Origin of the sequence: Lysobacter sp. 2RAF19 (genome assembly GCF_052115395.1) — a bacterium.
In the GTDB taxonomy this organism is placed as follows: domain Bacteria; phylum Pseudomonadota; class Gammaproteobacteria; order Xanthomonadales; family Xanthomonadaceae; genus Noviluteimonas.
Genome location: NZ_JBFRGO010000004.1, coordinates 54,654 through 110,024, shown reverse-complemented (window position 1 = coordinate 110,024; position 55,371 = coordinate 54,654). Strand labels below are relative to the sequence as shown.

The following is a 55,371-nucleotide window of genomic DNA, read 5'->3' as shown; positions in this document are numbered from 1 at the left end:
CGAGCAGGATGATGCTGGCGATGGCCACGGGGAGGTTGCGCACCAGGCAGTCCACGATGCGCCGCAGCACGGCTTCCAGGTCCTCGCCCTGCAGGGCTTCGCGCGAGACCTCCGCCAGCAGGCCCGTCAGGCGCGCATGCCAAACGGGCGCGACGGTTTCCCGTGCGCCCGCAGGCTGGTCGGCCAATTCGACGATGTCTCCCGGCCCGTGCATGTTGCCCCCGAGGCGCCCCCGGGGCCGAGTCTAGCGCGGCGCCGGGGGCGACGTCGGACTTAGTCCTTTTCCTTGCCGATCACGGCGCCGGTCTTGGCGTCGATCTTGAGCTCGACGTCCTTGCCGGCCTGGTCGTCGGCCTCGGCATTCCAGACGCCATCCTCGAAGTCGACGTCGTGGACATCGGTGTAACCGGCGGCCGCCAGCTTCGCCTTCACCGAGGCCTCGTTGAGGTTGGCGACCTGCTCGTCGGGATACACCGCACCGGTCTTGGCATCCAGGCGCACGTCCACGTGGTTGCCGTCGGCGCTCTTGGCATCGGCCTTCCACACGCCATCGACGAACTTCACGTCATTGACCTTGGTGTAGCCCTCCGCTTCGAGCTTGGCGCGGACCTGGGGTTCGGTCAGAGTCGCCTGCTGCGCGAAGGCGAAGCCGCTGGCAGAGGCGAGGATCAACAGGGTCAGGGTCTTGCGCTTCATCGATTGCTCCATGGGGGATATGTTCAAACGGCCGCCAGTCTCGGCACGGCGGTGCGAATCGCGGATGAAATGCGCCCGATGGGATCACGCGGCGTTGCGGTTGTTGCACGTGGCGTGAAGAATGGCGCGATGTGGTCTTTCATCCTTCCCGCGCACGACGAAGCGCCCCTGATCGGCGCGACGGTCGATGCGATCCGCGCCGCCGCGCACGATTGCGGCCTTGCGCATGAGCTCGTGGTGGTCGACGACGATTCGACCGATGGCACGGCGCAGGTCTCGCGCGCGCATGGTGCGCAGGTCGTTTCCGTCGCATTCCGCCATATCGCGGCGACGCGCAATGCAGGCGCCGCCGCTGCGGCAGGCACGCGCTTGTGTTTCGTCGACGCGGACACGCTGATCGATGCGCGCGTGCTGCGCGCGGCGATCGCTGCACTCGACGAAGGCGCGGTGGGCGGTGGTTGCGCTGTCGTGCTCGACGGTCGCGTGCGATGGCCGGTCCGCATGTTCACGGCGACGGTGATGCACGTGTTCCGCTGGATGCGCGTCACGCCAGGGTGCTTCGTGTTCTGCACGCGCGAGGCCTTCGAAGCCACCGGCGGGTTCGACACGAACTACTTCGCGGGCGAAGACGTGGCCTTCAGCCGCGCACTGGCCACCGTGGGCCGCGTGCGCATCCTGCGCGAAACGGTGCGCACCTCCGATCGGAAGCTGCGTACCTTCGGCGTGATCGACCACCTGCGCCTGATGCTGCGCTTCGCGCTGCGCGGGCGACGCATCCTGCGCTCACGCGATCACCTGGCGCTCTGGTACGCCAGGCGACGCCACTGACGATCAACCGCCGCCCGAGCGGAGTTCGCCGATGTCGAGCGTGCCGTCCTTGCTCGTATCGAGGATTTCGAACACCTGCTGCGCGCCGCGCTTGAGCTCTTCTTCGGTGAGCTCGCCGTCGGTGTTGAGATCGATGCGGCGGATGCGATCGGCGGGCGACAACATGCCGTCCTGCTGCTGGGCACTCGCGCTGCCCAACTCGTCGGCGCTGACGCGATTGTTGTGGTCGGCGTCCAGGTCGCGGAACACGCGCGTCATGGCGTCTTCGTATTCGTCTTCGCTGATGACGCCATCGCCGTTGGAATCCATCGCGGCCATGCGCTGGTCGGCGTTCTGCGGCAGGCGCGTGGACGAGGGCACCGGATTGCTGGTGCGCGGCGTGGCATCGGGCGCGGTATTTGGAATCGGCGCGTAGGTTTGCGCGAAACCAGGGGCGGCGCACAGGGCACCGACGAACAGGCATCCGACCAGGAAAGTGCGGCGCATGGGGTGCTCCGGCGTTTGGGGAGATCGCGGCCGGAGGCTGCGGCGCCGCGCATTAAGCGGCCGTCAAGATCGCATTGAACCCGTGCCCCCGCGGTCGCACACTCACAGTCGAACCCCCGGAATATCGAGCGCCGCCATGAAGTTCCGCCCTGCCCTGCTCGGCCTGTCCCTGGCGATGTCGGCCCTCGCGCTGACCGCCTGCGCCACGTCGGGCCCCCGCACCGTCACCGACCAGGCGCGTCCGCACGCGGTCGGCGAAGGCAGCCCCGTGTCCGTGCGGTGGGGCGATCCTGCCCAGTTCGCCGAGCTGCGCTACAGCCAGAACCGGCGCCTGTCCGCCGAGGGCGACTGGGTGGTCGAACTCGCCGATTACATGCAGGAAAAACTCGTGAAGGCCGTGCCCCCGGGCGAACGCGTGGATGTCGAGATCCTCGACATCCAGCGCGCGGGCCAATACGAATGGCTGCACAGCCAGACCGACGACGTGCGCGTGTTGCGGGATGTGTATCCGCCGCGGATGACGCTGCAGTTCTCACACAAGGATGCCAACGGGAAGGTGATCGCCGAAGGGCAACGCAAGATTTCCGACCTCGCTTACCTGCAAACGCAGCCGCCCTTCCCGACCAGCGATACGCTGCGGTACGACAAGCGCCTGATCGACACGTGGATCCGCCGCGAGTTCAAGTAAGACGGGCAATCACCCGCGCGCTGCCCGCGCATCCTCGAGTCGGCCGAGCGCGGCGGACAGGCCCTCGACGGTCAGCGGCTTGGTGAGGTGGTCGCGGAAACCCGCGGCGAGCGTGGAATCGCGATCCTGTTCCTGGCCGTAGCCGGTCAGTGCGATCAGGCCGATCCTGTCGCCGAATTCGTCGCGGATCGCTTTGGCCAGCGCGCGCCCGTCCATGTCCGGCAAGCCGATGTCGAGGAACGCATAGTCCGGCCGTGCGGCGCGAACTTCCGCCAGCGCGCTCGCGCCGTCGTAGGCCGTGCGTGCGCGGTAACCGAGGCGATCGAGCAACGCGGCCATGGTGTCGGCCGCATCGCGATTGTCGTCGACGACGAGCACGTTGCGGGTGTGTGAGGTCGGAATGTCCTGTTCGGCTTCACGCGTCGCCGCCGGCGCTTCGACGATCGGAATGCGCACGACGAACTCCGACCCCCTGCCGATGCCCGCGCTGTACGCCGCGACATCGCCGCCATGCAACGCGACGATCTGCTGCACCAGGCTCAGCCCGAGGCCGAGCCCGCCCTGCGAATGCGACGGGTCCTGTTCGCCCTGCACGAACAGGTTGAAGATGTCCTGCAGTCGCCACGGCGCGATGCCCGAGCCGTTGTCGATCACCGCGATTTCCGCGAACGCGCGATTGCGGCGCAGCACGACCTTGATCTGCCCGCCACGGTCGGTGAACTTGATCGCGTTGTTGAGCAGGTTGCCGACGACTTGTTGCAGGCGTGCCGGATCGCCCGAAACCCACGTCGGTCCTTCCGGCGTTTCCAGGGTGACGGTGTGCGCGCGGCTGCGTGCTTCGGATTCGCAGGATTCGATCGCGCCGGCGAGCGCCGCGCCGATCTCGACGGGCTTCATCTCCAGGTGGATCTTGCCGGAGGTGATGCGGCCGACGTCGAGCAGGTCGTCCACCAGGCGCGTGATCTGGACCAACTGGCGCGAGATCACGTCGCGGCACATGCGCAGGCGATCGGTTTCCATCGGTTCGAGCTGCATGATGGAAATCGCATTGGTGATCGGCGCGAGCGGATTGCGCAACTCGTGGCCGAGCATCGCCAGGAACGTGGTGACGCGCTTGCCTTCGTCCTCCAGCGCGCGGACGCGGCGCCGGTCGGTGAGGTCGCGCGTGACCTTGGCGAAACCGATGTGCGTGCCCGCTTCGTCGTGCAGCGATGTGATGACCACGCTCGCCCAGAAGCGCGAGCCGTCCTTGCGCACGCGCCAGCCTTCGTCTTCGCAGCGGCCGTCCTCGAGCGCGATTTCGAGTTCGCGCGCGGGCCAGCCGGCGGCGGCCACTTCCGGCGGATAGAACACGGAGAAGTGCCTGCCGATGATGTCCGCCGCCTGGTAGCCCTTGGTCATTTCCGCGCCGGCATTCCAGCTGGCGACATGGCCCTCGGGATCGAGCATGAAGATCGCATAGTCCACGACGCCTTCGACCAACAGGCGGAAGCGCTCTTCGCTGAGGCGGAGCATTTCTTCGTGGCGGCGGCGGGCGCTGAGGTCGCGCGTGATCTTCGAATAGCCGATCAGGCGGCCGTCGTCGTCGAGCAGCCGCGTAATGATCACGTTCGCCCAGAACTGCGAGCCGTCCTTGCGCACGCGCCAGCCTTCGTCTTCGAAGCGGCCGGTTTCGCTCGCGACCAGCAGCTCGTGATCGGGCCACTTCGCGTCGATGCGCTCCTGCGGGTAGAACGTCGAGAAATGACGGCCGATGATCTCCTCGGCGGTGTATCCCTTGATGCGTTGCGCGCCCGCGTTCCACGTCCGGACGATGCCGTCGGGATCGAGCATGAAAATCGCGTAGTCCGGTACTTCGCCGACGAGGCGGCGATAGATGCTGTCATCGTCTTCCCAATGCTTCGACGAAGCCGGAAGCGATCCAGGCAACTTGTTGCGCGTATCCAATGACGGTGTCCCCTGTCCGGCCGGGCCGGCTGCTGCATCGCGGCTCCCGCGGGGCTGCGCGCGATGATTCATTGGACCATCTTGCCTGTTAATTCGTCTTCACACAGCCGCCGCACCGCCCCGGGAGACCGGGGGCGATGCGGCGACGCGCCAGGCTTCAGCCACCGTTGTCCTCAGGTGCCCTTGTCCTTCTTGCTCCAGTCGTCCTTGGCCTTGTCCTTGCTCATCATCTTGTCGTGGCCCGAATCCATTTCGGTCCGCGAGAGCATGCCGTTGCCGTCGGCGTCCATCTTGCCGAACATTTCCTTGGCACCGGCGCTGTGTTCGGCCGCCGACAACTTGCCGTCGCCATCGGTATCCATCTTGGCGATCTTGTCGGAGGACTTCATTTCCATGCCGTGCTTCTCGCCGTGCTCGTGCGATTCCATCGCAGCGTGTTTGGCGTCCATCTCGGCGGCGGTCACGAAGCCGTCCTTGTTCGTGTCCATGTCGCCGAACATCTTGGTGACGGCGGCATCGTGCTCGGCAGCGCTGACCTGGCCGTCGTTGTTGGTGTCCATCATCTTGAACATGTCCCCGCCTTCGTGATTCGCGAAGGCGCCGAAGGCGACACTCGCGAGTCCGGCGGCGAGGCACAGTTGAAGTGTCTTGCGTGTCATGGTGTAGCTCCTGCTGGGGAATCCCGAGGGTGCGCGGCGCTTGGTGAGCGGCGGATCAATGGAGGCCCACAAGCTCGACGGTGGGCGATGGGACGATTCAGGGATGTGCAAGCGGGTGTTCGACGCGGCGCTCACGCCTGCCTGCTAGCGTCGCGCCATCCCAGGAAGGAGCCACGTCCATGCGCCTGCTCGTGCTGTTGTTCGCGATCGCGATGCCGGTCGTTGCATGGTTGACCGAGCGCGGGGTCTTCGGGCCGCCTTCGGGCGCGGTCTCGGCGCAATTCCCGAACCTGTTGCTGCCAGCCGGATGGGCATTCGCGATCTGGGGCCTGATCTTCGTGTTCGACGTGTTGTACGGCGTCTGGCAGGCCGCGCGATCGCGCCGCGACGATCCGACGCTGACGCACATCGCACCGTGGACCGCGGGCGGGTTCGCATTGACGACCGCATGGATGCCCTTGTTCTCCATGGGCTTTTACTGGTTGAACCTCATCGTGATCTTCGGCGCACTTGTGTGCCTGTTGCGCGCCGCCTTCATGCTCACCGACGACAAACAACGCCTGCCGCAGCAATGGCTGTGGGCGTGGACGCCGATTTCGTTGCACGCCGGATGGCTGTCGCTGGCTGCGTTCGTCAACATCGCGCAGGTGGTCGTTGCCTACCGCGTGATGTCGACCACCGACATGCTGGCATGGAGCATGGCCTTGTTCCTCCTGCTCGCCGTCCTGCTGCTGTGGGCGAACCATCGCATGCGCGGCAACCCCGATTACGCGGGCGCTGCGACCTGGGGCCTGATCGCGGTGTATGTCATGCAATCCAGCTGGGGCGTGCGCGGCGCGACGGCGGCGTCGTGGTGTGCGCTGGTGCTCGCGGTCGCGCTGGTCGGGCAGACGGTGTGGTTGCGGTTCAAGTATCGCGGCGGTTGGGTGACGAACGCGCCCGATCAGAGCGCTCCGGACACCAGCGCTCACGCGTAATCGGCAAAGGCGCTGCAAGACTGCCGGCATGCCGGCATCGCGCGATCTGATCGTCCTGCGCCCCGAGGGGCTGTTCTGCCCCGCGGGCGGGTTCCACATCGATCCATGGCGGCCCGTTCCGCGCGCGGTGATCACGCACGGCCACGGCGACCACGCGCATGGCGGCATGGGCGAATACCACGCCACGCGCGCCGGGCTGCCGATCCTCCATTGGCGGCTCGGTCGAGAGGAGCGCATCTTCGACTACGAATACGGCGAGACTTTCGTGCTCGGCGATGCACGCGTGTCCTTCCATCCCGCCGGTCACGTGCTGGGATCGGCGCAGGTGCGGATCGAAGTCGACGGGCAAACCTGGGTCGCTTCGGGCGATTACAAGCGCCAGCCCGATCCGACGTGCGCGCCCTTCGAAGTCGTCCCCTGCGATGTGTTCATCACCGAGGCGACGTTCGGCCTGCCGGTGTATCGCTGGCCTGACACCTCGGCGGTCGCGCGCGAAATCGTCGAATGGCGCGAAGAGTGCGCGGCGCGCGGCGAGGCGGCGGTGCTGTTGTGCTATGCGCTGGGCAAGGCGCAACGCGTGCTCGCCGAATTGATGCCGCATACCGATCGGCCCGCATGGCTGCATGGTGCGATCGCCGCCGGCGTGCAGGTCTATCGCGAATGCGGCGTGCCGCTGCTCGAAACGCGCTTGGTGAGCGACGAACAACGCGGCGCGGATTTCGCGGGCGAACTCGTTCTCGCACCGCCTTCGGCGGCGGGCAGCCCGTGGATGCGGCGATTCCGGCATGCGCAGACGGGCTTCGCGTCGGGGTGGATGCGCATCCGCGGCAACCGGCGGCGCCGCAACCAAGATCGCGGCTTCGTCGTGTCCGACCACGCCGACTGGCCCGACCTGCTGCGCACGATCCGCGAAACCGGCGCACGCCGCGTGATCGCGACGCACGGCAACACCGACGCGCTCGTGCGCGCCCTGAACGAACAAGGCATCGCGACCGGCACCTTCTCGACGCAGTTCGGCGGCGACGATTGATGCGCCGTTTCGCTGCCCTCTATCGGCGCCTGGATCGCAGCACGGCGACGACCGACAAGCGCGCCGCGCTCATCGCCTACTTCCGCGAAGCGCCGCCCGAGGACGCGGCGTGGGCCTTGTGGCTGTTATCGGGCGGGAAGATCGGCGGCGCGCGCGCGAAGATCGCGGGCACGAACGAATTGCGCGACTGGATCGCCGAAGCGAGCGGCAATCCGTTGTGGTTGGTCGAGGAGAGTTATCACCATGTGGGCGATCTCGCCGAGACCTTGACGTTGTTGCTCGACGATCCGCCGCCCGCGGTGCGCGACGACACGCCATTGCACGTGTGGATCGAACAGCGCTTGCTCGCCGTGGCCGGGCAGGACGCCGGCACGCGACGCGACCTGATCGTCGGCGCCTGGCGCGCACTCGCCTACGACGAGCGCCTGGCGTTCAACAAGCTGCTCACCGGTGCCTTGCGCGTCGGCGTTTCGCAACGCCTCGTGCAGCAGGCGCTCGCCGAGATGAGTGGCGTGGACATCGCGCGCATCGCGCAACGCATGCTCGGCGCGTGGTCGCCCTCGCCCGCCTTCCTGCGGGATCTGCTGACCGAAGGCGAGCTGCCCGGCGATCGTGCGCAACCGTATCCGTTTTTTCTCGCCTCGCCGTTGGAAGTGGCGCCGGAAACCCTGGGGCCGATCGACGATTGGCTACTGGAATGGAAATGGGACGGCATCCGCGTGCAGTTGATCCGACGCGGCAGCGATATCGCCTTGTGGTCGCGAGGCGAAGAACGGCTCGATGGCCGATTCCCCGAAATCGAACACGCCCTCGCCGCGCTGCCGGGCGATGCGGTCATCGACGGCGAGCTGCTCGGTTGGCGCGAAGGCGACGCGCCCTTGCCCTTCACGGCCTTGCAGACGCGCATCCAGCGGCGCAAACCCGGCGCGAAGATCCTCGCCGATACCCCGGCGCGGGTCTTGGCCTACGACCTGCTCGAACGCGGTGGCGTGGACCTGCGCGCGCTGCCACTGCAGGCGCGGCGCGACGCGCTCGCCGAAGTGCTCACCGCGCATGCCGACCCGCGCTTGGTGATTTCACCGGAAGTGATCGCATCGGATTGGGAGGCGGCCGCCGAGGCGCGCATCGGCGCACGCGAACGTGGCGTCGAAGGCCTGATGGTCAAGCGCCGTGCATCGCCTTACCAGGTGGGCAGGCGGCGCGGCGATTGGTGGAAGTGGAAGATCGATCCGCTGACGATCGACGCGGTGCTCCTGTACGCGCAATCGGGCCATGGTCGCCGCAGCGCGCTCTACACCGACTACACCTTCGGCCTGTGGGACGGCGATGCGCTCGTCCCTGTCGCCAAGGCGTACTCGGGCCTGGACGACAAGGAAATCCTCAAGCTCGATCGCTGGATCCGCGCGAACACGATCGAACGCTTCGGCCCCGTGCGATCGGTGACGCCGCTGCATGTGTTCGAGTTGGGGTTCGAAGCGGTGAATCGTTCGACGCGGCACAAGTCCGGCATCGCCGTGCGCTTCCCGCGCATCCTGCGTTGGCGCAACGACAAGCCGGCCGCGGAGGCCGATCGCCTCGAAACCCTGCGGGCGCTGGCGCGATGAACCCGCTGGCCGCGTGGTTCGAATCGCAGGGGTGGAAGCCCCTGCCCTTCCAGCGCGAAATGTGGAAGCGCTGGAAGGCCGGGGAATCGGGCCTGTTGCACACGCCGACCGGCAGCGGGAAGACGCTCGCGGCCTTCGGTGGCCCGCTGCTCGATGCGATCGCCGAAGCCCCCAGGGTGCCGCGCAAGAAAAACGCAGCGCGCCCCCTGCGCCTGCTGTGGATCACCCCGTTGCGCGCACTGGCGACCGATACGCTGCGTGCCTTGCGCGAACCGGTGGACGCGCTCGGCCTGGACTGGCGCATCGGATTGCGCACCGGCGATGCGAGCGCGCGCGACAAGCGTCTTTCGCGTGCGGGCCAACTCGATGCGCTCGTGACCACGCCCGAATCCTTGTCGCTGCTGCTTTCGTACCCCGAGTCGGCGGCGCAGTTTTCCGAATTGCGCACCATCGTCGTCGACGAATGGCACGAGCTGCTCGGCAACAAACGTGGCGTGCTGTTGCAACTCGCCCTGGCCCGCGTGCGCGCGCTCGCACCCGCGCTGCGCCTCTGGGGCTTGTCCGCGACCCTGGGCAACCTGCAGGAAGCCCGCGATGTGTTGCTGCCGCATGCGCCGGACGCTGCGCTCGTCTCGGGCCTGCCGCCGCGCACGCTCACGCTGGAGACCTTGCTTCCCGAAGCGGGCGAACGATTTCCCTGGGCCGGTCATCTCGGACTCGTGCAACTGGCGCGCGTGGTCGATCGCCTGCTCACGGCCGGCACGAGCCTGTTGTTCACCAACACGCGCTCGCAGGCCGAACTCTGGCATCGCGCCTTGTCCGCCGTATGGCCGGAGGACCAGGGCACGTTGCTGCTCCATCACGGCTCCATCGACGCGAAGCTGCGCCAGGCCGCGGAGATCGGCTTGCGCGACGGCACCGTGCGGTGCGTGGTCGCGACGTCGAGCCTCGATCTTGGCGTCGATTTTCCCGCGGTCGACCAAGTGTTCCAACTCGGCAGCCCGAAGGGCATGGCGCGTTTGCTGCAACGCGCGGGCCGTGCGCGGCATCGTCCCGGCGAGCCGGCGCACGTCGTCTGCGTGCCCACGCATGCGCTCGAGATGCTCGAGTACGCCGCCGCGCGACAAGCGCTCGCACACGGCCGCATCGAACCGCGCCTGCCGCCGCGCCTGTCGCTCGACGTCCTCGCGCAGCATTGCGTGACGCTCGCGCTCGGCGGCGGTTTCGATGCCGAGGCTTTATTCGAGGAAGTGCGCGGCACGCATGCCTTCGCCGAGCTCGATCACGCGACGTGGCTCGCCGTGCTCGACTTCATCGTGCAAGGCGGATCGGCGTTGTCGCACTATCCCGACTATCGACGCGTTGTCGTCGATGCGGGCGGGCGTTACGTGGTCGACGATCGCAAGGTCGCGTATCGCCATCGCCTGTCGATCGGCACGATCACCAGCGACGGGAGCGTGGCGGTGAAATTCCTGCGCGGCGGCGCGCTGGGCTCGGTGGAGGAAAGCTTCGTCTCGCGCCTGCGGCCCGGCGACCGCTTCCAGTTCGCCGGCCGCACGCTCGAACTGATTCGCTTGCACGACATGACCGCGCAAGTGCGCCTGGCCAAACGCAACGACGGGATGGTGCCGAAGTGGCAGGGCGGTCGCCTGCCCTTGTCGGGCGAACTGGGGCGCGAGGTGGAACGCGTGCTCGCGGGCGTGATTTCAGGCGAAACCGATTCGCCCGAGATCCGCGCCTTGCAGCCGTTGTTGAAGCTGCAGCACGCCTTGTCGGCGATGCCCGGACCGGATCATCTGCTGTGCGAATGGGTCAAGACGCGCGACGGCCGCCATCTGTTCGTCTATCCCTTCGCCGGTCGGGCCGTGCACGAAGGCCTGGCCGCGCTGCTCGCGTTGCGCTGGGGACGGCGCGTTCCCAACTCGTTTTCGTTCGCGGCGAACGACTACGGGCTGGTGTTGTCCGCGCAGGCGGAGGTCGATGTGGAGCCGGCCTTGCTCGGGGAGCTGCTGCGCCCCGAGGCCTTGCTCGACGATTTGACCGACAGCTTCAACCTCACCGAGCTGGCGCGTCGCCAGTTCCGCGAGATCGCGCGCGTCGCCGGGTTGCTGCCGCCTTCGCTGCCGGGCCGTGCGCCGCGCTCGATGCGGCAACTGCAGGCCTCCAGCGGCCTGCTCTACGACGTGCTCGCGCGCCACGACCCCGGGCATCTGCTGTTGACGCAGGCGCAACGCGAAGTCTTCGCGCAGCAGCTCGACGTCGTGCGTCTCGCGCACACGCTGGACGATTGCGCGCGCCGCCCGATCGCGCTGCATCGACCGAAGTCGCTGACGCCGCTCTCCTTCCCCCTGTGGGCGGAAAGCCAACGCGGGCATTTGAGTACGGAAGATTGGCGGGCTCGCGTCGAACGTGTCGCCGCGCAACTGGAACGCCGCCATGGCTGACGCGATGGAGGTGGTCATCGCGGGCGAGCCGATGCGGCTGCTCGCCGATCGCGCGCTTTATTGGCCGGCGCGCAATCGCCTGTTGCTCGCCGACCTGCACCTGGGCAAGGCCGACATCTTCCGTCGCTTCGGCATCGCGCTGCCGAGCGGTGGGACGCGACTGGATCTTTCACGCATCGCCACGCTCGCGCAGATGACGGGCGCGGAGACGGCGTGGGTCCTGGGGGACTTCCTGCACGGCGGTATCGAATCGCCGCAATGGCGCGAAGGGTGGAACGCGTTCCGAGCGGAGCATCCGGCGCTGCGCATCGGCGTGCTTGCCGGCAACCATGATCGCGCGCTGGTGCGTGCGAATCTCGACATCGACCTGCTCGGCGATGCGGTCGACGACGGTCCGTTCTCGCTGCGCCATGCACCCGATGCGAGCGCGCCGTCGCACGTGTTGTGCGGGCATTTGCATCCGACCGTGCGGGTCGAAGGGTTTCCGGGGCGATGGCCTGCGTTCTGGTTGCAGGAGCGCACGAGCATCCTGCCGGCTTTCTCGGCGTTCACCGGCGGACGCACGCCGGCGTTGAGCCCGCGCGATGGCCTCGTCGCGTGCATGCACGACGCATTGTTACGCCTGGCTTGATTACTGCCGCGGGCCGAGCGAGGCGAACAGATCGCGGATATCGCTTTCCTGCTGCGGCTCGAATTCCACGCCGAGATCGTCGAGGCCCACGCGCGTGACGTGACCGCGCAAGGTGATCGACTCCTCCGCGTCGCCGTTCTCGAAATACAGGCGCAGCGTCGCACCGTTCTGCGGCGACCAATGCTGCGGCAGCGTGACGCGCGCGCCGCCCAGCGACAGATCGAGCAGATGCGAGTCGAGCTTGTGCCCGTTCGGCCGCACGAGGATGGCCCGCACCATTTGTTGGCGCGGATAGCGGCGGCGGTCGTCGTGTTGTTCGTCGCTCATGTCGGCGGAATTTAACGCCGCCCGCGTGAAGCCGACGATCAGGCCGGATACACCAGCTTGCGGCCTTCGACCGTCAGCACGCCCGCGGCCTGCAGCGCCTGCAGCATCGTCTCGATCTGCGCCGCTTCGAAGGGCGGATTGAAGCTGGCGAGCCAGGAATGCAGCGTCTTCACCGTGCGCGGCGTGGCGTGCTTCATGCCCTTGAGGCGTTCGACGACTTCCTGGAAACGCGGGGGCGCCGCGGTCTTCCTTGCAGCGGCTTTCTTCGCGGGTTGTTTGGCCGGTTGCTTGGCAGCCGGTTGCCTGGCCGGTGTCTTCGCAACGGCCTTCGCCGCCTTCGCGACGGGCGCCGGTTTCGCCGTCGGCAGCTTGACCAACGCACCGGGGATCGTCGCCACGCGCTTGCACTGGATGCCCAGCTTGTCCAGGTGCTTCACCAGCGGATCGAAGCCTGTGTCCTTCGACACGATCACGAAGCGCGCGCCGGCTTGTTCGCCGGACAACTTGCCGATGTAGAACGCGATGTGGAAATCCAGCGCGTCCTTGCCGTTGCCGACGATCGGGATGTATTGCGCGTTGGGCCCGAAGGCTTGCACCGCCTGCACGAGCCCGAGTTCCAGCCGTGTCTGGTGCTGCCCGAGGAAGACGAGGATGCGCCACTCGCCCGGCTGCAGCGCGCCGAGGTTGTCCGGCTGCACGTTCTCGAAATCGACGAGGAGATATTGGTTGGCCATGGCGACTTCCGCGGGTGCGACCGCGGAAGTCTAGGCCATGCGCGCTCAGATCTTCAGCGACCCGCCCTCGATGATCGGCTTGCCATCCAGCGTGACCGTGCTGCCCGCCAGCGAAACGGTCTGCCCATAAGGCACGGTGTTGTCGCCGCCGGCCCAGGTGTTGTTGCCCGTGCCGACGCTGATCGTGCCCGCGGGCACCCAGTTGCCGACGGTCGCACTGGCGGGGAACTTGATGTTCGGGTTGATGCCGAGATCCACGAAGCTGAAGTCGTCCTTGTGCGCATCGTCGACGGCGTCGTACTCGGCCTTCATGCCGGCGAAGCCCGGGCCCGAGCCGGTCATGCCCGTCATCTTTCCGTCCTTGAAGGTCAGCGTCAGGTTGTCGATCTGCTGCCCGCGATAGTACGCACGCGTGTTGACGAGCTTGCCGTTGGCGCTGCCCGCGACGGGTGTGGTGTACACCTCGCCCGCAGGCAGGTACACCGCATTCGCCGCGCCGCCGGCCTGGATGTCTTCGGCGGAAATCACGCCATCGCTGACACCGACGGGGCGTCCTTTCACGTTCACCGTCAGGTCCGTGCCGTTGGGATGAGTGATGTGGATTTCGCTGCCGCTGGCGAGCGCGCCTTTCACTTCGGCGCCGCGCTTGACGAGATCGGCGTAGTCCAGGTTCACGCCGTTCCAGAACATTTTCGACAGCTCGTCCTGGGTGACGCCGTAGCGTTCGGCGCGCCACTTCGTCGGATACAGGCTGTTGCCGACCTCCAGCGTGCGCACGCCCTTGCGCTGGTAGAGGCTGGGCAAGCCTTCGTTCGCCTTGCCGCGGGCAGCCATGCGCTTGGGGTCGGCGCCTTCGAACAGGTTTTCGCTGGCGTTGTTGCCCAAGGTGATGATCACGTCCACCACGTCGGCGAGGTCGGCCGACAACTTGTCTTCCTGCGTGTCCCACTTTTCGGGGACGTCGAAGAACATGCGCTTGGACAGGCGATCGCTGCTGTAGTCGATCATCGGGAACGCGCCGACCTTGCGCGCGGCCACCGCGATGTCTTCCAGCAATTCGGCATCGGTCGCGCGACCGGTGATGAACACCACCTCGCCTTCCTTCACCGCGGCGTTTGCGACGAGGCGGTCGGCGAGCTGGTCGAAATCGGTGGGTGCGGGTTTGCTCGCGACGGCCGTCGTGGTCGCCGGCGCGGGCGCCGTGGCGGTCGAGGGCGAAGGCGTGGTGGTGGTCGGTGTCTCGTGTTTCTGGCAACCGGCGAGCAGCGTGGTCGCGAGGGCGGCCGCCAGGGCGGTCGCGGTCAGATGGCGTGTCATGGCGGGACCCTCAACACCCGGGGCGGGCGATTGGGCCAACGCACGTGCGGCGGCCGTGCGGTCACCGCCGGTCGTCGCGGTGAACGCGCGCCGACGCACGGTTCCCTAGACTGGCTGCATGGCCCGCCGCAAACGATTGCCCCGCGCGTTCTACCGCCGAGATACGCTCCACGTGGCGCGCGATTTGCTCAACAAACTCCTCGCGATGCCCGACGGCCGCGCGGGCCGCATCGTCGAGGTCGAAGCCTACCTGGCGGGCATCGACCCCGCCGCGCACACCTATCGCGGCCGCACGCCACGCAACGCGACGATGTTCGGCGAACCCGGCCATATGTATGTCTACTTCACCTACGGCATGCACTGGTGCGCGAACGCGGTCGCGTGGGACAAGACGCCCGGCGCGGGCGTGCTCATCCGTGCGCTCGAACCGATCGCGGGCCTCGACCTCATGCACCACGCGCGCGGCGGCGTTTCCGAACGCCTGTTGTGCAGCGGACCGGCGCGCTTGACGCAAGCGCTCGGCATCACCGGCGCTCAGGACGGAGCGGACCTGGTGAAGGGCGAGGGCCCGCGCATCCTCGACGACGGCATGGCGCCGCCCTTGCATCCCATCGCGACACCGCGCATCGGGATCAGCGCGGGGCAGGAACATTTGTGGCGATTCGTCGTGCCGAACAATCGGCACGTGAGTCCGGCGCGGGTGAAGCGCGTGCAGGCGTGAGTCAGCCGTCGAAAGAGCGGAACGCCGCAATCGCGCGCGCAATGCCGTCGTCGTCGATATCCAGATGCGTCACCATTCGAACGCGCGGTAGATAGCCGATCGACATGCGGATGCCGGCCTGGTCCATGTGCTTGCGGAACGCATCGAGCTTGTCCTTCGGCACATCGATGAACACCATGTTGGTGTGTTGTCCGGCAACGGCGACGTGCTTCGCGCCCTGCAATCCATCGGCGAGTGTCTTCGCGCGACGATGATCGTCGGCGAGGCGGTCGACGTGGTGGTCGAGCGCGTGCAGGCACGCGGCGGCGAGCATTCCTGCCTGGCGCCAACCGCCGCCGGCGACTTTGCGCCAGCGCTTCGCATCGTCGATCAACGCGCGCGAGCCGACGAGCACCGAGCCCACGGGCGCGCCGAGGCCTTTGGACAGACACACCGACACGCTGTCGAAGTGCTTCGCAATCTCGCGCGGCGCGACACCGTCGGCGACCGCGGCGTTATACAGGCGCGCGCCATCCAGATGCAGCTTCAGCCCGCGGCGATCGCACAGCGCACGGGCCTGCGCGAGATACGCGCGCGGCAGCACGCGGCCATGCCAGGTGTTTTCGAGGCACAGGATCTTCGTGCGTGCGAAATGCGGATCGACCGGCTTGATCGCGTTCTCGACAGTATCGAGCGGCAGCGTGCCGTCTTCGCCCTGCACGATCGGCTGCGGCTGGATCGAACCGAACACCGCCGCGCCGCCGCCTTCGAACTTGTAAGTGTGCGCGTCCATGCCGACGATGTATTCGTCGCCGCGCTGGCAGTGCGCGAGCAAGGCCAGCAGGTTGGCCTGCGTGCCGCTGGGCGCGAACATCCCGGCTTCGAACCCCAGGTCGACCGCGAGCCGCTCCTGCAGCGCGTTGACGGTGGGATCTTCGCCATAGACGTCGTCGCCGACGGGCGCGCGCAGCATGGCCTCGCGCATGGCGGGGGTGGGGGTGGTAACGGTGTCGGAGCGCAGGTCGATGGAGTTCATCGGCGCAGCTTACTTCAGACCGTTTCGTGCCCGATGCCCATCAGCCGTTTGTGCACCGGCTTGCCGTGGTCGGTGATCACCATGACCCCGGTGAAGCGCAGGTCTTCGGCCAGCGCCGCCAGGTGCTGGTCGACTTCCTTCGCCAGTTCGAAGACCTCGGCGTCATCCGCGCGCCGGCCCTGCGTGGTCATCTGCGCCTGCAGGTCGCTGCGGAAATCCACGAAGGCCGACAGGCGCCGCACGTCGTCGAAGAACTGGCTGAGGATCACCCGCTGGTCGACGTTGCGGCACAGCGAAGTGAAGTGGCCGTGGCTGGCATACCACACCGCGGTTTCCAGGTCGGCATGCAACAGGCGCGGGCAATGCGTGCTGCCGACCAGGCGCAGGATGCGCTTGGCCTCGGCGGTGTTCTTCACCACCGAGCCGAGGATGGAATCGATGACGCGCTCGTATTCGGCGGCCTGCAGGGAGTCGCGTTCGACCGTGTCTTCCGCCTTGCGCCTGCGCTCGAAGATCAGCGCCAGCCAGATACCGACGAACACGGCGAGAACGCCGCTCAGCGTCTGCACGATGAACGACCACGCCATCTCGTTGAACATGGCTCGCTACTCGCGGTGTTCCGCCGTGGTCGGATCGATGATCGTCGCGACCTGGGTGACGCGGGTGACCGGGAAACTCCCGAGGCGGCCGTGCTCGCGCACCATCTCCTCGTCGGGCGCGACGTACACGCAATACAGGGCGTCGCCGGTGACGTAACTCTGCACCCACTGGATTTCGGGCCCGAGCTGGCGCAGCACGCCGACCGAGCGACGCGCCAGGCTCTGCAATTCCTGTTCGGTCAACTTCGATGCGCCGGGGACTTCTCGTTCGATCACGAACTTGGGCATTGGGGATTACCTCCGTGACTGACAAACGCGCACGGGGTATCGGACAGGCCGCCGTTCGACCACGGCCGTTGGCTTGCGGTTCGGACTCCCTCATGAATCGGCGGCGACGCCCTGCGAACTTCTCCGCGCGACGATCACCGCACGCCTGGCCGAAACGATCAGATAGAGAAGCGTGGCCACTTCGGCAATCACAAATCCCGCGACCGCGCCCTGCCAACCGAAGGGCGTAACGAGCAGGATGGCCGCGCCGACACGCAGCGCCGCGCCCAACCACAACCCATGCGTGAATGCATCCCCGCGCCCGGCGAGGATCGCGGCATTGCCGAGCATGCCGCGGGCGAAATCGAGCAGCGGCAACCAGCACAACCAGAGCAGCACGTCCGCCGCCAGTTCGAACTGCGGCAGGAACTCTTGCACCAGCGCGGACAGCGCGAACAGTGCAGCACCCGCCAGCACCGCATAGGCCGCAGGCCACCACAGCGCGCGCCGCCAATAGGCGCGGCGCTCGGCCGGCGCGGCATGCAGCAAGCCCGGCAACGCGCTCGCGATCGACGCCTGCAGCGGGAAGCTCACCAATTCGACGACGCGCTGCGCGAGGAAGAGTGCGCCCGAGGTGGCCGGATCGATGAGCCGCATCACGATCGGCTTGTCGCCGTGCGCGAACATGCGGTCGGCCATGCCGCCTTCGCCGAAGCGGAACCCGACGCGCACCAGGCGCCGCACCGCATCCCAGGAGCGCGGCGCATCCTTGCGCGGCACGACCCACGCGCCGCATGCGACCAGCGTGGACATCGCCAGCGCGATCGCCACCCACGTATCCAGTGTGAGCACGACGCTCCAACCGAGGATCGCGAGCACCGCCAACAGCCGCAGCGCGTGCGGCGCCGCCTGCCAGAGCAGCCTGCGCGATTCGCGGCCTTGGGCGTGTTCGAAGCTCGCGCGCATTTCGGCGAAGCCCATCATCACGATCTCGGCCATGCCCACCGCGAACCACAGCGCCCATCGGTTGCCATCGTTCGCGATCAGCACCATCGCACCCATTACCAGGAGCGCGCACGGCAAACCGATGACGATGAGTGTCCGCGTCCACAGCGTAGCGATCTGTTCGCGGGTGCAGCCGAAGGCGCGGTGGCTGTATTGATAGACGACCGCGGGCCCGCTGACCAACAAGGGCGCCAAGCACGCAGCGATCGCCACGGCGGTCACATAGCGGCCGTAGTCATCCGCATCCAGCGCCAACGCGAGCAGCAACAGCGTCGCGGCATGCACGCAGGTGCGCGACCATTGCCAAGCACGCAACTGGAACAAAGGTGCATTCATCAAGCCAGATCCTTTGGCCCGCCCGGCCGGCGTCCCGCCGACCCTCCCGCATGCCGCGTGCAACGCACGCGAATCCTGAGGGCGCCGTTTACTTCACGATCAGGTTGAAGCCCACCTGGCGCACAACACCGTTGGATTCTCCGCGCACGACGAGGGGATACGTGCCCACCGAAGCCTGTGAACTGGACACGCGCAGTGCCAGCCTCGACGTGCCGTCGCCATCCGCCGGGGACGTGAGCGGGTCGATCGACCACGTCGCCGTCACGCCGGTGGGCAAGCCCGTGACCGACAGATCCACCGGCGCGTGGAAGTCCCCGTAGCTGCCGAGGGTGATGATCTTCCCGCCCGTACTGCCGCGCGTGACGGCGATCGACGGCGAGGACTGCAACAGGAAATCGCCGATCGTGCCGCTGGCGCGATGACAGGTGCCGCCGATGCTGTCGGTGAACGTCTTTCCTGCGATGGGGACGAACTCGGCGAGCCAATCCGATGCGGTCAAGGTCAGCTTGAGGATGCCGTACGTGCCGCTCTGCTTGCGCTCGAGCATCGGCGAAGTTCCATTGACCGCATACATCGAGCCCCCGCCCGTGCCGACGACGAGTTCGCGCACGCCGTCGGCCCGCGGCACCTGGCTGCCGTCCATGGGCGTCCAGCGCTGGTAATTGTGATCGTGTCCGACCAGCGCCAAGTCCGCGCGCGATGCATACAACCGATCGAAGAACGGCTTCATCGTCGCGTAGCCGCTGTAGTTGCCGCGGCTGATGAACACGTGGTGCCAGTACGCGGCCGTGCAGGGTTTTGTGTTCGCGCGCAGGTCCGCGTCCAGCCACGTCAGCTGCGCCGCCGACACCGTGTTGCCGGTCTTGCTGTTCAAGGCGATGAAATGCCAATCGCCGACGTCGAAGCTGTAGTAGCCCTTGCTGCGGTCGCCCGCCGGGCCCGTTTGATTGCCGACGCCATTGAAGTAGTCGTAGTAACCCGAGGCCGTCGAGGTGGTGTACTCGTGGTTGCCGGGCACCGGTTGCGTGATCGCCTTGAAGCGGCCCCAATTGGGGTCGTAGCGCGTGTTGTAGTCGTCGAGCGAGCCGTTGTTGTACGCGTTGTCGCCGAGCGTCAGCGCCACGACCGGATTGATGCCGACGACCAGATCCGCCGTTCGGCCGCAATTGGCGGGCGCGGTCGCGCTGCAGATGTCGCCGGCGGCTGTGACCACGGACGTCGTCGACGCGAGCGACACCATGCCTGCCTGGTAACCGCTCAGCACATAGCGACTGCCGGGATCGGAGAAGTCCGTCGTGATCGAAACGCAACTCCCGCGCAGCGCGCGCGTGTAGAAGCTGCGGCCCGTCCACTTCTCTCCCGCGGTGAATTCGATGGCCCCACCCTGCGTGCCGCTGAGCTTGAGCGAATCGTCGCCCTTCAACACCAGCGACTGAAAGCCGATTCGGATCCAGCGCGCGTTCGAACGGCAGACCTGCGAAGGCGACGTCCCCGCAAGCACGCGCGAAACGGCCGTGTCTTCCGCGAATTGCAGCGTGTTTTCCGCACCCTTCGCCTCCGTCGCCGCGACGAACAACACGGCGACCAGCGCCCCCCATGCCCCGGATTTCATGCGCACGTTCCTCCGTGTGCACTTGGTGTACACAGGTCAACGCATGCCACCGCTCGGCACAGGACAGGCGAATGCGATGAATGCGCACGCGCGCGATCACGGCGCAGGCACGTTCGCGACGGCGGCCGTTCCCTCATACGTGCCGTACGCAAAACGGGTGACGCCCGGCGAGAACGCAGCGGCCGAGGTCACGCCGATGGCCAGCGACTGCGCGAACAGCCCGAAGGCGAGTTGGCGTGGTGTGTTCATGATCCGGCCTCCGCGATGCTCGGCATCGGGTGGATGCCTGCGGTCGCGCCGCCGGTTCGACGCCACGCGCCAACTCAGCCGTTCGGCAACGCACATGGAACACGGTGAATGCGACGATGGAACACCGCGCGCCCACCGCACGCGCCAACATGCGCAACGCGATTCCAAGGACGACGAGATGGCCAAGCCGAAACTGTTCGAACCCCTGCACGTGCGCAACATCGCGCTCGACAACCGCATCGTGATCGCACCGATGTGCCAGTACTCGTGCGACGACGATGGACGCGCGAACGACTGGCACGCGACCCACCTGGGGCACCTGGCGCTTTCGGGCGCGGGCCTGCTGACGATCGAAGCGACCGCCGTGCTGCCCGAAGGCCGCATCACCTGGGCCGACCTCGGCCTGTGGGACGACGCGACCGAGAGCGCGCTGCGCGACGTGTTGCAACGCGTGCGCGCGTGGTCCGACATGCCGATCGCGATCCAGCTTGCTCATGCGGGCCGCAAGGCGAGCTGCGAAACCCCGTGGGCCGGCGGACACCAACTTCCGCCCGACGACGCGCATGGCTGGCAGACCGTCGCGCCGAGCGCGCAGCCGCATTACGCAAAGGACCATGCGCCGACCGCACTCGACGCCGAAGGCATGCGCAAAGTGCGCGAAGCCTTCGCCATCGCCGCACAACGCGCCGCACGCTTGGGCATCGACGCCGCGCAGATCCACGCCGCGCACGGCTACCTGCTGCATCAATTCCTCTCGCCGCTGAGCAACACGCGCACCGACGAATACGGCGGCAGCCTCGAAAACCGCATGCGCTTCCCGCTCGAAGTGTTCGACGCCGTGCGTGCCGCATTCCCCAGCGATCGCGCCGTCACCGTGCGCGTGTCCGGCAGCGACTGGGTGGACGGCGGATGGGATGTCGCGCAGACGATCGCGTTCGCGAAAGCGCTGGAAGCCCGCGGTTGCGACGCGATCCATGTGAGCAGCGGCGGCGTGTCGGCGCAGGCGCACATCCACCCCGTGCCCGGCTACCAGGTACCGCTGGCGCGCGCAGTGAAGCAAGCGGTGAACATCCCCGTCGTCGCCGTCGGCCTGATCACCGAACCCGAACACGCCGAAGCGATCGTCGCCAACGGCGACGCCGACATCGTGGCGCTGGCCCGCGCGATCCTCTACGACCCGCGCTGGCCGTGGCATGCGGCGGCGAGACTCGGCGCAACCGTGCGCCCGCCGAAGCAATACCTGCGCAGCGAACCGCACCACCACCGCGGCATCTTCCCGCAGGGGCCCTTCGACCCACCGGCGCGATGGAAGGACGACCGATAGACTGAGGCATCGTTCTCGGGGGAAGACCGATGCAATCGGCGTCGTTGCGCTTCTGGATCTTCGTGCTGGTTTCGCTGGTGGCGTTCATCGCCATCCTGCGGTTCGTCACTCGCCATCGCACGCAACACCCGCGACGCGCCACCGTACTGGCCGTCGCGGCCATCGTCGTCGTCGGCGGCATGGCGTTCGCGAAATACGGCAACAACATCGGCCTGCCGTGGTGGATTTATTACACGGTGCCCGCGTTGGCGACGCTGCTGCTGCCGCCGATCGTCTTCAAACTGCGCGGCGGTGAACTCGCGCGGTACCTGGGGTTGGCGTTCCTTTCCTCGCCGGCGATCCATGTGGCGTTCTCCTTCCTGCTGGGGTGGAAGGAGTACATGCCGTTCATTCCGGTGCCGGCGTGGTGGGAGTTGTTGGGCCGCTGAGCGAACGCCCCGGAGAGGGGTTGAAGGAGAGCACCCGTCGAAGCGACGGACAGCACCACCCCTCAGTGCAAAAACCCGGACTCCCGACAGGAAGCCTGCACCTCTCCCTCAACCACCTCCCACGACGGCGACCCCTCATCTCGCAACGCTTCCCAGGTTCTTCGCAGGATCGGCGACAACTCATCCCAGGTCCCGTGCTCGCATTCCTCGCGCGCGACCTTGAGGACGGCTTCGAACAGCTGTGCGTCCATGTTGCGGACCATGGGCATGGGGGTGATCTCCCGATCCTTGTTGCTCAGGGAGACGATGGCCAAATGGGTGTCAAGGCTGAGGCTGGGAAGGGTGAGGGAGGCTGACTGGTTCAGAGTTAGCGCATTTCACGCGAACGGCACGGGTCTAAAGAGTTGACGGAAAAGAGATCTCGAGCCATTTCCGTACCTCTGATGCTGTGCCCAGTCCTTTGGATCGAAGCAGCGAAGCGATATCTGCACCCGAGATAACAACGATCGGGTGCTCGTCCTCTTTGATTTCCTTGTACGCCTGTTCGTCAACATAACTCGTCGTGACGAGCACTCCGAATTGGCGGTGGCGCAATCTTGATATCAGCCTAGCCATCTCGCGAACGCCGACCGGGTTCTTCAGACCGTAGCATTTTGCCTCAAGCGCAAAATCGACCACCACGCTACTCGGACCGACGCCGATGCGGTATTGGCCAATGCCGTCTCGGCCACCGTCGCGGGAGCGTCGCGTCAAATCCAAACTTGCAATGCTTGGTAGCATGAACCGAGCAATCTGGGCGGCGCATCTTTCGAACCCGAACGGGTCCTCCGAAAAGAACTCGTGAATTGCTCCAACGATCTCGCGATCCAAGTCGGTCGCCGGCTGCTGCTCAGCCTTTTTACGGTGCTGGATTGTGCGTGGCGCGAGGAGCGGCGTGATTTGGCCTGTCTTCTTCCAGTTCTCCCAAACTGGGGGCGCGAATGTGTTGTCGGCGTTTCCTTCAATAATGGAGGCTATCCAGTTTCTAGAGATGCTGGCGGCCTTCAACACTGTGAAGTGTGCTCGATAGTTCTGAAAACGGCTCCCAGCGCGACTCCGCCAGACAGCAACTAGACCTTCGGAGGGATCTTCCCCGACGACTCCCGGGACGGCCAATCCAAGAAAAACTACATCACGTCGTTCCCCACCCGACGTAAATACTAGAACCGGAGGAACGTTGGCGCGCGCCGCGGCTCCGCCATTAGCGTCTTCGAATATGCGTTGAAGTATTGCGTTGCCAAATCGAGGCGTATCGTGAAGATCACGACCTGGAATCTTGTTGTCACCATAGTAGGTGTACACACCCGTCTCGCGATCTAGATGATCCGGCCAATCGGGGTCTTTTTTGTTGGACGTCAATACGACAAGTTCTAGTCGGTCGAGCTTTCCGCGATATCGGAACCCGCCGCCCGTGCTTACCCCGACTAGCTTAGGCAGCGGATCATCGCCCGCACCACCTGCGCGTCCACCTTCGTAGAGCGCATCAACAATCAGATCTGACTTAACAAGATCCGATAACGCAAACTTGTGCATCGGTCGCCCAATCTCCCCTGCCAGGATGGGACAACGAAAGTGGACGCGCCACCAGGCCAAAACGTCTAAACGAAAGTTTGACTTGCCATCCTTTGTCTCGCTACCACTGTAGAAGTCAATGACCTGATCACCCCAGTCATGACTGGCGGGCAGACTCCATTTCCAAGCAGCTTCACTTTGTCTCGCCTCGTGCCCCTCGTCAAAACTGCATCCTCGGGGTATCCCATCGCGCGACGCAACTCAGGTACTTGCAACATTCGAAATGTTGCTTTTCCATCGATCCACCGCACAAGCCCGAATCTATCCAAGGTTGTCAGCGTCCGCATCGGCCGTTCCAAAGGTTGCCATCCCCCGGCACGATCCGAGCCGTAGTAGACGACAAGAAAGTCCTTCTGGGCGCCAAGCGACTCTATTCCGCGCTCGATTCTTGCGATAGTTCCTGCAGCAAGCCGACCGCCTTCTATGTGGCGAGACCGCCAGACGGAGTGGTCATCCAAAATGGCGCTCGCTAAAGCCAGCTCACTCGTCCCCTCAACTTTTGGGGGCCGCTGCAAGCGATCTCCCATTATAAAAAGCCGTTTGCGATTCTGGGGAACGCCGAAATTGGCAGCATCAAGCAATTGCATACGAAGAAAGTAGTGCTCTTGAAGCTCTTCAATGAGTTCAGCAAATCCATCCCAGCGCTTCATACCCGACACGTTCTCAATGACAACCCACCTTGGCCGGTATGCGCGAACGAAGGGCATCACATACCAACCCGACCTGCGACTGCTCTCGTCGCGGGGCTTGGCGCCGCGCGCAATGGAATGGTGGGTGCATTCGGGGGATGCGATCAGGAGGTCTACGGAGCTCACTTTAGAGAATAGGGCAGCGCCCGTGCGCGCGTGAAGGCGCGCAGTGACCACTTCCGCAGACGGGAAGTTGTCCTTGTAAGTCGCCGTCGCGACGTCCCAAGCGTCAACAGCTCCGACCATTTGGACGCCGGCAGCCCGGGCGCCGAGGCTGCTACCGCCTCCGCCGCAGAACAGGTCAAGCCCTTTGATTCTTGTCGCCACGCGTCACTCCCCTTGGTCGCATACGGTGCCAGGCTTGCACCCTTGATTCAAGCTATAGGGCAAGCACTTCCGCAATTCTGGCCGCGCAGCCCTCGGGGTCGTCTCGCAACTGGTGCTCCCAGATTCGTATTACCTTCCAACCCGCCCGTCGCAAGCGCTGATGATTACGGCGGTCCCGTTTTCGGGTGGCATCAATTTTAGCCTCCCATTGAGCCGAGAGTTTGAGCCTCCACTCGCTGAAGTGCCATCCGTGCCAAAAATCGCCATCGACAAAAATGCACGTCTGAGAATCGTCAATCACGAAATCAGGGCACCCCGGCAGTTGCCGGTCATGAGATCGGTATTGAACTCCCAGGCTTTTGAGCATCTGTTGAACGTGAATCTCTGGCTTTGTGCCTTTTGCCCTAATACGGCTCATTACCGCGCTTCGCGTCGCAGGGCTCAAAAAGTCGCCCCGATGTTGTCGTTGCTTGCTGTCGGGCACAGCCTTGTTGACCATAAGTAACTTCTCGAACCTGATCTGTTGAAACGCGGCTTCTGAGAGTATGGTTGCTGCCTAGCTAGTCCGAACTGGGGGGCGGAGTTGGCAGATCACGGCGTACGCGATCGAATCGAAGCTCGCATCAGTCAGGGCGAGTTCCTGACGGGGATGCTGCGCGCGGTAAGCGAACAATCTGATGAAGTCCAAAGTGACTTCGTCGAGCAACTGTCCAAGATCGCAGAGGGCGTCCGCTCACTGCTGGTAGACAACGGGTTTGTTCAGCGTTCGGTCTATTCGCCGTCTTCATTCTGGCCCGCTCAGCGAGGCAAGGCCTACGCGTTCGTAGACGGCGGCGTGGCGTCAATTGACCTCCCATCTGCGGCGCCGATAGGAATTCGCGTCGGCTCCTACGTCGTTCGACCAGGCGAACGCGATCTGGAGAAGCGAGAGCGTTTCACGGTCGAGCTATCTCTCATTGACGACCTTTTTAGCCCTTCGGGCCAAACATACGACGACGCCTTTGACGACTTGCCAAAACTAAGAGATGCGGCCCGCATAATCTCTGAGCTTGCCGTTGGACTTTCTTTGTCGCGCAACACCGGGGGCGACGGAATCGATGCTGTCCTACTACACGGACCGCTGGTCAACCCTGTTTCACCCTATGGCCTTGCCAAGTTTCCATCCTTTGGCGCAAGCGCTGCCGCAACTCTAATTGGAGATTCGGACTGGAAAGGCTCGTCCCACGATCGCCAGTTCGTGGCGCTATATCTTGAGGTCCTAAAACGGACACAGGCGAGCGGGACGCCGGTAATTGGGGTTGTCGAGCGCTCAGTCGGTCAATTTCCTGTCTTATTGCATCGAGTGCTTGAAAGCCTGGTGCAGGCGGGGACGCTTCCAAAGATCAAAATGGATCGGCTCCTTACGCAGCTGCAAAGTTACGGGTTCAACGACTCGTCACTCCTGGACGTGGTGCTCGCCGAGGGCGAGTACATTCGTCCCATTCCGATTTGTCGCCAGGGCCCAAGAAACAAGTGGCCCAACGATTGGGCGGATGAGATTGACACCTACCCCAAATCATTGACCACTTATTTGAAGCCATCTCCGTCTGTCTTGCCCGTGCGCGTCGAGGCGTTTGAGGGCAACTCCAAGATGACTGATCTAATCGAACTAGTTCTTCACACCAGTCGTCTCTTACCCTCCTACGGGTTCCCCGTTGGTTTGGACATTGTCGATCGCTTCGCCAAGGTTCCTGCATGGATGACCAGAAGCATCAAAGGTCAGCACCAAGTTGTACTACTTCGACGCGCCATTGAAAGTGGCGACTTGAGAGCGATCGAGTTCGCCAAGCGCGTGCTTTCAGCGAAGCGCCGCGACTGGTTCTTTCGGCCCTCTGCTTGACTTAGGAGATATGAATGTCTTTGCCGCATCAACCAACGTGGCCCCGCATCGGCACTGTCGTCGGCGATGCGTCCACGGGCACATATACCTTCGTTCTAAAAAGCCTCGAGGCGAAGCTTGGCGACATCGTGGCCACTCGCGTCGAGGTTCCGAGCGCCACGCGCGGTACGCGCGTACAAGCACTCGTGTGGGGCCGAATCACTTCGATAGATCGATTTAACCCATTTTTTCCTGCGGAAGCTGCGCAGGAACTCGCGAACGAAAGCATTGATCTTCTCGATACCGTACTTTCGGGCAGCAGAGACCACCTAGAAGCGACCGTCTTGGTACTCGGAGCGACTGCGAGTGACGACGCTTCGTCTGCTCAATTGTCCCCATTAACATACCCCGTCAAACCTTCTGCAGAGGTCCTTTACCCGCCGGCCGTCGCCGTGCGTAGCTTGCTGACCGGGGAGGACGAAACCAACACGCCGCCTCCGGCACAGCTAGTTGTTGGAACATTGATCGCCCGCGGCGATGTTCAAGTAGCTCTTCGCGCGAAGGACATTGTGTCGAGGCACTTGGCGATCCTCGCTATGACTGGCGGCGGCAAGACGGTCGCAGCGCGACGCATTATTAGGGAGCTTATTCAGCTCAAGTATCCGCTGGTTATTTTTGATCCGCACGGCGATTATCTGGGACTCTTTGAAAAACGAGCGCTCTTCCCCGAAACGCGAATTCAATGTTTGTATCCTGTGATTCGAGTGCGGGGCGGCAACTTGGATGTGATTTCAGACCTCATCGACAAAATGGGTCGACACCTGAGTGAGGCCCAACAGCAGTTTTACCTGCATTTGCTCAACAACACTGATCATAGGGATGGCGAAACCGCGGCGGATTTCATCCTAAAGATGATTTCTCACGCCGGGAGCATCTCCAGAAAGAAGATCATGTCCAAGTCGAAGAAGGCCGATAAGGGGGCCGATCCTGGGCACGATGATGCTCACTCCGATATCTCGGAGATACGCACGGGTACGATCAACGCGGTTAAGCGCTCACTTGCATTTGTGCTGGCGAACCTTCGTCAGATGGAGCAAAACAACAAGCGTTTGCGAGACAAGTTCCCAGCTTACGAATGGAAGGAGATGCCTGATCCGTCGGATTCGCCCGAGGACATCGTAGCGAAGGGCCTCGTATCCATTTTCTACCTGGCAGGCTACGACCACTTAAATCAGTCTGCCATTGTCAGTTTGGTTCTAGAGTCGCTTTTTGAACACAGATCAACCCTTTCGGATCGAATCCCACCATTTCAAGCGGTTATTGAGGAGGCCCACAACTTTATTCCAAGCCGTCAAGAGGGCGCGAGCGAAACTCCTTCGCTAACGACCATCCGCAAAGTTATTACAGAGGGACGCAAGTTCGGTACGGGCCTCGTACTGATTTCTCAGCGACCTTCAAGACTTGATGAGACGACACTCGCTCAGTGCAACAGCTTTCTGGTACTTCGACTAGTCAATCCGAAGGACAAGTCCTTTGTGCGATCCGTTATGGAGAACCTATCAGAAGCTGATGCCAACATCCTGCAGGCTTTTGGCAGAGGGCAAGGGATCGTGTCTGGCCAGGCGGTTCGGTTTCCGCTCTTGGTGCAGGTGAACTTTGACGACGACTTGGTCAGTAACGTTATTGGAGATGAAGACTTCATCGAAGAGGTTAACCGTTGGTCACCGAACCCCGTCAGAAGTACCAACAAATCGGCCGTGGATAGGATTCTCGAATCGACCGACAGGGCGGCCGCAGCGCCACAGAAGAAGGACCGCGACGCGCGGCAAAAGCGTCGCAGCCGTCGCGGAGCCATTCAACCAAAGATTGACTAAGTTGCGACGTTGGCGATCGCTCCAGCTGCACTGGCGGCCCTTATGACCCGAGCGCCGCGAATCGCCTGTTTAATCGAGGGGCGATGAATCCAGCCGTTGATCGCGTAGCCGCTAAGCGTATGCGCGACGCTCCGATCGTAGTTCTCTATGGCTCCATTATTTACGATCCACGCCATAACTTGCATCCACTGCGCTCCATCGAGGGCCATGCATAGCTTCACGAGCTCGTCCTCAGAGTTATCGTCGGCCGTTTCGACACTGACTTCCTCATCAGCACCCACGGATTCATCAACGAGTTCTGGCGGTAATTCAGCGGGCGTGACGAGTTCCAGCTTTTTTAGCTCCTCCCAGCAATCGTCTTTCTTACACCACTCAGTAACGTTGCGGCTACCGGCGCTTTGGACTATCGCCTTGTGAATTTCTGGGGCCCATAAACCGAACAGCGAGTGCATTTCGCTTGAGATTTCCTGTAGCTCCCAGATGAACTCAAAGTTGAGAGTCGCTTCGAATTTTCTGGCGAACAGAGCGATCATATACGTCACGACGTTTGCACCGTACGACTGAAGCTTTGCGCGTCGCACGCTTGTCTGTGAAGCCTTGTAGAGCAAGGCTTTTACGATCGTCTGCCGAAAGAATTCGCGGTCAGGCTGCCATCCCTCCCCCAATCGATCACGCAGGCCAAACATGAAGGTCGCGTAGTTCTTTTGAGCTCCGCGACTGACGGTTTGCGGCTGACCCCACCAAGACATCAGATACTTGGCGATGTCTGTCTTACCAAAGTGCTGGGAGCGCGGGAAGGTTCGATCAAATTCACGCTTGCGTGCCGGTGTCGTGCCCTGAAGAGCGCGAGCCATCTGATAGGAGCCACGAGCGCGCTCGTAAAACCAACGACTCTCTTCGCCTGGCGTCCAAACCGTCTCAGAAAGAGACTCAAATTGCTGGTGAAACTGGTCACTCGCTGAAAGGTCTGCAACTTGAATAGGGTTCTGCGTATTGGCATAGCGCGCAATGAGGGGCACGAACTCCGAGAGATCGTCAGCAGGAACGAGTGTCAACTTCATTGAAACAGCAACTTGGTCAACCGATAGCCTGTCCACCTTCTTCGCCCGGTGGATCGACGCAGTTGTTTGAGCGCCGTTGACGATCTGAAGGCCACGAACCCTTCGAATAACGGTCTCGCCGTTCAATGAACCCGCCTCGATTACATCGGCCGTGGCGGTCAGGCCATTGTTGTACGCAAGGAATCGATCCGGCTGGTCTTTGATTGTTCGTTGAATGCCTCGATTTACGGCACCTTTCGCCTGTAAGAACGAGCGCACGTTGAACTCAAAGAGCCTAGGGCCATACTGCTCGAATAAGTCATAGATGAGGTTGCCCGGAAGCACCGTCAGAAACGTTTCGTACTCTGCAGGCTTCGGCTTCATTTCGAGACATGAAAGTGGCCTGCCCAAAATCTTCACAAAGTCGATATCGATCTGGTCCCGGGTGACTTCTTCGCCGCGAACTCGGTACAGCCGCTCGATATCCCAAATCTCAGTAATCGCTATCTTCTTTTGGAACTCGACGTCCGTAGTCGATCGGTCACGAACGTTCGACGCGGTGAAAACATGAACCCGTACCTCTTCGATTTCATTTGCTTGTTGGTGTATGCGCGTGGCAGCTTCTAGCGCAGCTGGATTTGCCATGAAGCGGTCTAGATCACCTCGCACGCAAGCGGCAAAAAAACGCAAGGCTGAACTGGCGAGCTTTGTAAGTTCTTTGCTGGAGGCGGTTGAGTCATCGAGCCGACTTGTAGCCGTGAGAAGTTCGAGTGTGGTTGATTCGTCCTGAAGGCTATAAGCGATGACGCGACAAGAATTTCTTCCACCCAACTCTTCAAAGGGGCATGCATCGTGCCCAGTGACGACGCCTGCCTCCTCGAGGTAGGCCACCATGGTTTCAGTTAAGGCGCTCGCTGTCGCCAAATTACCTGTCACATCTTGCTCGCTGATGCGCTCTTCCGCTTCCGCCCTAATTGCCTTGGCAAACTCTGCGATTAGCTGTTCTTCGAGCACTTTCCGTTTCCCCTTTCGAAAATCACCGGATTGCTTCGCCTAGTGCGAAGCAATCCGCCCCTGCGCCATGTTGTAACGCAGGATTCAAAGTGTCGAGGTCGTTACTTCTGGTAGCGCTCCTGGCCTACCGCGTTTTGCCAAATGTGACTGATAGTCCATAGCCTCTTAGTCGACAGAATCCTAGCCTCCGCGTGATGGATCTCGCCGCCTACTTCGGAGCCGCCGTGCGTAAGCACCGCGAGCTCTTACGAATCAGCCAAGACGAACTGGCCGACCGCTCGGGCTTAGATCGAACCTACATCAGTGGGGTTGAGCGCGGGGTTCGAAATCCAACGCTTCAGGTGATGCAACGCTTAGCTGAAGCGCTCGGCGCAGATTTGGATGTCCTTTTTGCGACGGCGCGTTCGTGCGGATCGGATAAGACCGCATAGCTTCATGACTCGGTGAGAGCAGGTCAGCATCGGGTGCATCAGGAAATCGACCGGCGACATTTCTCGACTTCGCGAGAATGCCGACAGCTTATTGCCTTGTGTTGCGTCCTGTGACTTATCGTCTACAGACGCAGCCACAGGAGCATGTCCATGTCGGATGTCCGTAAACAGTTCGTCCTCTCCCTCAACTCGCGCAACCGCTGGCGCTGGTTCCTCTTCGACGAAGGCCTCAAGCCCGTCGCCGGCAGCTTCGGCACCTACCGCTCCTACGACGAGTGCGTCGCAAGCACGCGCCAGGCCATCGGCGTCGCGCAGGACGCCGCCATCTGGGACGCGGAGCATCAACGCTGGGATGAAAGCGCGCGCGTTCGCGCTTGAAGGCGTTGTTCGTCCTTCGACATCCGTTGAAAGCATGTCAGTTGGGAAATTTCGTCCTTCGAGATGCTCGCGAGGTATGTCGAGATCCATTCGAGGTATGTCAGTTGGGAAAATTCCTGCTTCGACATGCGTTCGAAGCATGTCAGTTGGCAAAATTCCTCCTCCAAAGCACGTTCGAAGTGCTTCATTGGGGAAAATTCCGCCTTCGAAGCACGTTTGAAGGGTTTCGACGGGGAAAATTCTGCCTACGAAGCACGTTTGAAGTCCTTCGTTGGGGAAAATTCCGGCAATGGAGCACGTTCGAAGTCCTCCATTCGGGAAAATTCCTCCTTCAAAGCGCCTTCGAGGTGCTTCGATTCCCTCGGTGACCCTCTCCCCCACCCTCTGCCGGAGGGAGAGGGGCTCAGCCCTCCCCGCCTCCACGCCCCAGGCGTACCCTTCCGCTCATGCTCCCCGACTTCGACAACTTCGACCCCGACGACAACTTCTCCGCGTCCTTCTCCCCCTCGTCCGAACTCGACGAGGACGCTGCGCTCGAGGCCGTCGCCTGGCAGCTGCTCCTCCTGATCAATCCGGGGGACGAGGATTCGGCGCAGCTGCAGTTTTCCGAGATCCGCGATGCGCTCGCCTCCGGGGCGGAGCCCATCGACGCCATCCGCGATGCGATCGACTGGAAGGCGGGGTTCTTCCTGCCCGAGGACGATGCGGGCGGGGTGGTCGAGGCGATCGACGAGCTCGCGGCGCGGGTCGGGGTACGGGTGGATTGGGACCTGGACGACGAGGCGGACGACGCGCTCGCCGATGCGGATGTCGGGTCGCTGCTCTCGCGGGCGGCGGTGCAGTTGCGGGAGCGGGGTTACTCGCTGTGGTCGTGGGAGGGCGGCAGCGAGCATGTCGCGGGGTGGATCGCGGCGCGGTCGGACGACGAGGCGGTGCCGGCCGTGGCCGGTGCGCTGGGGTTCCACGTTCGCGCTGTCATCTGATCTGTGGAGAACGTCGCCATGTCCGATGCGGAGACGGCGCTGCCCGCCCTGGAGGCGGCGTGGATGTCCGCGTGGCTGCGCAAGGATCGCGCGGTGTGCGAGGCGATCCTCGCCGACGACTTCCTGCTCACCAGCGCGCGCGGTGTGTTGATGCCGAAGGCGGCGTGGCTTGAGGGGGCGATGGGGCCGATTTCGGGGACGGCGTTCGAGTGGCTCGAGCTGCGCGTGCGTCCGTTGGGCGAGGACGTGGCCATCGTGCATGGGCGGTCGCGTCAGGAGGCGACCGTCGGCGGGCTCGATTGGAGTGGCGTGTTTCTCGTCACCGATGTCTGGATGCGGCGCGATGGGGCGTGGCGCGTGGTGTCGCGGCACGGGACCGGGCCGCTGGCCGATTGATCAGCAATCCCCGCCGGCCTGCACCCATCCGTTGTCCACGCGCTTCATGCGCTGGCCGTTGATGCAGCGTTCGTTTTCCGACGGTCGCTCGGCCGCCTGTGCGCGAGCGCGGTTGTCCTGGCGGAGTTTCTGCTGGACCTTGAGGGTTTGTTCGCGCACGGCGCGGGCGGCGGCGTCGCGGGATTCGGCTTCGGCCATGAAGGTCGACGTCGGCGTGGCGGCTTTCGCGACGGTGGCCGGTGTCGGCGGCGGCAACGGGACCGGTTGCACGACGGTGCTCACGGCGGGCGCCGGCGTCGCCTGACTTTCCGGTTTGATCGGCAGGTGGCCTTTCCAGTATTGGAGGCCGACATACGCCAGCACGGCGACGGCGACGAGCGCGAGCGTCCAACGCAATCCACGGTTCTTCTTACGGCGGCGCCGCATGCCCCTGTCTCCGAAACTGGTGACTGACCCCTCCGCGGAGCATAGCGGGCCGGGTGGCGGGAAACGTGTTGCGGTGCAATGTTTGGGCGCTTGGTCCGATGGGTGGAGCAGTCACGGGGTTTGCGGAATCAGGCTGAGGTCGCTGCGGTAACTCCAGATCTCCGACTGCACGTCCTCCACCGACGCCGCATACCCTTCCAGCAATTGCTGTCGCACCGTCGGGTCTTCCACCGACGCGAGCACGCCTTCGAGTCCGCCGCGGCCTTCGTCGAAACTCGCCCAGCCATCGCGCGAGACGATCAGCATGTAACCCGGGGTCGGCGTGCCGCCCATGCCTTCGTACCAGGTGAACGACGACTTGGGTTTCGTCGTATCGAGTGCGACGCGCATGCGTTTGACGATTTTTTCGAAGCGCTCGCTGCGGCCGATGCGCACCTTGTACGTGTAGACCTGCACCATGTGCGTGGGTTGCCACTGTTCGAGCGGCGTGCCGTTGCTGAGGTCGCGGCGCACGCGGTAGACCGTGCGATCGATCGGTTCGCCATAGGGAAGGAAGGTGCGGTCGGCGTCCTTGCCGTCTTCGGCGGGTGCGACGCGATTGTCGAGCGCCGCGAACGGGGCGCCGAAGGTGCCGTCGATGAACATGCCCATCCGCGGCCCGTGCGTGACGTACCAGCCGTACCAGACCAGCGGATCGTCGTGCGTGCGATGCCAATCGAGATGGCGTTTGTAGCCGGCGTCGAACTGCGACTCCATGCCGGGCTTCGGGCGATAGCCGAAGAGGTGGGTGGCGTCGCCGGTGTCGCGGAGGGAGGGGTCGGCTGCGAGGGTGGGAAGCGCGGCGCAGGCGATCGCGAGGGTGGCGATGGCCTGGTGCAAACGGAGACGCGGCATGTGATGGGGGCACGTGTCGACGGGGGAATGTCCAGTGTATCGCCGCGTATGTGGCCGGGACTGGAACGAGAAAGGGGCCAATCTGTCGCACAATCGGCCCGTGCCCATCCGGAATGCCCCCATGGCGATCGCGAAGTGGCTGTCCTTGCTGGCGCTCGTGCCGGCGGTTTCGCTCGCGGTGGAGGAGACGACCGCGCCGCCTGCGCTCGAGGATTACGTCGCCCATTGCGACACCGCGGGGCGCACGGTCTGGAATGTTTCGCTCTGCGCGCCGGTGGTGCTGGTGGCCCAGGACGGCACGATCATCTGGACGAGCATCACCGCTTCATCGGCGCCCTTGCCGTCGACGCGCGCGAATACCTCCGTCGACTGGGGCGGCCGCAAGTGGGTGATGTTGCTCGCGCCTTTGCCCGATGGCGATGCGGCCATGCGTCGCCTCGTGTATCACGAGTCCTTCCATGTGCAGCAGGCCGCGCTCGGTTTTCCGGAGAACATGGCGGTCGCCGCGCATCTGGAATCGGAGCAGGCGCGCGTGTCGATGCGCCTGGAGTGGAAGGCGCTCGAGCGCGCGCTGACGACCACCGGTTCCGAACGCAAGCGGCACGTCGCGCAGGCCCTCGCCTTTCGGCAGCAACGCCTGTCCGATGCCACCGCGCGCAACGACGAACGCGCGCAGATGCGCCACGAAGGCCTGGCCGAATACACGGGCACGGTGTTGTCGGGCGATGGGAAGGCGCTGGCCATCGACAGCCTGCAACACGGCAACGACCGGCCGTCGTACGCGCGCAGCTTCGCGTATGTGAGTGGTCCGGCGTGGGGCTTGTTGCTCGACTCACTCGCGCCGAACTGGAAGACGACGATCGCGAAGACGCCCGACGCCGACCTGCCCGACCTGATCCCGATCAAGACCTCGCGCAAGCCGATGCCCGCCGCCTACGACGGCGTCGCCATCGCGCACGAGGAAGCCGACCGCGCCACGCACCTCAAGCGGATCATCGACGAGGCCACGCAACGCACGTCGGAGGCCAACGGCCTGCACCTGCCGCTGGCGAAGATCCAGCTCGACTTCGACCCCAACCGCGTCACGCCGATGCCCGACGGGTCGCAGGTCTACGACAAGATCACGCTGACCAGCGACTGGGGCACGGTGCGGGTGGAGGGCGCGCCGCTGCGCATCGTCAAGGACTGGAACGCGGCGTACGTGCCCTGGCCCGTGCCGGATAAAATGACGCTGAAGCTGGACGACGGGTGGAAGATCCAGCGCGGCGCCGATGGCAGGATGTCGGTCACGCGCTAACGTGTTTGCATCACCAAGGGGCCGGACCATGCAACAGAAGCCACGCGCACTCGCGCTCGTGTTGGCCACGCTCGCGGGCGCCGCAGTTCCGACGCTCGCCGTGTGTTCGCTGATGTTGTTCTTCCGCGAAGAAGACGGCTGGATCACGTGGGTTGGGTACGTGGCCGCGCTGACGTTCGGCATCGCGCTCGTGCACCTGGCGGTTCTGGGACTGCCGGCGGTGGCCTGGTTGTTCGCGAAGCAGAAGTTCCGCGCGTGGCCGATGATGGCCGTGGGCGCGATCGTCGCGATGGTGCCGGTGTCGTTGCTCGCGTTGCCCGGTGCGCCGTGGGGCGACCAGGGCGATACGTGGGGCGATTGGTTCGAGGTGCTGTTGGTGTTCGCGCCGATCGGGGCGTTGAGTGCGCTGGCGTTTTATTACGTTTGTCGGGCGATGACGAAGGGGCCTGCGGCCGCGTAAACAAAAAAGAGGCCAACCTTTCAGTTGGCCTCTTGGGTAGCTCAGTCGGCCTTGCGGCCGCACAGTCTTCGCAAGACGGGGTGATGGTCGTCCTCCCCGCGTCTGCTTGTCAAGCTCGTCAACCTCCCGCAGGCGATTGCGGGCTGCACTTCGTGCATTTTGCTCTCTGTCCAAACGACGCTTCCGTACATACGTCCAAGTCCTTCATGGCGCGAGTGGCGCTCGCTACTTTGGGGCTGCGACGAATTGGCCCGGTAGCTCAATTGGATAGAGCGTAGTCTTCGCAAGACAGTGGTTGTGGGTTCGAGTCCCACCCGGGCCTTTTTCCGCGAGCGTCGCAACAACAGGGATAGCAACCTTGGGAGGGTGCCTTGAAGGCGCCCTTTTTGTTGCCGATTTTGCGGGCCCTGCAATTGCAGGATTCGAAGAAGTGCGCTTCACGCCACATCCAAGGCTCATGCCGATTTGGCTGTTCTTACTTCGAACGCGGTTTCGCGCCGAGGATTTTCGATAGATTGGGTTCGTCTTTTTTCCGATGAGACTCGACCAAAAAGAAAGGCGCCTTCCGGCGCCCTTCTTTCAATCCTATCAAGCGTGCAACGGATTCCCCCGCTCCACATCGATCTTGTACAACTTGATCGCGCGCGCGACATCCTTCCCGGCCATCTTCCCTTCCGCCGCAAGCGCCGCAATCGCCGCATGCGCGATGTAGAAGCGATCCACTTCGAAGTGGCGACGCAGGTTCGCGCGCGTGTCCGAACGGCCGAAGCCGTCGGTGCCGAGCACGGTGTAATGCATCGGCACGAAGCCGCGGATCTGCTCGGCGAAGGTGCGGATGTAATCGGTCGCCGCGATCGCCGGGCCCTGGCGGCCTTCCAGGCATTCGGCGACATACGCCTTGCGCGGCTTGTCTTCCGGATGCAGGCGGTTCCAACGCTCGACATCGAAGCCGTCGCGCGCGAGTTCGTTGAAGCTCGGGCAGCTCCAGATGTCGGCGGTGACGCCGAAGTCCTTGTCGAGCAATTCCGCCGCCGCGATCGCTTCGCGCAGGATGGTGCCGCTACCCATCAGTTGCACGCGCTGCTCGCCCTTCTTCGGCTTGCCGGCGTCGCGCAGCAGGTACATGCCCTTGATGATGCCGTCTTCGGCACCGGCGGGCATGTCGGGGTGTGCGTAGTTTTCGTTCATCAGCGTGAGATAGAAATACTCGTCGCGCTGTTCTTCCATCATGCGCTTCATGCCGTGCTGCAGGATCACCGCCACTTCGTAACCGAAGGTCGGGTCGTAGCTCTTGCAGTTCGGGATGACGCTCGCGAAGACCTGGCTGTGGCCGTCTTCGTGTTGCAGGCCTTCGCCGTTGAGCGTGGTGCGGCCGGCGGTGGCGCCGAGGAGGAAGCCGCGCGCGCGCATGTCCGCCGCCTGCCACGCGCTGTCGCCGATGCGCTGGAAGCCGAACATCGAGTAGTAGATGTAGAACGGCACCATCTGCAGATCGTTGGTGCTGTAGCTGGTGGCCGCGGCCAACCAACTGGAGAACGCGCCGCATTCGGTGATGCCTTCTTCCAGCACCTGGCCGGCGGAATCCTCGCGGTAATACATCAGCTGGTCGCGGTCGACCGGCTTGTACTTCTGCCCGTGCGGGGCGTAGATGCCCAGCTGGCGGAACATGCCCTCCATGCCGAAGGTGCGCGCCTCGTCCGCGACGAGCGGCACGCAGCGCGGGCCCACTTCCTTGTCGCGCAGGATGATCGACAGGCTCTGCACGAAGGCCATCGTCGTGCTGATTTCGCGGTCGCCGCTGCTCTTGAGCAAACGGTCGAACACTTCGAGCTTCGGCGCGGTCAGCGATTGCGTGGCCTTGCGACGACGCTGCGGCAAATGGCCGCCGAGCGCGCGGCGACGTTCCTGCAGGTATTCCACTTCCGGCGACTTCTCGCCCGGGTGGAAGAACGGCACGGCGCTGTCCTTCAGCTGGTCGTCGGTGACCGGGATGTTGAAGCGGTCGCGGAAGATGCGGACGGCTTCGTCGTCGAGCTTCTTGGTCTGGTGCGTCGGGTTGAGCGCTTCGCCCGCCGCGCCCATGCCGTAGCCCTTCACCGTCTTGGCGAGGATGACGGTCGGCATGCCCTTGGTCTTGGTGGCCTGGTCGTAGGCCGCGTAGACCTTGTGCGGATCGTGGCCGCCGCGGTTGAGGCGCCAGATGTCGTCGTCGGAGAGGTTGGCCACCATCGCGGCCGTCTCCGGGTACTTGCCGAAGAAATGCTCGCGCGTGTACGCGCCGCCGAAGGCCTTGCAGTTCTGGTACTCGCCGTCGACGGTTTCCATCATCAGCTTCTTGAGCACGCCATGCGTGTCTCGCGCCAGGAGCGGATCCCAGTAGCTGCCCCAGATGAGCTTGATGACGTTCCAGCCGGCGCCGCGGAAGCCGCCTTCGAGTTCCTGGATGATCTTGCCGTTGCCGCGCACCGGGCCGTCCAGGCGCTGCAGGTTGCAGTTGATGACGAAGACCAGGTTGTCGAGGCCTTCGCGGCCGGCGACGGAGATCGCGCCGAGCGATTCGGGCTCATCCGTCTCGCCGTCGCCGAGGAAGCACCACACCTTGCGGTCGGTCTTCGGCATCAGGCCGCGGCCTTCCAGGTACTTCCAGAAGCGCGCCTGGTAGATCGCCGAGATCGGGCCCAGGCCCATGCTGACCGTCGGCGTCTGCCAGTAGTCGGGCATCAGCCAGGGGTGCGGATAGGAGGAGATGCCGCGGCCGTCGACTTCCATGCGGAAGTTGTCGAGCTGCGATTCGGTGATGCGGCCTTCCAGGAAGCTGCGCGCGTAGATGCCCGGGGAGCTGTGGCCCTGGATGTAGAGCAGGTCGCCGGGGTGCTCGGCGCTGGGGCCGCGCCAGAAGTGGTTGAAGCCCACGTCGTACAGCGTGGCGGCCGAGGCGAAGGACGCGATGTGGCCGCCGAGGTCGCCGGGCTTGCGGTTGGCGCGCACGACCATCGCCAGCGCGTTCCAGCGGATGATCGAACGGATGCGCCATTCCATCGCCGCGTCGCCGGGCGACTTGGCTTCCAGCGCCGGCGGGATGGTGTTGATGTATTCGGTGGTCGGCGCGAAGGGCAGGTGCGCGCCCGCGCGGCGGGTGAGCTCGACCATGTTGTCGAGCAACTGGTGCGCGCGTTCGGGGCCGTCGTTGTCGATGACCGCCTTGAGCGCCTCGACCCATTCACGGGTCTCGGAAGGGTCCGGGTCGTTGAGGAGCAGATCGTTGAGCCAATTCATGGGGGTTCGAAACGGGTGCGGTTAGAGTCGGGATTCTAGCAGCGGGCCCGTGGATGCCACTTTTCGCTTTCCGGTGAAACTAACCGGCGGCAACGCCGACCCCGTAGGATCGCCGCCATGAACATCGTCCTGCCCCGCGTTTCCGTCGCCCTGTGTGTCCACAACGGGGCACGGTGGCTGCGCGAGCAGCTGGATTCGGTGCTGGCGCAGGAAGAGGTGTTGCTGGAAGTGGTGGCGCTGGATGATGTCTCCAGCGACGGCTCGCTCGCGATCCTGCGCGAGTACGCCGCGCGCGACCCGCGCATTCGCGTGGAGTTCAACGAAACCAACCTCGGCCACGTGCGCTCGTTCGAGAAGTGCATGGCGCTGTGCACGATGCCCCTGATCGCGCCCTGCGACCAGGACGATGTGTGGGAGCCGCGCAAGCTCGCCACGCTCGCGAAGCGCCTGCGCGATGCGGACCTGGTGTATTGCGATTCGGCGTACATCGATGCCGACGGGCGTTCGCTCGGCCGGCGCCTGTCGCAGGATCTGAACGTGATGTTGTCGGGCGGCGATGCGTTGCGCTTCGCCTTCGGCAACACGGTGTCGGGCCATGCCTTGCTGGTGCGGCGCGATGTGTTCGAAAGCGCGCGGCCGTTCCCGAGCCTGCTGTACCACGATTGGTGGTTGGCGCTGCGCGCGGCGTCGGGCAGTGGCGTGGTGTACGTCGATGAACCGCTCGTGCGTTTCCGGCGCCATGCCGATGCCGCCTCGCCGGCCGGCAAGAACGTCGCCGCGGGCGTGCGTCGCAAGCGCTCGTCGTCGCACAACAAACGGTGGCTCGCGCAGCAGGCGTATGTGTTCGAACAGCTCGGGTATGCCGATTGGTTTCCAAAGACGCTTGCGGCGCGCTGGTTGTTCGCGATGTTGGCCGCCGAAGACGGAAAGACCTGGCCGCTGGCGAAGGCGGTGTGGCGCGATCGTCGGTCGGTGCCGCCGCAGGCTGCGCCACGCATGATCGCGGCCGCGCGTTATTTCATTCGCGTGGCCAACAAGGTCCTGCGCGCCAAGCGCGAGCGCTCGTTCTACGGGCCCTTGTTCAAGTAAGCCCGACGGGGGTTTGCCACGCGGCGTTCAGGCGTTCGCGCTCGATGCGTTGCCGATGGCGGCCGAGCAATCGTGCAATGGTCGAGGCTTCGATGAGCCGCACCGGCACCGACGGCAACGCGCGATGCTTGAGGCCATGCAAGCCGATGCGCAATGCGAGGTCGGCCGTCGCGCAATCCAGGTCGCGGTAGGACGGATCGAAACCGCTGTCGCGCAGGAACACGTTGCGACGCACGGCGATGCAGCCCCACGCGATCGCAGCGCCGTCGTCGTCGTTGCGCTGCGGTGCAACGAGGCCGACGCCGTCTTCGCGCGCATGCGATGTCAGTTCGGTCAACCATCGCGCATCGAATCCCTGGCATCGGCTGTCGACGAGCACGACGATCTCGTTGGCGCTCGCATCGACCGCGCGATTGCATGCATCGGCGATCCCCGCATGCGCGGCGCTCGCCCATCGCACGCCGGTGAAGAGCGCATTGCGCAGCGGCGGCGCGCGCGTGGAGGCGACGACGACATCGAAGGGCGCGTGCTCGGTCTTTGCGCGCACGTGATGGAGGCATTGCTGCAGGCCCGACAGGCCGGCGCGGTCGACGATGACGATCGCCACTTCACGCGCAATCGGGCGTTCTGGCGCAGACTCCGCGCCCTGGAATGTGATGGCCATCGGGTTGCCGCGTACTGATGAGGAGGGTGCGAGCGACGCTATTGCGAAGCTGCTCCTGAATCGACGAGAAAATTCTCCAAATAGAGAAATGCGGGACGTTCCGTTGCAAACCCGCGGATTGGACGCGTCCGACCCCGTAGCCATCTGCCCCCGAGGCCAATGGGAAAGCGGTTTCAGCCGGCGCCGAATAAGTGAAACCTGAACGCCGTGCTGCTTTTCTCACCATTCGTGTCCGATCCACGTGGCAAGTCCACGTAACCTTTCACTCACCTGTCCAGGAAGTACCAGGCCCTCATGTCGCCAGGAAGCGCATCGTCAGCCCGCCGCCGACCGGAGCCCAGGCTGCTCGCGGTCGAAACGGCACCGCTTGCATCGCATTTGCCGCGCGTGTCGGTCGCGCTGTGCGTCTACAACGGCGAGCGGTGGTTGCCGGCGCAGCTGGACTCGCTGCTCGCGCAACAGGACGTCGCGCTGGAGATCATCGTCGTCGACGATTGCTCGACCGATCGCTCGCGCGAAATCCTGCGCTGGTACGCACGCCGCGATGCGCGCATCCAGTTGCATGAGAACAAGACGAACATGGGCCACCTGCGCTCGTTCGAAAAATGCATGGCGATGTGCACCTCGCCGTTGATCGCGCCGTGCGACCAGGACGACATCTGGCATCCGCGCAAGCTGTCGATCCTCGCCGATGCGATCGGCGATGCCGACATGGCGTATTGCGATTCGGCCTACATCGACGAAGGCGGCCGCCCACTCAACCGCCGCATCTCCGATGATCTGGGGGCGATGCACGCGGGGCAAGATGCCTTGCGTTACGCGTTCCAGAACACGGCCTCGGGCCACGCGATGCTGGTGCGGCGTCACGTCTTCGACAAGGCGCGTCCCTTCCCCGAAAAGCTCTATCACGACTGGTGGCTCGCGCTTTGTGCAGCGAGCGGCAATGGCGTGGCTTACGTCGACCAACCGCTCGTGCAGTTCCGCCGGCACGACGATGCGGCTTCGCCGCTGGGCAAGGATGCGTCGGGCAAGCTGCGGCCCACGCCCGTGGGCGCGCCTTCGCGCAACCGCAAGTGGCTCGAACAGTTGTCCTACATGATGGCCGCGATCGGCGACACCAACTGGGCCGTCGCCACGCAGGCGCGCGACTGGCACAAGGCGCTGCGCACGGGCCTGGACAACGATTTCCGTGGGCTGCTGAAACTCACGTGGCGCGACCGCGCCTCCGTGCCGCCGTGGAACGGTGGCTTCTCCTGGCTGCGCGCCGTGCGCTTCTACGCACGCTTCCGTCGCAAGGCCAATCGCGCGCGCAACGAACCCAAGCTCACGACCTCGCTGTTCGGCGGTTGATTCAGCGCGGCGGGTGCGCGTACCAGTAGCGCCTGGACTTGTTGCCCAAGTTGGGGTTGTAGGCCGGATCCTGCATCTTCGACAGTGCGAACGCCGCTTCGAGCTTGCGGTTGTCGGCGTCGTTCGCGTCGAAGGCCTTGCCCGGCGAGGCCACGCGCATCCGCAGCGACGGCACCCAGGTGTGGCGAAGGCCGGTGCGCCCGATGCGCAGCGTGAGGTCGAGCATCGCGCCGGTCAGCGTCGAATACGTCTCGTCCAACCCGCCCGCGTCGTTGAACACCTTGCGCGGCACGGCGACCAGTCCGTGCATCAGCGCCGTGAGGTTCTGCGGCAGCTTCGCGCGGCCGACATACCCGTCGCCATCCGCGCGCGCACCGCCATCCATCGCCGACCACACGCCATCGACGTTGATCAGCACGCCGTTGCCGATGACGTGGCGTTGCGCATCGAACAACTTGCCGCCGATCGCGCCGCCGTTCGGACGCGCGGCCCAGGTCACTGCGCGCAGCAGCCACGTGTCGTCTTCGGGCACGCAACGGCCGTCGATGAAGACGAGGATGTCGCCGGCGTCCTCGCGCACGGCGGCGTTGAGCGCAGCCGGCGTGGACGCCGCGACGCGGATGTCGAGCGTCGGATAGCCGGTGCGTTGCACGGCTTGTCGACACGCGGCCAACAGGTTCGCATCGCCCGGATCGGCGATCACGACGCTCACCTTCGGCAAGGGCGACGGCGGCGTGTAATCGATGTCGTAGTACCCGGTCGGATGCGGATGCACCTGGCCTGAGAGGCCATTGCGCGCGAGGTGTTCGAGGATCGCGCGGCGGCCAGCTTCGAGTGCGTACGGCTTCACCGCATTGCCCGCGGAGGTGCTCGCTTCGTGGATGCGCCAGTGATACAGCACCTGCGGGACATGCACGATCTGCGTCGGCGCGAGGCGATCCACGCAGCGCAGCATCAGGTCGTAGTCTTGCGCGCCTTCGTAACCGACACGGAAGCCGCCGACCTCGCGCAGCAGCGCGGTGCGGTACGCGCCGAAGTGCGACACCATGTTGTAGGCGCGCGCCAGGTCGGGGTTCCAGTCGGGTTTGAAGAAGGCTTCGCGACGGCGGTTGGCGTCGTCGATCTTGTCTTCGTCCGAATAGATCAGCCCGGCGTCGGGATGCGCGGCGACCGCTTCGGCGACGCAGAGCAGCGCGTGTTCCGGAAGCAGGTCGTCGTGGTCCAGGAGCGTCACCCACGGCGCGGTCACGATCTCCAGGCCGGAATTCGACGCGGCCGAAATGTGCCCGTTGACGGTGCGATGCACGACGCGGATGCGCTTGTCGCGCGCTGCGTAGGTATCGAGCGTCGCGACGACTTCGGGATCGGTCGACAGATCGTCGGCGATGCACAGTTCCCAGTGCGGCCAGGCTTGCGCGAGCACCGAGTCGATCGCCTCGGCGAGCCACGCCGGCGACGGGTTGTAGACCGGCATCACGATGGCGATGGACATCGGCGGCAAGCGCTTGGCGCGTTCGACGAGTGCGGCGCGATTGCTGTCGTCGATCGTGTCGAACTGCGCGACCCACTGCGTGTAATCGGTGCCTTCGCCGCGGCGATCGGCGTTGCGGATGCGGCGTTGGTCCAGGCGGCGCCGGTTCCAGGTCTTGAAGTGTCCGCCTGCGCGTTCGGCGATCGCACCCTGCCCGAAGGTGCTGCGCGGCAGCACCAGCTTCACCGCGCGCTCCAGGCTCTTGCGACGCAAGCCCGGATGCATCAGGCCACGCCAGAGCGGCGCCAGCCAGCGATGCCGCGGCTGGTCGAGGACCGCTTCGCGCATGTCCGCTTCCAGCGCGTACATCTCGGCCAATTGCAGGCCCGTGGCGCGCTTGTCTTCGGGAAGGTCGGGGCGTGCGGCCACGCACTTGCGCTGGTCGGCGGCGATCTCGCGATACATCGCGAGCACGCGGCGATTGCGGCGCTCGTAGGTCGCCGCATCGTTGGCGCTGCGATCGAACACCCAATCGCCGAGGTTCGCATCGTGCCGGCGATAGCCGATCAGGGATTGCTGCACGCAGAAGCAACGCCCCGCGAGGACCGCGCGCAGGGTAAGCATGTTGTCTTCGACCATGCCTTCCATCGGCGGGAAGTCGGTCAGCAAGGTGCGGCGGATCGCCATCGAAGCACCGAGCACCGCGGCGAGCTTGCCTCTTCGCAGGAGCCATCGCTGGTCGACTTCGAACGGCGTGCCGCGCACCGCCACTTCGATCTGCTTGCCGCGCGCGTCGATGTCGTCCACGAGCGAGCCGACGATCTGCGCATCGGGGTACGCGGTGAAGGTCGAGAGCAGCCGATGCACGCGCTGCGGATACGAGACATCGTCGCCGGCCTGGAAGACGAGCACCTCGCCGGTTGCGATGCTCGCGAGCTCGGTCAGGTGCGCGCACAGGCCGAGGTTGCGCGGCGTGCTGCGCACGGTCACGCGATGCGGCCCGCTGTAACCCTCGAGCGCCTTGTGCGCAGCCGCAAGCGTGCCGTCGGGCGAGCAATCGTCGGAGACGATGATCTCGCACGGGATCGTCTGCGCCAGCGCGGAGCGGATCGCCTCGGCGATCATCGCCTCCATCTTGTAGGCGATGACGAGGATCGTCGCGGTCGGGAAATCGGCCATCGAAGGGTGCGTCCTGCGGTCTTGCCCGGGCGGCCGGTTCAGCGCGCCTTGCGGATCTGCGATTCCACGGCGGCGATGGCCGTCATGTTGACCACGCGACGCGGCGTGCTGGCGGGCGTGAGGATGTGCGCCGGCTGGTCGATGCCCATCAGGATCGGGCCGATCGCCACGCCGTCGGTCATCACGCGCACCATGTTGTAGGTGATGTTCGCCGAATCCAGGTTCGGCATCACGTACAGGTTGGCGCGGCCCTTGAGCGTGGTGTTGGGCATGATGCGCAGGCGCAGGTCTTCGTCCCACGCGGTGTCGCCCATCATTTCGCCGTCGACTTCCAGCTTGGGCACGCGCGCCTTCAGGATCTCGCGCACCTGGCGCATCTTGCGCGCGCTGGCGTCGTCGTGGCTGCCGAAGTTCGAATGCGAAAGCAGCGCGACCTTCGGTTCGATGCCGAACAACTTCAGGCGGAAGCTCGCCTGCAGCGTGCTCTCGGCGATCTGCTCGGCCGTGGGATCCAACTGCACGTGCGTATCGAGGAAGAACCACACGCCCTGCTCGTTGATCACGCCCGTCATCGCCGAAGTGCTGGTCACGCCGGGATCCAGGTCGAACACGCTGCGCAGGTAGCCCAGCTTCTTGTGGTAACGGCCGACCAGGCCGCAGATCATCGCGTCGGCTTCGCCGCGCTCGACCATCAGCGCGCCGATCAGCGTCGGGCGCGAACGCATCAGGTTCTTCGCCGCCGCCGGCGTGACGCCGCGACGTTCGGTCAGCGCGTGGTACTGGTGCCAGTAATCGTTGAAGCGCGGGTCGTCGTTGATGTTGGTCAGTTCGAAATCGACGCCGGGGCGCATGCGCAGGCCGAGGCGATCGATGCGGGTTTCGATGACGTCGGGGCGGCCGATCAGGATCGGCGTGGCCATGCCTTCATCGATCACCGTCTGCACGGCGCGCAGCACCGTTTCTTCTTCGCCTTCGGCATACACCACGCGCTGCTTGTCGCTGCGCGCGCGGTCGTACACCGGCTTCATCAGCAGGCCGGTGCGGTAGATGAACTGGCCGAGCTTTTCTTCGTAGGCGGCGAAGTCGAGGATCGGGCGCGTGGCCATGCCCGAATCCATCGCGGCCTTCGCCACGGCGGGTGCGAGCATCACCAGCAGGCGCGGATCGAACGGGCGCGGGATGATGTACTCGGGCCCGAAGCACGGCACGTCGCCCCCATAGGCGGCGGCGAGGTCGGAGGCTTCGCGGCGCGCGAGCGCGGCGATGGCGCGCACGCACGCCAGCTTCATCGCTTCGTTGATCTCCGTGGCGCCCACGTCGAGCGCGCCGCGGAAGATGTAGGGGAAGCACAGCGCGTTGTTGACCTGGTTCGGATAGTCCGAACGGCCCGTGGCGATGATCGCGTCGGGGCGCACGCGCTTGGCCTCTTCGGGCAGGATTTCCGGGTTCGGGTTGGCGAGCGCCAGGATGATCGGGCGCTTCGCCATCGTGGCGACCATCTCCGCCTTGAGGATGCCGCCGGCCGACAGGCCGAGGAAAATGTCGGCGCCCTCGAGGATGTCGGCGAGCGTGCGCTTGTCGGTGTCGCGCGCGTAGCGCTGCTTGTCCGGGTCCATGTGGCCGCGGCCGGTGTACAGCACGCCTTCGCGGTCGAAGGCCAGGATGTTCTCCGGTTTCATGCCCAGCGCGACCAGCATGTCCAGGCACGCGATGCCCGCGGCGCCCGCGCCGGCGGTGGCGAGCTTCACGTCGGAAATCTTCTTGCCGACGATTTCCAGCGCGTTGAGCACGGCGGCGCCGACGATGATCGCGGTGCCGTGCTGGTCGTCGTGGAAGACCGGGATGTTCATCCGCTCGCGCAACTTGCGCTCGACGATGAAGCACTCCGGCGCCTTGATGTCTTCCAGGTTGATGCCGCCGAAGGTCGGTTCCAGCGAGGCGATGATGTCGACCAGCTTGTCGGGGTCGCGCTCGTCGATCTCGATGTCGAACACGTCGATGCCCGCGAACTTCTGGAACAGCACGCCCTTGCCTTCCATCACCGGCTTGCCGGCGAGCGGGCCGATGTCGCCCAGGCCCAGCACGGCGGTGCCGTTGGTGATCACCGCGACCAGGTTGCCGCGCGCGGTCATGGCGCTGGCGGCGTTGGGATCTTCGACGATCGCCTCACAGGCGTAGGCCACGCCGGGCGAATAGGCCAGCGAGAGGTCGCGCTGGGTCACCATCGGCTTGGTCGGGACGACCTTGATCTTCCCGCGCGGCTCCATGCGGTGATAGTCGAGCGCGGATTGCTTGAGATCGTCGGACATGCTGGCCGTGGCGCGGGGTGGGGTCGTCGATTCTACCCACCGCGCAGGTCGGTGGTCGCCGCGCGGTGCTTAGAATGCAGCCTGTCTTCACGGAAACCTCGTTCGATGGCCGTCGCGTCCCTGTCCCGGCGCTGGTCCGCGCTGCTGGCCACGCCGGCGCCGTGGGCCATCGCGCTCGCGGTGTTCGTGCTCCAGGCGCCGCTGGCGCTCAATCCCGGCTATTACAGCCACGACGAGCTCCAGTGGGCGTTCTTCGCGACCCATCTGGACCATTGGGTCGACTGGTTCGACGTCGGGACCTTCCAGTACCGCCCCCTGACCTTCAACCTGTGGATGGCGCTGTCGCGTGCGTTGTTCGAGACGCCGCAGGCCTTCCACGCGGTCCTGGTCGCCTGGGGCGCGGGGAATTGCGCGCTGCTGTATGCGATCGGGCGGCGCGCGGGGATCGATGCGCCCGCGTGCGCGGTGGCGGTGCTGGTTTTCGCGCTGAGTCCGTATGCCGTCGTCGCGCACGGGTGGGTGGGAACGATCGCGGACCTGGCGTGGCTGACCTGCGGCCTGTCGATCGCGTGGTTCGGCCTGCGTGCGCGATCGATCGTGGCGATCGCGCTCGTTGCCGCGCTGGCCACGGGCGTGGCCCTGCTCGCGAAGGAAGCGGCGCTGTCGATCCCGCTGGTCGCCACGGTCGCGTGGGTATTCACGCGCGAAAAGCGCTGGGGCGCGGCGGCATTAGGCGCATGGGCCGCGGCCGCGGCCTACCTGGCGGTCCGCCTGCCGATCCTGCTCGACACGACCGACAAACCCGCGCTCTACGCCGCCAACGTGACGAATGTCGCGGTGCGCTGGGTCGAATATCAGTTGTTCTCGCCGATGGTCCGCGTGATCGAAGAACAATCGACGCTCGACCAGTCGAGCTTCAAATACCAGCTGATGGCCGCGGTGTTGTGGTGCGCATGGATCGCGGCGATGTGGCGCGGCAGCCGGCGGTTGACGGCCTTCGCGATCGTCGCCGGCGGCGCGGCGCTCGGCCCGGTGTTGCTGCTCGGTGCGTCGGCGAACCACTACGCCTACGGCTTCGCCACCGTGTATGCCCTGTGCGGCGCGGCCGCGTGGGCGCGTACCGCGCGCTGGGGGCGCATGGCGCTCGGCACGATGGCCCTGATGACCGTGCTGCACGGCGTGGTGGTGATGGGCGTGATGCTCGAGGTGGGCCGCGTGCAGTCGGTGTTTTCGCCGGCGCTGTCCGAGGTGTTGCGCACGCGCGCGGTCGATGCGCCGCCCGTGCGCCTGCGGCCCGCTTCGGATGCGAAGGGCTGGATGTTCCAGCGCCTGACGCACGAAATCCCCGAATATCGCGGCGTGCGCATCGGGGATCGCGTGCGCGTGGTCGGCGCTTCGGAACCGGCCGATTACATCATCGCCCACGACGGCCGGCTCGTGCCGGCCCACTGATCACTGCAGTTCGAACAAGCCTTCCGACGCCATCACCTGGTCGAGCCGGATGCGGTTGGCGAACAGCGAGAAAGCGAGCATGCCGGCGAGCCCGTTCGCGCGCGAGACCCACTGCGGCAACCACCGCGGCGCCATCAGCGCACCGCAATCGAACATCGGCTCGAAGCGCTGCACGTCGGCGAGCGTCATCTTTCCGGCGAACAACATGCGGCACAGGCGCAGCTTGCGATTGCGCAGCGCCCAACGGAAGAAGGTGTGCACGCCGATGAGCCCGCGCACGTACACGGTGTCTTTCGTGAAGGCGTAGCCGCCGCTGGTCGGCACGCCGCGGAACACGCGCTGGGCGGAGACGAAACTTTCCAGCGGCGGGTTGTCCGCATCGAGGAAGAAGCGGAACACTTCGATGAAATCCGCGCCTTCCAGCGCGCGCGCGACCGCCTCGATGCGCAGGCTGATGCGCTTCATGCGCTCGATGTCGATGCTGCCGGTGATCTGTTCGGCGAAGGTCGCCAGGCCTTCCTGCGTGGCCGTGGTGCGCGGCGAGGAAAGCGACAGGCTCTGCAGTTGCGGCTGCTCGCGGCCGTTGAGCGCGGTGAGCGAATGCACGAAGGCTTCGTGTTCGAGCAACTGGTGGCGGTCGTAGTCGCTGAAGGCGGCGCTGGACCGCAGCCGGATGCGCGTGGCGCCGGCCGCGGCCTTGGCGATGAGTTCGGGGTCCAGCACGACTTCGATCAGGCGCGCGTTGAAGAAGTCGTCCAGCGACGCCTGTAACTGCAACTGCAGCGCCGTCGCGGAAATCTGCACCTGTTCTTCGGGCGCGAGCAGTTCCTTGTCGAGTTCGTTCGCGATGTCGATGAAATGGTGCGCGGCCTCGCGCGTGGTCGGGCCACCACCCGGCAGGGGTTCGTCGGGGCGGCCGAACAAACGGATCGAATGGCGGGTGACTTCGGGCGTGCCGAGGTTTTCCAGCAACTCGCAGGCGATGCCCCAGCTGCGCGCCGAATCGCAGACGTAATGACCGAGCGGATGGTCGGGGTCGGCCGCCTTTTCGATATCGGCGAGCTCGCGGCGCGCCTCGGTGTAGTCGAACTTCTGGTATTCGTGCCTGGGCAGCGTGTATTCGCCGCGGTTGTAACACTCCATGAAGCGCGCCTGCTCGCTCGCCGCCCAGCTCACCGAGTTCAGCAGGCGGATGCCGCGCGCGGCCTTCACCATGCGTGCGTCCAACGCAGCGTGATAGAGGATGTCGTCGGCAAGCTCGGCCATCAGTGGCGTCCGTATTTGTCGTCGATGCGTTTGTACAAGGCCTTGTTCTGCACCTTGTCGTTCGCCTTCTGGTTCAGGCGCGTGGCGAGCTGGTTCGCCGCACCGGCGACCTCGCCGCGCAGCTTGAGGAAATTGGCGAAGCGCGCAGGATCCAGCGTGCCGGCTTCGATCGCCGCGCGCACTGCGCAGCCCGGTTCCTTCGCATGTTGGCAATCGCGGAACCGGCACTGTTCGGCCAGCGCTTCGATGTCGCCGAAGTTTTCCGCGACATCCTCTTCGCCCGTCGGCTTGAGTTCGCGCATGCCCGGCGTGTCGATCATGCACGCGCCCGACGGCAGCGGGATCAAGGCGCGATGCGTGGTGGTATGGCGGCCGCGCGAGTCGCTTTCGCGGACTTCGCCGGTCTTCATCTTCTCCACGCCCAACAGCGTGTTGGTGACCGTGGACTTGCCCGCGCCGGAGGAACCGACGAGCACGATGCTCTGCCCCGCGCCCAGCCAGGGCATCAGCGCGGCGACGCTGTCGGGATCCTTGGCATTCACGGGCACGACCTGCACGCCCTGCAGGACGCCTTCGAGCGCAGCGCGTGCATCGTCGATCGCGTTCGCGTCTTCGGCCAGCGCCTTGTCGGCCTTGGTGAGCACGACGACGGGCACCACGCCGCTGCCGCCGATGAGCACGAGGTAACGTTCGATGCGCCGCGGATTGAAGTCCGCGTCGAGCCCGCACACGACGAACACCGTATCGATGTTGGCCGCGATCAATTGCTGCTTGTAATGCTCGCCCGCCGCGCCGCGCTTGATCGCCGTGTGGCGCGGCAGCAGCGCGACGATGCGCTTGCCTTCCAGCAACACCCAATCCCCGACGGCCGCGCGGTCTTCCGGGGCGATGCCGCCCTTGCGATAGCTGGAGGCGCGCTGCCACTCGGGTGGGGACTCGGCCTTGAAGCCGGTGTCCGGGCCTTCGGCGACCACATACCCGGTGCGGTGCTGCTCGGTCACGCGCGCCGGGCGCGCCTGCGGATGCGCTGCAAACGTTTCCCGCCAGGCCGCGTCTTCCACCTGCGCGGCATAAGGCCAGCCGATGGCGCGCAGGGCGGGGGTCACGGGCGGGTGTGGGTCGTCATCGCACGGATTCTAGCGCTCCCGGTGCTGGTAGGCTTGCGTGCCTCCACGTTTTCCCGAATGCCGCCGATGTCCCTGCGCCTGAAGACCCGCGAACGCCTGTCCGAAGTCCGATACGAGATCCGCGGTGAGCTGGCGCGACGCGCCCGCGAACTGGAGGCCCAGGGCCGCACGCTGGTGAAACTCAATATCGGCAACCCGGGCGCCTTCGGGTTCCGCGCGCCCGAACACCTCCAGCGTGCGATCGCCGACGGGATCGCGCAGACCGATCCCTATACGCACCAACAGGGCCTACCCGCCGCGCGCGAGGCGATCGCGCAGTTCCATCGCCAGCGCGGCACGCCCAATGCCTCGCCCGAGCGCGTGTTCGTCGGCAACGGCGTGAGCGAACTGATCGACCTGAGCCTGCGCGCGCTGCTCAATCCCGGCGATGAAGTGCTGCTGCCCTCGCCCGACTATCCGCTGTGGTCGGCGGCGACGATCCTCAACGATGGCCGGCCGGTCTATTACCGATGCCTCCCGGAGAACGGCTTCCTGCCCGACCCGGAAGAGATCGCGAAGCTCGTTTCGCCGCGCACCCGCGCGATCGTGCTGATCAATCCGAACAACCCGACCGGCGCGAGCTATCCGCGCGAACTGCTCGAACGCATCGTCGCCATCGCCGCCAAGCATCAGCTGTTGTTGATGTCCGACGAGATCTACGACGAGATCCTCTACGACGAGGCGACCTTCCAGCCGCTCGCACCGCTTGCCGGCGACCTGCCCTGCCTGTCGTTCGGCGGCTTGTCGAAGGTGCATCGCGCCTGCGGATGGCGCGTGGGCTGGGCGGTGCTCAGCGGCGATCCGCTCGCCAGCGGCGACTTCCACCACGCGATGGACCTGCTCGGTGCGCTGCGCCTGTGCGCGAACGTGCCGGGGCAATTCGCGATCGAGCACGCTTTGCACGGCGTGGACACGATCCACGCGCTCACCGCGCCCGGTGGGCGTTTGCATGCCACGCGCCAGGCGCTGATCGAATGTTGCGAAGCGAGCGAGCACCTTTCGCTGGTCGCGCCGCAAGGTGCGCTCTACGGATTCCCCGCCGTCGTGGGCGATGCGGCGCAAGGGTTCGACGACCACGCCTTCGCGCTGGAAATGCTGGAACGCGAAGATGTCCTGATCGTGCCCGGCTCGAGTTTCAACGTGCCCTTCCGCAATCATTTCCGCGTGACGCTGTTGCCCGAAGCGCCGGTGTTGCGCGAGGTGTTCGCGCGCATCGAGCGCGTCCTGTCCCGGCGCGCCGAAAGCGCAGGCGCCCAGCGCAGCGCGGTGGCCTGATGCGCAAGCTCGCCGGCATGCGGTACCTCGCGCTCGGCGACAGCTACACGATCGGCGAAGGCGTCGATCCCGCCCTGCGCTGGCCGGTCCAGCTTGCGCGCGCGCTGCGCGAGGAAAAGATCGGCCTGCGCGATCCGCGCATCATCGCGACCACCGGCTGGACCACCGACGAACTCAACGCGGCGATCGACGCCGCCGAACCGCTCGGCCATTGGGACCTGGTCTCGCTGCTCATCGGCGTGAACAACCAGTATCGCGGGCGCACGGTGGTGGACTACCGCAGCGAATTCCGCGCGTTGCTGGCGCGCGCGATCGGCTTCGCGAACGGCCGCGCCGACCGCGTGCTGGTGGTGAGCATTCCCGATTGGGGCGTCACGCCCTTCGCGAAAACCGAAGCGCGCGAACGCGTGAACGTCTCCGAAGAGATCGACGCATTCAATGCCGCCGCGCGTGAGATCGCGCAGGCGCACGGCGTCGCGTACGTCGACATCACCCCGGCGAGCCGCGCGAACGCCACGCAGGTCGCCGAAGATGGCCTGCACCCCGACGGCGCGATGTATACGACGTGGACGCAACTCGCGCTCCCCGTCGCACGCAAGCTGCTCGCGCAATGAACGACGCGGCGCTGCCGGCGGCGGACGCGCTGCGCATCGCACGGGCTTTCCTGCCGGATCGTTGGTACGGCAATCGTTCGCTGTACTACTACTCGCGCGTGAAGTTGCGGACCGATCCCTTGTATCCGGGCGTGATCGATGCGCTGCGTGGTACGTCGGCGCCGGTGCTCGACCTGGGCTGCGGCATCGGCCTGCTTGCGCATGCGTTGCGCACCAACGGACTGTCGATGCCCTACCGCGGCGTGGACATCGATGCGCCGAAGATCGCACAGGCCAAGCGCGGCGCAGCGCGCGCGGGTTTGCAGGACGCTGTGTTCGATGTCGTCGACCTCGCCGATGGCATGCCTGCGCACACCGGCAGCGTCGCGGTGCTCGACGTGCTGCAGTTCGTTCCGGCGCAGGCGCAGGGCGCGATTGTCGAAAGCGCCATCGCGTGCCTTGCGCCCGGCGGGAAACTCGTGATCCGCACCGGGCTGGACGATGGCAGCGTGCGTGCACGCACGACGCGGCGCGTGGATGTGTTCTCGCGCATCGTGCATTGGATGCCGTCGGCGCCCCGGTCCTACCCGGAAGCCGATGATCTGCGTGCGCGGTTCGAGCGCGCCGGCCTGCGTGCGACGTTCACGCCGCTCTACGGCAACACGCCCTTCAACAATTGGCGCATCGTCGCGGCGCGCGACTAGCGCGGAAGCACGGCGCGATAACCGCGCGCCTGCAGGCGTTCGAGTACCGCGCGCAGGGTTTCGACATTGCGCCCGTGTTTCGCGCCTTCATGCAGCAAGACGATCGCGCCCGGTGAAAGCTGGCCTTCGATGCGATCGGCGACGCGCTCGGGATCGGAGGCGAAGGCGTCGTAACCGCGCGCACTCCACGCCACGCGCGTCATGCCCTGCGCCTTCAACACCGCGGCGACGAAGGGATTGGCCATGCCGACCACCGCGCGGAACCACTGCGGCGTGGTGCCGGTGAGTTCGCGCAAGGTGGCTTGCGTGCGTTCGATTTCTTCGCGCATGCGCGTGGGCGGCAGCGCCCAGAACCAGGCCTGCGGGTGCGTCGCGCTGTGGTTGCCGATGCCATGGCCGCGTCGCGCGATTTCGCGCACGAGCTCCGGCTGCGCGCGGGCGCGATCGCCGACCAGGAAGAAGGTGGCCTTCGCATCGAAGGCATCGAGCACGTCGAGCACCGCGAGGGTGTCCGGCGAGGGGCCATCGTCGATCGTCAGCCAGGCGACGGGCGCGTCGGTCGGCAGGCGCCGCAACACGGGGCTGAACAGGGCCGAGTCCGGCACCATCGTCGCCCACCAGAAGGGGGCATGCGAGGCGATCATCGCCGGCAGCCCCACCTGCCAGCCGAAACGCCACCACAGCCACGCGACCAGCGCCTGCGACGCCACCAGGCACCACGCCCAGACGTGCGGGCGGCGCGGGACGCGGCGGGGAGCGACGAGATCGGTCATGGGGAGCATCTTGCCCCAAGGATTACAATGGCGGCTCCCCCCAGCAGTTCCGGAACGCCCCATGTCCCTCGACCCCGCCCTCCGCTCGCGCATCGACACGTTGCTCGCGGACAACCGCATCGTCCTGTTCATGAAGGGACAGCCGCAGGCGCCGCAATGCGGCTTCTCGGCGAAGGCCGTGGGCGCGCTCAATTCCCTGGGCATCGACTACAAGCACGTCGACGTCCTGGCCGATCCCGAAATCCGCGACGCCATCAAGCTCTACGGCGACTGGCCGACGATCCCGCAGCTCTACATCGGCGGCGAGCTGGTCGGCGGCAGCGACATCATCGAGCAGATGGCGAACTCCGGCGAATTGCACGGCGCGCTGGGCCTGCCGCCGCCGGATCGCACGCCGCCGACCATCCACATCGGGCAAGCGGCCATCGAGATGCTGCGCACCGCGATCACCGATGCCGGCGGCGACGTCGTCGTCCGCATGGACATCGATCCGCAATACCGCACGCGCCTGCACCTGGCGCAGCCTGATCCGAATGCGATCACTTCGACCGTCGAAGGCATCCGCGTGGAATTCGACCTGGCCGGCGCACGCCGCGCGCAGGGCCTGCGCATCGATTGGGCCGACGACGCCCGCGGCCGCGGCCTGGTCATCGAGAATCCGAACGCGCCGCCGGCCGTGAAATCGATGACGCCGGCCGAAGCCATCGAACGCCGCAACGCCGGCACGCTGCGCGTCGTCGACGTGCGTCCGTCCGAAGAGCGCGCGATCGCGGCGATCGGCGGCGAGGTGTTGAATCTCGATGCGGGCCTGGAAGCCATCGACGCGCTGCCGAAAGACACCGCGCTCGCCTTCCTGTGCCATCACGGCAATCGCAGCGCGCAGGCGGCGGAGCATTTCCGTCAGCAGGGATTCCGCGAGGTCTACAACATCGCCGGCGGCATCGATGCGTGGGCGGACGTGGAAGCGGGCGTCGCGAAGTACTGAGTCAGCGCGAGGCCAGCAGCGCGCGCACGCCGCGCAGGAACGCGACGACGCCGAGGACCGCGAACATCGCATGCAGCACGACGCGCCCGCGGAAGGGCGCGGCCGTGCCGTTGGCCTGCATGAATTCGGCGATCTGCCAGAACCCCCAGCCCGCCATCGCGACACCGATGAGCAGCAGCCCGATGCCGACGCGTGCGCCGGGCTTGGGCCGATGCTT

Annotated in this window: 54 protein-coding genes and 1 tRNA gene (2 of these 55 running past the window's edge); 26 read left to right on the top strand and 29 right to left on the bottom strand. The window is 65.1% G+C overall.

The features are described 5' to 3' along the window. Both AB4059_RS14555 and AB4059_RS14550 read right to left on the bottom strand, forming a co-directional pair. On the bottom strand, nt 1-214 hold the 5' end (the start) of the coding sequence (locus AB4059_RS14555) for a sensor domain-containing diguanylate cyclase (RefSeq protein WP_498979854.1). The gene continues 893 nt to the left of window position 1, outside the view; only the first 214 of its 1,107 coding nucleotides appear in the window; it begins with the start codon at nt 212-214; the stop codon falls past the left edge of the window. A gap of 59 nt (nt 215-273) precedes the next feature. Beyond that, the gene (locus tag AB4059_RS14550; protein ID WP_498979852.1) at nt 274-696 is read right to left on the bottom strand and encodes a PepSY domain-containing protein; all 423 of its coding nucleotides are present in this window, start codon (nt 694-696) and stop codon (nt 274-276) included. 129 nt (nt 697-825) lie between these two features. Here AB4059_RS14550 and AB4059_RS14545 point away from each other — a divergent pair, with 129 nt between their 5' ends. Further along, complete coding sequence (locus AB4059_RS14545; protein ID WP_498979850.1) at nt 826-1,524, top strand: glycosyltransferase; 699 nt, start codon at nt 826-828, stop codon at nt 1,522-1,524. Nucleotides 1,525-1,527: 3 nt separating this feature from the next. Here AB4059_RS14545 and AB4059_RS14540 read toward each other — a convergent pair whose 3' ends face one another. Further along, entirely contained in the window at nt 1,528-2,010 is a 483-nt protein-coding gene (locus AB4059_RS14540; protein ID WP_498979849.1) for an EF-hand domain-containing protein, read from the bottom strand. Nucleotides 2,011-2,146: 136 nt separating this feature from the next. Between AB4059_RS14540 and AB4059_RS14535 the strand changes: the two genes are divergently transcribed. Next, nucleotides 2,147-2,698 carry a DUF3016 domain-containing protein gene (locus AB4059_RS14535; RefSeq protein ID WP_498979847.1) on the top strand — a complete coding sequence of 184 codons (552 nt, stop codon included), beginning with the start codon at nt 2,147-2,149 and terminating at the stop codon, nt 2,696-2,698. A gap of 9 nt (nt 2,699-2,707) precedes the next feature. Here AB4059_RS14535 and AB4059_RS14530 read toward each other — a convergent pair whose 3' ends face one another. Together AB4059_RS14530 and AB4059_RS14525 are read right to left on the bottom strand one after the other, a co-directional pair. Beyond that, nucleotides 2,708-4,645: a PAS domain-containing hybrid sensor histidine kinase/response regulator gene (locus AB4059_RS14530; protein ID WP_498979844.1), complete on the bottom strand. Its 1,938-nt coding sequence runs from the start codon at nt 4,643-4,645 to the stop codon at nt 2,708-2,710. 173 nt (nt 4,646-4,818) lie between these two features. Beyond that, nucleotides 4,819-5,304: an EF-hand domain-containing protein gene (locus AB4059_RS14525; protein ID WP_498979843.1), complete on the bottom strand. Its 486-nt coding sequence runs from the start codon at nt 5,302-5,304 to the stop codon at nt 4,819-4,821. 179 nt (nt 5,305-5,483) lie between these two features. Here AB4059_RS14525 and AB4059_RS14520 point away from each other — a divergent pair, with 179 nt between their 5' ends. The 5 genes from AB4059_RS14520 to pdeM are packed head-to-tail and all read left to right on the top strand — an operon-like array spanning nt 5,484 to nt 11,990. Continuing rightward, the gene (locus tag AB4059_RS14520) at nt 5,484-6,281 is read left to right on the top strand and encodes a TspO-related membrane protein (protein WP_498979841.1); all 798 of its coding nucleotides are present in this window, start codon (nt 5,484-5,486) and stop codon (nt 6,279-6,281) included. Nucleotides 6,282-6,309: 28 nt separating this feature from the next. After that, nucleotides 6,310-7,311: a ligase-associated DNA damage response exonuclease gene (locus AB4059_RS14515; protein WP_498979840.1), complete on the top strand. Its 1,002-nt coding sequence runs from the start codon at nt 6,310-6,312 to the stop codon at nt 7,309-7,311. After that, the gene (locus AB4059_RS14510) at nt 7,311-8,915 is read left to right on the top strand and encodes an ATP-dependent DNA ligase (RefSeq protein ID WP_498979839.1); all 1,605 of its coding nucleotides are present in this window, start codon (nt 7,311-7,313) and stop codon (nt 8,913-8,915) included. Before AB4059_RS14515 ends, AB4059_RS14510 begins: the two co-directional genes overlap by 1 nt. After that, nucleotides 8,912-11,359 carry a ligase-associated DNA damage response DEXH box helicase gene (locus AB4059_RS14505; RefSeq protein WP_498979837.1) on the top strand — a complete coding sequence of 816 codons (2,448 nt, stop codon included), beginning with the start codon at nt 8,912-8,914 and terminating at the stop codon, nt 11,357-11,359. Before AB4059_RS14510 ends, AB4059_RS14505 begins: the two co-directional genes overlap by 4 nt. Next, nucleotides 11,352-11,990, top strand: a complete 639-nt coding sequence (gene pdeM / locus AB4059_RS14500) for a ligase-associated DNA damage response endonuclease PdeM (protein WP_498979836.1) — start codon at nt 11,352-11,354, stop codon at nt 11,988-11,990. The genes AB4059_RS14505 and pdeM overlap by 8 nt, the downstream gene beginning before the upstream one ends. Here the strand turns inward: pdeM and AB4059_RS14495 are convergent, their stop codons facing one another. The 3 genes from AB4059_RS14495 to AB4059_RS14485 are packed head-to-tail and all read right to left on the bottom strand — an operon-like array spanning nt 11,991 to nt 14,368. After that, a complete protein-coding gene (locus tag AB4059_RS14495) occupies nt 11,991-12,317 on the bottom strand; it encodes a PilZ domain-containing protein (protein WP_498962818.1) in 327 nt (108 codons plus the stop codon). Nucleotides 12,318-12,355: 38 nt separating this feature from the next. After that, nucleotides 12,356-13,051: a PIN domain-containing protein gene (locus AB4059_RS14490; protein ID WP_498979834.1), complete on the bottom strand. Its 696-nt coding sequence runs from the start codon at nt 13,049-13,051 to the stop codon at nt 12,356-12,358. A 45-nt stretch (nt 13,052-13,096) separates the two neighbouring features. Next, on the bottom strand, nt 13,097-14,368 hold the full coding sequence (locus tag AB4059_RS14485; protein ID WP_498979833.1) for an aminopeptidase: 1,272 nt from the start codon (nt 14,366-14,368) through the stop codon (nt 13,097-13,099). A gap of 118 nt (nt 14,369-14,486) precedes the next feature. Here AB4059_RS14485 and AB4059_RS14480 point away from each other — a divergent pair, with 118 nt between their 5' ends. Next, complete coding sequence (locus AB4059_RS14480) at nt 14,487-15,089, top strand: DNA-3-methyladenine glycosylase (protein ID WP_498979832.1); 603 nt, start codon at nt 14,487-14,489, stop codon at nt 15,087-15,089. 1 nt (nt 15,090) lies between these two features. Here AB4059_RS14480 and ltaE read toward each other — a convergent pair whose 3' ends face one another. From ltaE to AB4059_RS14450, 6 genes are all read right to left on the bottom strand, one after another. Then, the gene (gene ltaE / locus AB4059_RS14475) at nt 15,091-16,104 is read right to left on the bottom strand and encodes a low-specificity L-threonine aldolase (protein WP_498979830.1); all 1,014 of its coding nucleotides are present in this window, start codon (nt 16,102-16,104) and stop codon (nt 15,091-15,093) included. Between the two features lie 14 nt (nt 16,105-16,118). Next, nucleotides 16,119-16,703 carry a hypothetical protein gene (locus AB4059_RS14470; RefSeq protein WP_498979828.1) on the bottom strand — a complete coding sequence of 195 codons (585 nt, stop codon included), beginning with the start codon at nt 16,701-16,703 and terminating at the stop codon, nt 16,119-16,121. A gap of 6 nt (nt 16,704-16,709) precedes the next feature. Beyond that, nucleotides 16,710-16,991 (bottom strand): DUF4242 domain-containing protein, encoded by a 282-nt coding sequence (locus AB4059_RS14465; RefSeq protein ID WP_498979827.1) that lies wholly within the window; start codon nt 16,989-16,991, stop codon nt 16,710-16,712. A 90-nt stretch (nt 16,992-17,081) separates the two neighbouring features. Beyond that, a complete protein-coding gene (locus tag AB4059_RS14460) occupies nt 17,082-18,311 on the bottom strand; it encodes a lipopolysaccharide biosynthesis protein (protein WP_498979825.1) in 1,230 nt (409 codons plus the stop codon). Between the two features lie 88 nt (nt 18,312-18,399). Beyond that, on the bottom strand, nt 18,400-19,923 hold the full coding sequence (locus tag AB4059_RS14455) for a metallophosphoesterase (RefSeq protein ID WP_498979823.1): 1,524 nt from the start codon (nt 19,921-19,923) through the stop codon (nt 18,400-18,402). A 96-nt stretch (nt 19,924-20,019) separates the two neighbouring features. Next, complete coding sequence (locus AB4059_RS14450; protein WP_498979821.1) at nt 20,020-20,172, bottom strand: hypothetical protein; 153 nt, start codon at nt 20,170-20,172, stop codon at nt 20,020-20,022. 178 nt (nt 20,173-20,350) lie between these two features. Here AB4059_RS14450 and AB4059_RS14445 point away from each other — a divergent pair, with 178 nt between their 5' ends. After that, nucleotides 20,351-21,496 carry an NADH:flavin oxidoreductase/NADH oxidase gene (locus tag AB4059_RS14445; RefSeq protein ID WP_498979819.1) on the top strand — a complete coding sequence of 382 codons (1,146 nt, stop codon included), beginning with the start codon at nt 20,351-20,353 and terminating at the stop codon, nt 21,494-21,496. Between the two features lie 29 nt (nt 21,497-21,525). After that, a complete protein-coding gene (locus AB4059_RS14440) occupies nt 21,526-21,924 on the top strand; it encodes a hypothetical protein (protein ID WP_498979818.1) in 399 nt (132 codons plus the stop codon). A gap of 62 nt (nt 21,925-21,986) precedes the next feature. Here AB4059_RS14440 and AB4059_RS14435 read toward each other — a convergent pair whose 3' ends face one another. The 4 genes from AB4059_RS14435 to AB4059_RS14420 form a co-directional block, all read right to left on the bottom strand. Next, entirely contained in the window at nt 21,987-22,238 is a 252-nt protein-coding gene (locus AB4059_RS14435; RefSeq protein WP_498979817.1) for a hypothetical protein, read from the bottom strand. An 82-nt stretch (nt 22,239-22,320) separates the two neighbouring features. Beyond that, complete coding sequence (locus AB4059_RS14430) at nt 22,321-23,496, bottom strand: restriction endonuclease (protein WP_498979816.1); 1,176 nt, start codon at nt 23,494-23,496, stop codon at nt 22,321-22,323. 65 nt (nt 23,497-23,561) lie between these two features. Then, nucleotides 23,562-24,551: a DNA cytosine methyltransferase gene (locus AB4059_RS14425; protein ID WP_498979814.1), complete on the bottom strand. Its 990-nt coding sequence runs from the start codon at nt 24,549-24,551 to the stop codon at nt 23,562-23,564. Nucleotides 24,552-24,603: 52 nt separating this feature from the next. Then, nucleotides 24,604-25,050 carry a very short patch repair endonuclease gene (locus AB4059_RS14420; RefSeq protein WP_498979812.1) on the bottom strand — a complete coding sequence of 149 codons (447 nt, stop codon included), beginning with the start codon at nt 25,048-25,050 and terminating at the stop codon, nt 24,604-24,606. 84 nt (nt 25,051-25,134) lie between these two features. On the opposite strand from AB4059_RS14420, the gene AB4059_RS14415 reads away from it, so the two are divergent. After that, complete coding sequence (locus AB4059_RS14415) at nt 25,135-26,430, top strand: DNA double-strand break repair nuclease NurA (protein ID WP_498979810.1); 1,296 nt, start codon at nt 25,135-25,137, stop codon at nt 26,428-26,430. Nucleotides 26,431-26,444: 14 nt separating this feature from the next. Further along, nucleotides 26,445-28,283 (top strand): ATP-binding protein, encoded by a 1,839-nt coding sequence (locus AB4059_RS14410; RefSeq protein WP_498979808.1) that lies wholly within the window; start codon nt 26,445-26,447, stop codon nt 28,281-28,283. On the opposite strand, the gene AB4059_RS14405 is transcribed toward AB4059_RS14410, so the two are convergent. Then, nucleotides 28,280-30,337 (bottom strand): AIPR family protein, encoded by a 2,058-nt coding sequence (locus tag AB4059_RS14405; protein WP_498979806.1) that lies wholly within the window; start codon nt 30,335-30,337, stop codon nt 28,280-28,282. The genes AB4059_RS14410 and AB4059_RS14405 overlap by 4 nt on opposite strands. A gap of 194 nt (nt 30,338-30,531) precedes the next feature. Here AB4059_RS14405 and AB4059_RS14400 point away from each other — a divergent pair, with 194 nt between their 5' ends. The 4 genes from AB4059_RS14400 (at nt 30,532) to AB4059_RS14385 (ending at nt 32,525) form a co-directional block, all read left to right on the top strand. Next, complete coding sequence (locus AB4059_RS14400) at nt 30,532-30,768, top strand: helix-turn-helix domain-containing protein (protein ID WP_498979804.1); 237 nt, start codon at nt 30,532-30,534, stop codon at nt 30,766-30,768. 150 nt (nt 30,769-30,918) lie between these two features. After that, entirely contained in the window at nt 30,919-31,146 is a 228-nt protein-coding gene (locus AB4059_RS14395) for a hypothetical protein (protein WP_498979803.1), read from the top strand. Nucleotides 31,147-31,592: 446 nt separating this feature from the next. Beyond that, nucleotides 31,593-32,129 (top strand): DUF6630 family protein, encoded by a 537-nt coding sequence (locus tag AB4059_RS14390; RefSeq protein WP_498979802.1) that lies wholly within the window; start codon nt 31,593-31,595, stop codon nt 32,127-32,129. Nucleotides 32,130-32,147: 18 nt separating this feature from the next. Beyond that, nucleotides 32,148-32,525 (top strand): nuclear transport factor 2 family protein, encoded by a 378-nt coding sequence (locus tag AB4059_RS14385; RefSeq protein WP_498979801.1) that lies wholly within the window; start codon nt 32,148-32,150, stop codon nt 32,523-32,525. On the opposite strand, the gene AB4059_RS14380 is transcribed toward AB4059_RS14385, so the two are convergent. After that, nucleotides 32,526-32,951 (bottom strand): hypothetical protein, encoded by a 426-nt coding sequence (locus AB4059_RS14380; RefSeq protein ID WP_498979799.1) that lies wholly within the window; start codon nt 32,949-32,951, stop codon nt 32,526-32,528. Between the two features lie 111 nt (nt 32,952-33,062). Further along, complete coding sequence (locus AB4059_RS14375; RefSeq protein ID WP_498979798.1) at nt 33,063-33,845, bottom strand: hypothetical protein; 783 nt, start codon at nt 33,843-33,845, stop codon at nt 33,063-33,065. A gap of 121 nt (nt 33,846-33,966) precedes the next feature. Between AB4059_RS14375 and AB4059_RS14370 the strand changes: the two genes are divergently transcribed. From AB4059_RS14370 to AB4059_RS14360, 3 genes are all read left to right on the top strand, one after another. Beyond that, the gene (locus AB4059_RS14370) at nt 33,967-35,142 is read left to right on the top strand and encodes a hypothetical protein (RefSeq protein ID WP_498979797.1); all 1,176 of its coding nucleotides are present in this window, start codon (nt 33,967-33,969) and stop codon (nt 35,140-35,142) included. Between the two features lie 28 nt (nt 35,143-35,170). Beyond that, nucleotides 35,171-35,602 carry a hypothetical protein gene (locus AB4059_RS14365; RefSeq protein WP_498979796.1) on the top strand — a complete coding sequence of 144 codons (432 nt, stop codon included), beginning with the start codon at nt 35,171-35,173 and terminating at the stop codon, nt 35,600-35,602. Nucleotides 35,603-35,850: 248 nt separating this feature from the next. Further along, nucleotides 35,851-35,924: transfer RNA gene (locus tag AB4059_RS14360), tRNA-Ala, on the top strand. A 266-nt stretch (nt 35,925-36,190) separates the two neighbouring features. Here the strand turns inward: AB4059_RS14360 and aceE are convergent. Further along, entirely contained in the window at nt 36,191-38,878 is a 2,688-nt protein-coding gene (gene aceE, locus AB4059_RS14355; RefSeq protein WP_498979795.1) for a pyruvate dehydrogenase (acetyl-transferring), homodimeric type, read from the bottom strand. A 117-nt stretch (nt 38,879-38,995) separates the two neighbouring features. On the opposite strand from aceE, the gene AB4059_RS14350 reads away from it, so the two are divergent. Continuing rightward, nucleotides 38,996-39,967 (top strand): glycosyltransferase, encoded by a 972-nt coding sequence (locus tag AB4059_RS14350; RefSeq protein WP_498979793.1) that lies wholly within the window; start codon nt 38,996-38,998, stop codon nt 39,965-39,967. Here the strand turns inward: AB4059_RS14350 and AB4059_RS14345 are convergent. After that, nucleotides 39,960-40,631, bottom strand: a complete 672-nt coding sequence (locus AB4059_RS14345; RefSeq protein ID WP_498979792.1) for a glycosyltransferase family 2 protein — start codon at nt 40,629-40,631, stop codon at nt 39,960-39,962. The two genes, AB4059_RS14350 and AB4059_RS14345, sit on opposite strands and share 8 nt — an antisense overlap. 387 nt (nt 40,632-41,018) lie before the next feature. Here AB4059_RS14345 and AB4059_RS14340 point away from each other — a divergent pair, with 387 nt between their 5' ends. Continuing rightward, on the top strand, nt 41,019-41,981 hold the full coding sequence (locus AB4059_RS14340) for a glycosyltransferase (protein WP_498979790.1): 963 nt from the start codon (nt 41,019-41,021) through the stop codon (nt 41,979-41,981). A gap of 1 nt (nt 41,982) precedes the next feature. Here the strand turns inward: AB4059_RS14340 and AB4059_RS14335 are convergent, their stop codons facing one another. Both AB4059_RS14335 and AB4059_RS14330 read right to left on the bottom strand, forming a co-directional pair. Next, entirely contained in the window at nt 41,983-44,631 is a 2,649-nt protein-coding gene (locus tag AB4059_RS14335; RefSeq protein WP_498979788.1) for a glycosyltransferase, read from the bottom strand. Nucleotides 44,632-44,669: 38 nt separating this feature from the next. Further along, nucleotides 44,670-46,940: an NADP-dependent malic enzyme gene (locus AB4059_RS14330; RefSeq protein ID WP_498979786.1), complete on the bottom strand. Its 2,271-nt coding sequence runs from the start codon at nt 46,938-46,940 to the stop codon at nt 44,670-44,672. Between the two features lie 105 nt (nt 46,941-47,045). Between AB4059_RS14330 and AB4059_RS14325 the strand changes: the two genes are divergently transcribed. After that, nucleotides 47,046-48,392: a hypothetical protein gene (locus AB4059_RS14325; RefSeq protein WP_498979785.1), complete on the top strand. Its 1,347-nt coding sequence runs from the start codon at nt 47,046-47,048 to the stop codon at nt 48,390-48,392. Here the strand turns inward: AB4059_RS14325 and AB4059_RS14320 are convergent, their stop codons facing one another. Then, a complete protein-coding gene (locus tag AB4059_RS14320) occupies nt 48,393-49,658 on the bottom strand; it encodes a flavohemoglobin expression-modulating QEGLA motif protein (RefSeq protein ID WP_498979784.1) in 1,266 nt (421 codons plus the stop codon). After that, nucleotides 49,658-50,764 (bottom strand): ribosome small subunit-dependent GTPase A, encoded by a 1,107-nt coding sequence (gene rsgA / locus AB4059_RS14315; protein ID WP_498979782.1) that lies wholly within the window; start codon nt 50,762-50,764, stop codon nt 49,658-49,660. The genes AB4059_RS14320 and rsgA overlap by 1 nt, the downstream gene beginning before the upstream one ends. 78 nt (nt 50,765-50,842) lie before the next feature. Between rsgA and AB4059_RS14310 the strand changes: the two genes are divergently transcribed. From AB4059_RS14310 to AB4059_RS14300, 3 genes are read left to right on the top strand one after another with little or no spacing between them, the layout of a single operon-like run. Next, nucleotides 50,843-52,099: an aminotransferase class I/II-fold pyridoxal phosphate-dependent enzyme gene (locus AB4059_RS14310; protein WP_498979780.1), complete on the top strand. Its 1,257-nt coding sequence runs from the start codon at nt 50,843-50,845 to the stop codon at nt 52,097-52,099. Next, nucleotides 52,099-52,713 carry an SGNH/GDSL hydrolase family protein gene (locus AB4059_RS14305; RefSeq protein WP_498979778.1) on the top strand — a complete coding sequence of 205 codons (615 nt, stop codon included), beginning with the start codon at nt 52,099-52,101 and terminating at the stop codon, nt 52,711-52,713. The genes AB4059_RS14310 and AB4059_RS14305 overlap by 1 nt, the downstream gene beginning before the upstream one ends. Nucleotides 52,714-52,724: 11 nt before the next feature. Beyond that, on the top strand, nt 52,725-53,396 hold the full coding sequence (locus AB4059_RS14300) for a class I SAM-dependent methyltransferase (RefSeq protein ID WP_498980064.1): 672 nt from the start codon (nt 52,725-52,727) through the stop codon (nt 53,394-53,396). Here AB4059_RS14300 and AB4059_RS14295 read toward each other — a convergent pair. Then, nucleotides 53,393-54,169: a polysaccharide deacetylase family protein gene (locus AB4059_RS14295; RefSeq protein WP_498979777.1), complete on the bottom strand. Its 777-nt coding sequence runs from the start codon at nt 54,167-54,169 to the stop codon at nt 53,393-53,395. The two genes, AB4059_RS14300 and AB4059_RS14295, sit on opposite strands and share 4 nt — an antisense overlap. Nucleotides 54,170-54,230: 61 nt before the next feature. Here AB4059_RS14295 and grxD point away from each other — a divergent pair, with 61 nt between their 5' ends. Continuing rightward, the gene (grxD, locus tag AB4059_RS14290; RefSeq protein ID WP_498979775.1) at nt 54,231-55,154 is read left to right on the top strand and encodes a Grx4 family monothiol glutaredoxin; all 924 of its coding nucleotides are present in this window, start codon (nt 54,231-54,233) and stop codon (nt 55,152-55,154) included. Between the two features lies 1 nt (nt 55,155). On the opposite strand, the gene AB4059_RS14285 is transcribed toward grxD, so the two are convergent. Next, nucleotides 55,156-55,371 carry the 3' portion of a hypothetical protein gene (locus AB4059_RS14285; protein ID WP_498979774.1) on the bottom strand. Its footprint extends 18 nt past the window's final position, so only the last 216 of its 234 coding nucleotides appear in the window; its start codon lies beyond the right edge, outside the window — the gene reads right to left on this strand; its stop codon occupies nt 55,156-55,158.

What these genes read in the sequence shown, in the direction of transcription:
- AB4059_RS14550 (WP_498979852.1), bottom strand. Translation starts at nt 696, where the DNA reads ATGAAGCGCAAGACCCTGACCCTGTTGATCCTCGCCTCTGCCAGCGGC.
- AB4059_RS14545 (WP_498979850.1), top strand. Translation starts at nt 826, where the DNA reads ATGTGGTCTTTCATCCTTCCCGCGCACGACGAAGCGCCCCTGATCGGC.
- AB4059_RS14540 (WP_498979849.1), bottom strand. Translation starts at nt 2,010, where the DNA reads ATGCGCCGCACTTTCCTGGTCGGATGCCTGTTCGTCGGTGCCCTGTGC.
- AB4059_RS14535 (WP_498979847.1), top strand. Translation starts at nt 2,147, where the DNA reads ATGAAGTTCCGCCCTGCCCTGCTCGGCCTGTCCCTGGCGATGTCGGCC.
- AB4059_RS14525 (WP_498979843.1), bottom strand. Translation starts at nt 5,304, where the DNA reads ATGACACGCAAGACACTTCAACTGTGCCTCGCCGCCGGACTCGCGAGT.
- AB4059_RS14520 (WP_498979841.1), top strand. Translation starts at nt 5,484, where the DNA reads ATGCGCCTGCTCGTGCTGTTGTTCGCGATCGCGATGCCGGTCGTTGCA.
- AB4059_RS14515 (WP_498979840.1), top strand. Translation starts at nt 6,310, where the DNA reads ATGCCGGCATCGCGCGATCTGATCGTCCTGCGCCCCGAGGGGCTGTTC.
- AB4059_RS14510 (WP_498979839.1), top strand. Translation starts at nt 7,311, where the DNA reads ATGCGCCGTTTCGCTGCCCTCTATCGGCGCCTGGATCGCAGCACGGCG.
- AB4059_RS14505 (WP_498979837.1), top strand. Translation starts at nt 8,912, where the DNA reads ATGAACCCGCTGGCCGCGTGGTTCGAATCGCAGGGGTGGAAGCCCCTG.
- pdeM (WP_498979836.1), top strand. Translation starts at nt 11,352, where the DNA reads ATGGCTGACGCGATGGAGGTGGTCATCGCGGGCGAGCCGATGCGGCTG.
- AB4059_RS14495 (WP_498962818.1), bottom strand. Translation starts at nt 12,317, where the DNA reads ATGAGCGACGAACAACACGACGACCGCCGCCGCTATCCGCGCCAACAA.
- AB4059_RS14490 (WP_498979834.1), bottom strand. Translation starts at nt 13,051, where the DNA reads ATGGCCAACCAATATCTCCTCGTCGATTTCGAGAACGTGCAGCCGGAC.
- AB4059_RS14485 (WP_498979833.1), bottom strand. Translation starts at nt 14,368, where the DNA reads ATGACACGCCATCTGACCGCGACCGCCCTGGCGGCCGCCCTCGCGACC.
- AB4059_RS14480 (WP_498979832.1), top strand. Translation starts at nt 14,487, where the DNA reads ATGGCCCGCCGCAAACGATTGCCCCGCGCGTTCTACCGCCGAGATACG.
- ltaE (WP_498979830.1), bottom strand. Translation starts at nt 16,104, where the DNA reads ATGAACTCCATCGACCTGCGCTCCGACACCGTTACCACCCCCACCCCC.
- AB4059_RS14470 (WP_498979828.1), bottom strand. Translation starts at nt 16,703, where the DNA reads ATGTTCAACGAGATGGCGTGGTCGTTCATCGTGCAGACGCTGAGCGGC.
- AB4059_RS14465 (WP_498979827.1), bottom strand. Translation starts at nt 16,991, where the DNA reads ATGCCCAAGTTCGTGATCGAACGAGAAGTCCCCGGCGCATCGAAGTTG.
- AB4059_RS14460 (WP_498979825.1), bottom strand. Translation starts at nt 18,311, where the DNA reads ATGAATGCACCTTTGTTCCAGTTGCGTGCTTGGCAATGGTCGCGCACC.
- AB4059_RS14455 (WP_498979823.1), bottom strand. Translation starts at nt 19,923, where the DNA reads ATGAAATCCGGGGCATGGGGGGCGCTGGTCGCCGTGTTGTTCGTCGCG.
- AB4059_RS14450 (WP_498979821.1), bottom strand. Translation starts at nt 20,172, where the DNA reads ATGAACACACCACGCCAACTCGCCTTCGGGCTGTTCGCGCAGTCGCTG.
- AB4059_RS14445 (WP_498979819.1), top strand. Translation starts at nt 20,351, where the DNA reads ATGGCCAAGCCGAAACTGTTCGAACCCCTGCACGTGCGCAACATCGCG.
- AB4059_RS14440 (WP_498979818.1), top strand. Translation starts at nt 21,526, where the DNA reads ATGCAATCGGCGTCGTTGCGCTTCTGGATCTTCGTGCTGGTTTCGCTG.
- AB4059_RS14430 (WP_498979816.1), bottom strand. Translation starts at nt 23,496, where the DNA reads ATGCACAAGTTTGCGTTATCGGATCTTGTTAAGTCAGATCTGATTGTT.
- AB4059_RS14420 (WP_498979812.1), bottom strand. Translation starts at nt 25,050, where the DNA reads ATGGTCAACAAGGCTGTGCCCGACAGCAAGCAACGACAACATCGGGGC.
- AB4059_RS14410 (WP_498979808.1), top strand. Translation starts at nt 26,445, where the DNA reads ATGTCTTTGCCGCATCAACCAACGTGGCCCCGCATCGGCACTGTCGTC.
- AB4059_RS14400 (WP_498979804.1), top strand. Translation starts at nt 30,532, where the DNA reads ATGGATCTCGCCGCCTACTTCGGAGCCGCCGTGCGTAAGCACCGCGAG.
- AB4059_RS14395 (WP_498979803.1), top strand. Translation starts at nt 30,919, where the DNA reads ATGTCGGATGTCCGTAAACAGTTCGTCCTCTCCCTCAACTCGCGCAAC.
- AB4059_RS14390 (WP_498979802.1), top strand. Translation starts at nt 31,593, where the DNA reads ATGCTCCCCGACTTCGACAACTTCGACCCCGACGACAACTTCTCCGCG.
- AB4059_RS14385 (WP_498979801.1), top strand. Translation starts at nt 32,148, where the DNA reads ATGTCCGATGCGGAGACGGCGCTGCCCGCCCTGGAGGCGGCGTGGATG.
- AB4059_RS14380 (WP_498979799.1), bottom strand. Translation starts at nt 32,951, where the DNA reads ATGCGGCGCCGCCGTAAGAAGAACCGTGGATTGCGTTGGACGCTCGCG.
- AB4059_RS14375 (WP_498979798.1), bottom strand. Translation starts at nt 33,845, where the DNA reads ATGCCGCGTCTCCGTTTGCACCAGGCCATCGCCACCCTCGCGATCGCC.
- AB4059_RS14370 (WP_498979797.1), top strand. Translation starts at nt 33,967, where the DNA reads ATGGCGATCGCGAAGTGGCTGTCCTTGCTGGCGCTCGTGCCGGCGGTT.
- AB4059_RS14365 (WP_498979796.1), top strand. Translation starts at nt 35,171, where the DNA reads ATGCAACAGAAGCCACGCGCACTCGCGCTCGTGTTGGCCACGCTCGCG.
- aceE (WP_498979795.1), bottom strand. Translation starts at nt 38,878, where the DNA reads ATGAATTGGCTCAACGATCTGCTCCTCAACGACCCGGACCCTTCCGAG.
- AB4059_RS14350 (WP_498979793.1), top strand. Translation starts at nt 38,996, where the DNA reads ATGAACATCGTCCTGCCCCGCGTTTCCGTCGCCCTGTGTGTCCACAAC.
- AB4059_RS14345 (WP_498979792.1), bottom strand. Translation starts at nt 40,631, where the DNA reads ATGGCCATCACATTCCAGGGCGCGGAGTCTGCGCCAGAACGCCCGATT.
- AB4059_RS14335 (WP_498979788.1), bottom strand. Translation starts at nt 44,631, where the DNA reads ATGGCCGATTTCCCGACCGCGACGATCCTCGTCATCGCCTACAAGATG.
- AB4059_RS14330 (WP_498979786.1), bottom strand. Translation starts at nt 46,940, where the DNA reads ATGTCCGACGATCTCAAGCAATCCGCGCTCGACTATCACCGCATGGAG.
- AB4059_RS14325 (WP_498979785.1), top strand. Translation starts at nt 47,046, where the DNA reads ATGGCCGTCGCGTCCCTGTCCCGGCGCTGGTCCGCGCTGCTGGCCACG.
- AB4059_RS14320 (WP_498979784.1), bottom strand. Translation starts at nt 49,658, where the DNA reads ATGGCCGAGCTTGCCGACGACATCCTCTATCACGCTGCGTTGGACGCA.
- AB4059_RS14310 (WP_498979780.1), top strand. Translation starts at nt 50,843, where the DNA reads ATGCCGCCGATGTCCCTGCGCCTGAAGACCCGCGAACGCCTGTCCGAA.
- AB4059_RS14305 (WP_498979778.1), top strand. Translation starts at nt 52,099, where the DNA reads ATGCGCAAGCTCGCCGGCATGCGGTACCTCGCGCTCGGCGACAGCTAC.
- AB4059_RS14295 (WP_498979777.1), bottom strand. Translation starts at nt 54,169, where the DNA reads ATGACCGATCTCGTCGCTCCCCGCCGCGTCCCGCGCCGCCCGCACGTC.
- grxD (WP_498979775.1), top strand. Translation starts at nt 54,231, where the DNA reads ATGTCCCTCGACCCCGCCCTCCGCTCGCGCATCGACACGTTGCTCGCG.